The sequence below is a fragment of the Hirschia sp. genome, assembly GCF_058892565.1.
In genome coordinates this window covers 1-57671 of record NZ_JBZXVU010000009.1, presented here as the reverse complement: position 1 = coordinate 57671, position 57671 = coordinate 1, and the positions used below count along the sequence as shown (strand labels likewise).

The window sequence follows — 57671 nt, the reverse complement described above, 5'->3', positions numbered from 1 at the left end:
GCGTGGCCGGTCCAAGCATTGCGACAAGACATTAGTCAAGTTGTCAGGTGCGTTGATAGCATTCATGAGGATACTTCAACACCCGATACTCGTCTTGCCGATGGCGTCTTAAAATCTAATCCAGCTACTATAACTGCGCTGATGCACCAGACGATGGGGGCAATTCATATTGGTCGTCCAGCATGGTCTAAATCCTCGGCTTATATAGGTGGGTCTCCACTTTATGCTCGCGTTCGCCATTTCGACCCAGAGCGTAAACGTGCTGGACTGCCTGAAGATATGGCTGCACTAGTTACAGAAATGACTGATGATATGACGGCGCTTATCATTGTGAACACAGGAATGGTTTTTGATCGAGACATTGTCATTCAAGGTGGTGGCTATGGTGAGCACCAAATCAACTCGATCACGGTGAATGGAGAATCCAAGAAGGTTGATCAGTCGTATCTTAGACTTAAAGTACCAGCGCATTCTAGCATCACAATTCAGATGCAGATGTCGAGATATAAGAATAGTCCAACACTATTGTTTCCGTGGGATAGATAAACCAGACCTATTGCTCTTCTATGTGTTTGAGGAGTGAAGGAATGCAGGGGTTATCGTTATTTTTTTTCCAAACAATATGTAGCTCAACTGGATAGTGGGAAGGCAGTTCCAGTGGCCGGTATTCCACGTTCGAAAATTTCAACACACTCGCTGCCTCTGGCACAATAGCCGCTCCTAGATTTGCATGTACGAGAGATAGCATTGTGTGTATCTGACTCATGTATTGGGTAAATATTGGTTCTACATTCGCGCGTTCAAAGTGTTTGTTCAACATGTCATGAAAATACCCAGCGCGTTGTGGAGTATACATGATGAAATTAGAAGCGTGAAAGTCCTGAAGCGTCAATGTCTCTTTGCTTGCTTTAGGGTCGCTAGCGGGAATGGCTGCAATAAGTTTTTCTCGAAGTATGCGGCGCTTTTCATACCCTTTTAAATTGAAGCGACCTCTTAATAATCCTATATCGACCTGTCCAGATTCAAGAGCTTGTATCTGGTCGCTTGTAATCATTTCTCTCAAGATAAGTTGGGTGCTTGGAAGTTTCGAGCAGCAAACATCTATAAGGTGAGGGAGATAGCTGTATCCTGAAGCTGCGGTGAAACTAATGGCCAAATTGCCAACTTCACCTGAAGCAACACGTTTGGCTATTGCGGCGGCATCCTGTGAAATTCTAAGAATGTGTTTGGCTTCAACCAAAAAGCGTTTCCCTGCAGGAGTCAGCTTTACAGAACGGCTAGTTCTATCAAAAAGAGGTGTTCCTAGAACTCGTTCTAACACTTGCACCTGTCTGCTGACAGGTGGTTGCGTCATGTTGAGGCGTTCTGCACCTCGTCCAAAATGCATTTCCTCGGCGACTGCAACAAAACATCTTAGTTGACTGAATTCAAACATAGAACTGTCCTTAGTGCCGGTTGTTTCTAACGAGAAAAACCGGCTTCAAACTGCATATTCAGACAGTTGTGAGATTAGGAAACTTTGTCAATGAGAAGTTTTAGGCGTTGTATTTGATCTTCATTTAGGTCGGTGAGGGGGCTGCGTACTGGGCCGGCGGGGCGACCTATAGCTTTCATTCCGGCCTTAACAATCGATACAGCGTAGCCTTTGCCTTCATTGCGCAGTGCTATATAAGGTAGAACGAAAGTTTTAAGTCCTTCCATAATGGTGTCATGATCTTTAGCGCGAACAGCTTTGTAGAACTTCGTTGCGAAACTTGGCACAAAGTTGAAAATCGCTGACGAATAAGTCGTCACACCCATTTCTAGGTATGCTGGGGCAAAAGTTTCGGCTGTTGGGAGGCCGCCAATATATGTCAATCTATCTCCCATGCGCGCATAGATACGCATCATAAGTTCTATGTCTCCAACGCCATCTTTAAAGCCGATAAGATTGGGGTTGCGATCGCAGAGTTTATCAAGCGTAACTTCGTCGATGATCCCGTTATCGCGATTGTAAACTATGACACCTAATTTTGTAGAGCGGCAGACAGCTTCTATGTGATCATAGAGACCTTGTTGACCTGCAAACATGAGATAGGGTGGTAAAAGCAAGATACCGTCAGCGCCTGCCTTTTCAGCATTTTGTGCCAAGTCTGTCGCGATCGCTGTTCCGTAACCACAACCAGCGATAACAGGTGTTTTTCCGCGAACGACATCGACGGTTGCGCGAACGATCTTGTCGACCTCTTCCGGCCTTAAGGAGAAAAACTCTCCCGTTCCACCGGCAGCAAAAACTCCGGAGAGTTCATGTGATAGCATATATTCGCAGTGTTCTTTATAGGCGGTACTATTGAAATGCCCAGCCTCATCAAAGTGAGTAACGGGAAATGAGAGTAGGCCAGATCCTAATACGCGCGCCATTTCACGCGGAGAAGCATTGTGCATCGTCAATCCTTAAATGAAATTTCTAATCATAATAAGGACTTTAGCTTTGAAAATTGTATGTCGTCTAACGCCAATATGTTATCAATTCATTCAATTATTGTATTAATCAGGCAGTGGTTTCGTTTGATAGTTCAATGCTGAAATTGAATGGATCCATAGTGTTTTAGCTGTTTTTCTTTTGCTGTCAGTGTTTATTTTGAATCAAATAACTATGGGAGGAAATAAAAATGTCTAGGGATATACAACAAAGAGGGTCGCTTAAACCAACATGGCTTTCCAGTGTGTCATGTGCAGGCTTAACGTTGGCATTAGTATCAACTTCATTGCCTGTGGCGAATGCACAAAATGTCGATGTTGCCGCTGAAGAAGATGCTCCAAAGCAATTGGAGACAATTGTCGTAACAGGCTTTCGTAAAAGCCTAGAAGAATCGCTAGATCTAAAACGAAATGCCGTCAATTCAACTGAGAGCATTGTCGCTGAGGATATGGGGAAAATGCCAGATCTCAATCTGGCTGAGTCAATCCAACGTGTGCCGGGCGTCGCTATTTCACGTGAAGGTGGTGAAGGGCGTCAGGTAACTTTACGTGGCTTGGGACCTCAGTTCACGCGCACGACGCTAAATGGCATGGAGGTTCCGGCTTCCTCTGATGGTTTGGATTCATCGGGTGGCTTGAATGGTAGTCGCGCGTTTGATTTTAACGTTTTTTCTTCTGAGCTTTTTAACAGGATAGATATTCAAAAATCTTCAAAAGCTTCCACAGAAGAAGGTGGAATTGCTGGGACGGTCGACCTTTACACACCAAGGCCTTTCGACAAGCCGGGTTTCAACGTCTCGGGTGGTGTGAAAATGGGTTATAATGATCTAACCGAAGAAATGGATCCGCGTGGTTCAGTTTTAATATCAAATACTTTTGGTGATACTTTTGGTATCATCGGTTCACTTGCTTACACGCAGCGAACAGTACGTCAGGAAGGGTTTGGTTCTGTTCGTTGGCAGAGTCCGTCTAACAATGGGCGCACATGGGCAGATACATCTGCAACCGTTGTAAATGGTACTATTGCGGAGGGGCGCACGCTTGATGATGTAATGGCACCCCGCCTGCCGCGTCTGGATTATTTTGGAAATGACCAAGAGCGTATTGGTGGGGCAGTTGCGCTACAATATCGTCCAACTGCAAATATGGATTTTGTGCTTGATGTGGTTCATTCAGAACTTGAGAACTATCGCGATGCATACAATCTTATGGGCCAATTCCGTAACTTGTTTGATTCTATAACGCCTCTTGAGGTAAGTATTTCGGAAGATGGTAAGTCCCTAACTTCCGGTACATTCGACAATGTAGTGCTTCGTGTAGAAAACCGATTGACGGAATCAACAACGAAGTTTGATCAGCTCGCTTTTAATGGTGATATCGACCTAGATGACAGCAAGTCTATACATTTTATTCTTGGTGCGTCTGAATCTGATTTTCGTGTTGAACAATATCGCTTCAATCTAACTGCCATTGAAGGCACGACGATGGGTTTTAACTTTACTGGCGATGAGAATTTCCCATCTCTAACATATGGGTTTGATGTTACCGATCCGAGTAATTTTGGATTCACGGGTCCGACTATTCGTGCAAATGATGTGAAACGTAAAAATGTGACGGCGGGATTGGATTTTACCTGGGAGATTGGTGCATCTAATCTTAAAGCGGGTGTTATCTTCAATGATCGTGAAATTGATACGTTGACATCGAACGTGGTCGAGCGAACTGAACCGACTTCGCTTGACGGATTGACAACTCTGCTGCCCGTTTCAAACTTTGGAGAAGGCATTGCTTCAGGGGGGATCCCAGGTAATTTTGTCGTGGCTGACTATGATGCAACAATTGCCGCATATCAGTTGGGCCCTTGGGTGCCTGATGCTGTGGATGGTGGAACGTTCAATATCCAAGAAAAAACTCAAGGCGCTTATGTTGAGTTTAGCGCTGAGGCTGAACTTCTTGGTCGTCCGCTAAGGTCTAATGCTGGGGTGCGGGTTGTTGAGACTGAAATTACTTCCGCAGGTTCAGTTCCAACGGGTGAGGGGGACGTCGCTGTAAGCGTTACAAACAGCTTCACAACTGTTCTGCCGTCTACCAATTTCGCTTGGGAGTTATCCGATGACGTTCAAATGCGCTTAAATATGGGGCGTACTATGAGCCGTCCCGGATTAGGCGCGCTATCACCTACATCCACATATTCAGGTGTGAATGGAACATTGAGTGGTGGTAACCCATTCTTGGATCCGATTCTGTCAAATCAGATTGATATTGGAGTGGAGTGGTATTTTGCTCCGGAATCTGTTTTGGCTGCTACATTATTCTACAAAGATATTGATGGTTTTGTAGCAACATTCTCCGAATCCGGTCGTGTCGATGCTATTTTTGCGGATCTCATTTTGACAGATGTTGAGTATGATGCTGCCACATGGGTTAACCCAATAAATGATGATTACATTATTTCTCGGCCGCTCAATAATGATGGGTCCGAGTTGACCGGATTTGAATTGGCCTATCAGCAACCATTCACTTTCATGCCCGGCGCGCTGTCAAATTTAGGTGTTCAGGCGAACTATACGTATGTTAAATCTGAATCTGAATATGGTCAGGGGGCATCAGCACTTACTGCACCTTTGATTGGACTATCTGAGCACTCATGGAATGCGACTGTCTATTATGAGACAGAGGTTTATGGGGGACGTCTCTCAGCAAATGGTCGTTCAGAATATAACACGACTGTTCCTGGTCGAAACGGGAGTGCCGAAGAAGCTACAGATGGATCAGTTAACATCGATGCCTCTGCCTTCTGGAATATCAACGATTTCGTCACCTTAACTTTTGAAGCCATTAATTTGACTGACGAAGACGAGCGATTGTTTGTAACGGGTGACGGAAGCCAAGATCTGGTTCGTGAATATAACCACACAGGACGTCAGTTCTTTGTCGGTGCGCGTATGCAGTTCTAAAACTTCCACGTTAACTAAGGGTAGGCTTCCAATCGTTCAGCCTGCCCTTATTTTTTTGAATCAAGGAGTTTTGAATGATTTGCGGTAAACACTATATTGATGGTCAATGGGTTGCGTCTTCAGATACCTTTGTGTCCCATTCTTTGACAGGGAAGGCGAATTCGTTTTCCATTGGTTCAGCAATAGAGGTAGATCAAGCCGTTCAAGCTGCTGAAAAAGCATTTGAGAAATTTGCTCATTCGACGCGCGAAGATCGCGCACTTTTTTTGATTGAAATATCGACACAGATTAAAGCTCGAATAGCCGACATTGTCGCAATTGCGATGGATGAGACAGGATTACCTGAAGCACGATTGATTGGTGAGTGTGCTCGTACGACCGGACAATTAGAACTATTTGCAGAAACAATTCGCGACGGACATTATCTAGATAGGCGGCATGATCCTGCATTGCCTGAAAGAAGCCCTTTACCTCGCCCTGATTTGAAATTGGTTCAAAGACCTGTGGGCCCTGTTGCCGTATTTGGTGCTTCGAATTTTCCATTAGCGTTTTCAGTGGCAGGCGGAGATACTGCATCTGCTCTTGCTGCAGGTTGTCCGGTGGTTGTAAAAGGACATTCTGCTCACCCGGGCACAAGCGAAATGGTGGCGGAGGCCATAGCGACAGCGATTGAGATATGTGGGCTACCCACAGGGGTGTTTTCTCTCTTGCAAGGAGACAATCGGGAATTAGGCACTAGCTTGGTCAAACATCCGTTAGTCAGTGCTGTCGGGTTTACCGGTTCGCTTCGCGGGGGGCGTGCTTTGTATGATTTATGTGCTGCTCGGCCCAATCCTATCCCATTTTTCGGAGAGTTAGGGGCGGTAAACCCTGTCTTTGTCCTTCCAAATGCCAATGTGCTACAAGCAGGTGAGCTTGGTTCCGCTTGGGCTAATTCTGTTACAATGGGTGTTGGTCAATTTTGTACAAACCCGGGTGTTGTTTTTGCACTCGATACGCCGGAGCTTGATGAATTCATCGACGCAGCTCTGATTGTCATGGAGGATTTTAGCTCTCAAAATATGCTAACGGAAGGCATGGCCAAGGCTTATGATGCGGCATGTCAGAAAGTGTCTTCTTTCGAGGGGGTCGAAGTTAAGCTTCAAACGGGCAATTCGTCTCGTAAGGTTGGAGCGCAGCTTTTTACGACAACGGGTAGATACTGGCAGGCTGAACCGGAAATACATGATGAAGTGTTTGGCCCTTGTGGTATTATTGTACGCGTCCAAGATGAAGGCGAACTTATTGATATCGCTAGAAATTTAGTCGGGCAACTCACGTGTACGCTACATCTTGGTGAGGAGGATGCCTTGCTTGCAAAGGCACTGATGCCCATTCTCGAACGCAAGGCCGGCCGTATTTTAGTGAATGGATTTCCAACAGGTGTAGAAGTTTGCGACTCTATGGTGCATGGGGGGCCTTATCCGGCCTCCACTAACTTTGGGGCTACTTCTGTGGGAACAATGTCGATTCGTCGTTTCTTACGCCCAGTTTGTTTCCAAAATATGCCTTCAGAGCTTCTTCCAAGGGAAGTGTTTGACTAGAGCTTAAGCCATAATGTGTCTTGAGTGTTGATAGTGTCTCATGGTTTTGTGTGAAAACTTCAATGCAGCTCGTGTGTTTCTGTGTTTGTTGAGCTGTGTTGATAACGAAGTTAACAAGGTTTTTGAAAATTTTGTCGATCTAGGTGGTCGCTGTGCCGGCAAATGAGGATCTAAGGGAAGCTGAGCATTGATGAGGCATAGGGATAACTAATTTAAATCTTCTATTTATTGATAGCTTGACTCTTTATCGAGGTTAGAACAAAAGTAGAACATATGAATGTTTTAGCTTTTATACCTGACCGTTCTGAGTCATCCAAAGTGCTACCTCTAAAGGCAGAGGAAGAAGCTGTTTTCCCATTTGGGTTGGGGCAAAAAGGTCTGCATGAGTGCGCGGAAAAAAACTATGGAGACATGAGTGCGCTGACTGGGTTTGTGTTGGCAAATATAGAGCCTAAAAGTGCAATACTCTGGGTGAAACAATATAAGTTTGTTCAAGAGCATGGCCGAGCCTTACCAAGCGGTGTGGAGCAATTCAACAATAAGAAATCACATTGGATGCATGTTGTTGTTTCTAAACCTATAGATGCATTATGGGCGATTGAAGAGGGATTAAAATCTAGCGCTTTAGACCTTGTGATTGGTGAAGTTGAAGAAGCTGACTTTACTGCAACGCGTCGATTGAAACTGGCAAGTGAACGCTATGGTGTTCCTGTTGTTTTGCTTATGCCTCACACACGTGAGGGGATTAGCGCATGTGATGCACGTTGGCGCATTAATTCACAGCCCTCCGCCTTTAATTCTTATGATGCCAAAGCCCTAGGTTCACCGTGTTGGAGAGTTGTCTTGGAGAGATGTCGATCAGCACCGTCACGGGCGGGGGAAGCATTTAATTTGGAGTATAATGATGAAGCGCTATCTTTACGTGTGGCTCCCTATGTGGCCACTGGATCGGTTGCGCCGCAAGAAATCTCGTCAGTTAAAGGACAAACCGAAAAAATCAGGCAAAACGGTTAAACGTATTCCTTTTGTTTTGGTCGAAAAAGGCCGGCATGGCATTGAAGTTGTTGCAGCTAATGAAGCGGCGCAAAGCCGAAATATATATTCTGGCTTAGCGTTTACAGATGCACGTGCACGTACGCCTGATCTGGTGTTTGAGGAGATTGATAGAGTAGCTGATAGAAATGCACTGCAAAAACTGGCTGATTGGATGGTACGTTTTTCTCCACGTGTTAGTACTGATGGAAATGATGCGATCGTTATGGAAATAACCGGACTTGATCATTTGTTTGGTGGAGAAGCTAAACTTATGGAGCGGATCAGGGCGTGTTTACAGACAAATGGTTATACATCTCAAATTGCAATAGCGGGTACACTTGGGGCGGCGAATGCACTTGCGCGATATCGTATAAATATTGGTGATGTGTTTGTTTCTCAATTGGGTCATGAAAAACAAGATTTAGCAGACCTTTCGGTAAAAGCTTTGCGGTTGTCAGATAAGACAGTTCAGCTTTTGCGAAAATTCGGGCTCACTCGCATAGATCAGCTTTATGGGTTAGACCGAAAAGCGCTGACGCGGCGGTTTGCATCACGTGAAGCAGCTGATGCTGTGGTATTAAGGCTCGATCAAGCGTTGGGGATACGTCATGAGCCGATCAAACCTGTTATAGCTGAACCTGAATGGGCTATGCGGATGTCATGCCCAGAACCTGTGGCCGCGCAAGACGGTGTGGAATACGCGCTAGACCACCTTTTATCTCAACTTTGTCATAAGCTCGATATGCATGGTGTGGGCGCTCGCGATTTTTGCCTTTATGCCTTTGGTGTTGATGGTAAATGTTCACATATCAGCGCATCATCGGCGAGTGCTGTGCGTGATACAAATCATATTAGGCGATTGTTGAAAGAACATGTTGAAACGATCAATCCGGGCTTTGGAATTGATCTTTTTATGTTGTCAGCAGCACGTATTGAAGGTCTGGATCATGATGCGAAGCCTCTAGCGGCTGACATGGTCGGGGGATTTGATGAAGAGGCTTTTATACGTCTGGCAGATAGGCTTGCTGTCCGCTTAGGCGAAAAAGCTGTGCAAATGCCAATATTCCATGAAAGTCATGTGCCAGAGCGATCTGAAAGCTTCTCACAATTTGCAACGCATTTGATGGAAGCAAGGAGCTTATCTCGCGCAATGGGACCTAGACCCTTACGCATGTTTGAAATGCCCGAGCATGTTGAAGTTATGGCTGAAGTTCCAGATGGGCCACCTGCACGTCTTATATGGCGGCGAGTCATGCGTAAGATTGTGCGGGCGGATGGACCAGAGCGCATTGCGCCGGAATGGTGGAAGCTTTCAGAAAAAGGTGCACGGGCGCGCGACTATTACCGCATTGAAGATGAAGAGGGGTGTCGCTACTGGATTTATCGTCATGGTCTTTACGATGATAATCGCGGGGGACCACCGCAATGGTATATGCATGGAGTATTTGCGTGACTCCGCAATATGCCGAATTGGCTGTCACGACGAATTTTTCTTTCTTGCGGGGTGCCAGTCATGCTGAAGAATTTGTTGCACAGGCCAAAAATTTAGGATTATCGGCGATTGGTATCGCAGATCGCAATACGTTGGCGGGTGTGGTGCGGGCGCATGTTGCAGCCAAAGAACATGGTGTGCGTTTGCTCATCGGTGCGAGGCTGGACCTCACAGATGGTATAAGTCTTTTATGTTACCCAACAGACCGGGCTGCCTATGGGCGTTTGTCACATTTATTATCAGATGGGAAAATGCGCGCACCGAAAGGAGAGTGTCATATCTCCTTGGAGAATGTGATTGCGTATGCTGATGGACAAGTTTTTATTGTTATTCCTCCAATGCAGCCAGATGCTGTTTTTGAAGAAAAATTGCAAATATTGATGGAAAAATTTGCTTCCTCTTCAGAGGGGAGCAGTCCATCTCCCGATAAAAAAATCTATATGGCGCTTATCCATCAATATGGCGGTAAAAATCGTGAAAGATTGGCGCAAATAGCTGCCTTGGCATCCAAGTATAATTTGCCTCTTATTGCGACAAATAATGTGCTTTATCATGTTTCAAGCAGGCGACCGCTGCAGGATATTCTCACTTGTATTCGAGAGCATGTTTCGCTTGAGGACGCTGGGTATTTACTAGAGCCTAATGCTGAGCGTCATCTCAAATCTCCCTCAGAAATGGTGCGCCTTTTCCATGGTTTTAAAGAGGCGATTGAGCATACGCAGAAGATTGTCGAAGCGTGTCAATTCTCCCTTGATGAGTTGCGATATGAATATCCAGATGAGCCTGTCCCGCGAGGGAAAACGCCTCAAGAGCATTTGATTGATATAGCGTGGAAGGGAGCTGAATGGCGTTATCCAGAAGGTGTGCCTGAGAAGGTCCAAAAATCTTTAAATTACGAGCTTGGCCTTATCGGAGAGCTGCATGTTGCGCAGTATTTTTTGACTGTGCATGACATTGTGAAATGGGCACGTGAACAGGAAATATTGTGTCAGGGACGGGGATCTGCGGCTAATTCAGCTGTATGTTATTGCCTCGGAATTACGAGTGTGGATCCTAAGGTCAATGATTTGCTGTTTGATCGTTTCTTATCTCGTGAACGTAAAGAGCCGCCTGATATTGACGTAGATTTCGAACACGAGCGCCGTGAAGAAGTTATCCAATATGTTTATGAGCGTTATGGTCGCCATCGCGCTGCACTTACCGCGACAGTTATTAGTTATCGGCCTCGTTCTGCTGTGCGCGAGGTCTGCAAAGCTTTTGGCTTGAGCGAGGACGTGGCAACAGCACTTGCAAAAACAAACTGGGGTGCATACGGCAAAACAATCTCTGATAAACAGGCCGGTGAGAGTGGGCTTGATCCGCGTAATGAAACTATTCAGCGTGTTTTGCATTTCACACGGCAATTAATTGGCTTTCCTAGACATTTATCTCAGCATGTTGGGGGATTTGTACTGACGCAGGGGCCTTTGGTGGAGACTGTGCCCATTGGTAATGCGGCTATGGATGAGCGCACATTTATTGAATGGGATAAGGACGACATTGATGCGCTCGGCATTATGAAAGTCGATATTCTAGCACTGGGCATGCTAAGCTGTATCCGAAAATGCTTTGATATGCTGCGGCTTTATAAGGGGTTAGAGTATAATCTAGCGACAGTACCCCAAGATGACCCAGCTGTTTATGATATGTTGTGTAAGGCAGATAGTGTCGGTGTGTTTCAGGTCGAAAGCCGTGCGCAAATGAGTATGTTGCCGCGCCTAAGACCAAGAGTTTTCTATGATTTAGTGATTGAGGTTGCGATTGTCCGTCCTGGTCCTATTCAGGGGGATATGGTGCATCCTTATTTGCGACGCAGGAAGCGCATTGAGACTGTTAGCTATCCATCTCCTGCGCCTGAGCATGGTCCGCCGGATGAGTTGGAGAATATTTTGAAGCGGACATTGGGTGTGCCGCTGTTTCAAGAACAAGCCATGCAAGTGGCAATTGATGCAGCCAAATTCACACCTGATGAAGCAAATGGTTTGCGTAAAGCTATGGCGACGTTTCGGCGTAATGGCACGATGGGACTATATGAGGATAAATTTATAAACGGCCTCACCAATCGTGGATATAAACCAGATTTTGCGCAGGCTTGTTTTAATCAAGTTAAAGGCTTTGGAGATTATGGTTTCCCCGAAAGCCATGCAGCGAGTTTTGCTTTGCTTGTCTATGTTTCTTCATGGCTTAAATGCCATCATCCAGAGGTGTTTTGCGCTGCGATTTTAAATTCACAACCTATGGGGTTTTATGCACCAGCTCAACTTGTTCGAGACGCGCGCGAGCATGATGTAGAGGTGCGTCCGCCTGATGTGAATTATTCTGATTGGGATAGTCTTTTAGAGCCTAAGGAAGATGGGACATTCGCAGTGCGTCTTGGGCTAAGACAGATTGAAGGTTTAAGCGAAACACACATTCAAACTCTTATGGATAGGCGTCAAGATGGTTATGATACACCTGAAATATTACGCCAGCGGACAGGGTTGCCGCGTGGGGCATTAGAGCGATTAGCAGCTGCGGATGCGTTTCGTACTATGGGGTTAGATAGGCGTGAAGCTCTATGGGCTATTCGGGGGCAAACACAGGAGGCTCCTTCTGAGCTGTTTGCGTGTTCTGCTACGAAAGAACAGGGCCGCGAGGCAGAAGTCAAACTTCCTGAAATGCCAATGTCTGAGCATGTGATCCAAGATTATCATGCAACGCGATTATCTTTAAAGGCCCATCCAGTTTCATTCCTGCGGGAGCGGTATTCAAGAATGGGGATTCGTACAACTAAGGAAATATACGAATTGCGCAGTGGGTCGCGTGTGATGGTTGGCGGTGTTGTGCTTGTCCGTCAACGCCCAGGAACAGCTTCTGGAGTTGTATTTGTGACGTTGGAAGATGAAACAGGTGTGGCTAATCTTATTGTGTGGCCTAAAGTGATGGAACGTTTTCGTCCTATTGTGATGGGGGCATATCTGATTGCAGTAAAAGGGCGTGTGCAAACTGCAGATAATGTGACGCATATTTTGGCCGAAGAAATCATAGACCGCACACTTGATCTGGAATTTCTGACTGAAGACTCTCAGTATGTTCAATCTAAAGGAGGTGAGGGTAAAACTTGGCCTGTCTATGCTTTAAAATCTGAAGCTGCACGTCATCCCCGTAATGTTAGAGCGATCCCAACAAGTCGTGATTTTCATTAGTCAAAATTATCTTTTTAATAATGAAAAAACAGGCAGCGTTAGATAAGATTAATCTAGTCTTTGGACGGGAAAGGAATTTAACCAACGAGAAAATTACTGCCACTTATTCAGGCCGGCGTCCTAACGGCATAAAAGCATGCTGGCGTAGCAATTAGTAATTTCCTCAGACATTACTGCAAGTGAAGTTGGTTAGGGTTCATTTTTTTGAGTTGTAATTTGAGTAAATTTCATTCACTGGTCTTTTGGTTTTGTGATTCTAATAATCTTAGTTCGAAGTAGGAGATATTTTTTGTCTACGGAACATACTAAACGAGGTGCGCGTAAAGCAGGTGATGCTTTCATAGGTAATGTGATCAGTCGTATCCGTATTCGTAAAGATTCATTGGGGCCAAGTACCTCTACTATCGCAGATTATGTTTTAGGTCATGCCAATGCTGTTGTGGGAATGTCTGTGACAGAACTAGCTGAGGCGACTGGCACCAGTGAAGGGAGTGTCATCAATCTTTGTCGGCAATTAGGTTTATCTGGATTTCAGCAGCTAAAACTTAGTTTGGCTCAAGAAGTTGTAAGACCAGTTCAATTTATTCATGAAGATCTGCAGCCAAGTGATGATACATCCACTGTTTGCCAGAAGATGTTTCACGCAGGTAGCGAGGCATTACGAGAAACACTTTCAATTTTAGACCCAGATGCCATTTCTATGGCTGTAGATGTCATCAGATCCGCTGACCGTGTAGAGATATATGGGATTGGATCTTCAGCTCCAATCGCAGAGGATGCGCAGTATAGAATGTTGCGTATAGGACTTGATGCTAAGGTCGTGGTTGATAGTCACATTCAAGCAATCAGTGCGTCACGAACAGGGCCAAATGTTGCAGTTCTGACTATATCACATTCTGGCTCTACACATGAGACTTTGGCAGCAACGCGCCTAGCTAGAGATGCTGGTGCAAAAACAATTATTATAACTAATTTCGCAAGCTCGCCTTTGCAGGCTTATGCTGACGTCAAACTTTACACGATGGCTCGAGAAACCAAATTTCGTTCCGAGGCTATGACAAGTCGTATTGCTCAACTTTGTATCCTTGATGTTCTTATAGCAGCGCTTGCGTTGGATGATTATGAGCGCGCTACGACAGTTTTGCGGCAAACTTCAGAAGTCTTATCCATTAAAAGATTTTGAGCGTATCGAGTATATTTTGAAAGAAAATGGAAGGTGTAGGGGAGGCTAAGATTGAATGCATCCCAAATGCTTTGGCACCTGCAATATCTGTTACCGGATTGTCACCAAACATAACGACTTCACTAGACTCTAAGTCTATTGATTTGCACCCTTTGTCGAAGATAATTTGAGAAGGCTTACCAATAATTTCTAATTCCACCGAGGATAAATCAATGCATGCCCCGAGTGCAGCTAATAAAGCACCGGTTTCTGGTTTTACTCGACCATCTACCCCAGGATGTGTAAGGTCAGGGTTGCTGATTATTAACCGCGCTCCGTTTAAAATAGCATTTACAGCACGTTCGAGCCGTTGGTAATTAAAGCGCGTATCACGCATGAGTATCACGAGGTCGACATCCTCATTTTCTAAGGTTAATCCATGTGCACGTGCAGCAGCGCGCATACTCAAACTCCCGAGGACGAGTGTACGTTTAGATTCTAATTCAACTGCTCGTTTGATGGATTCAATGCCTGCTAAAATAATCTGTTCGCTTCGCATAAATATGCCAGATTTTTGAAGTACGTATTGAAACTCTGCAATGGTATTTGAAGAATTATTAGAAACAATTGCTGTTCTTGCGTGATTAAACCGTAAGAATTTCTCTGCGCTCGGTACTATGCTGTTCTCAATAGCACAGCAACCATCCCAATCGACTAGATAACCTTTGGCTTCAAGAATGGCTTGTTTATTGGCCCTTCCAAAGTGCTGTTCTCCTCCATTTGTCATCTGATTCCCTCCTTTGATATTTCCGCCTATTTAAGTGAGTAAAACTCAACATACAAGCATTTTTTAATTGAGCTATATTCACATAAATTTTACAAAAAGAACATCGGAGCGTCATGTAAGCGCTGTAATTGCGGAGTTGCGGCCATGTGTTTTGAGTGAATTTGAGTGTCGAGAGATGCTGGGGCCGTTGGATTTAAAGGGGCAACAGAGGGACTATTGCTATGAAATCGAACACATACAAATTTAAAAGACGCTTTGCGTTTGGGGTGGGGGCATTGTTGGCGACGACAGCTATGCCACTTAATGCATTGGCAGATGATGCTGACGATAGTGGGCGTCAAGAAACAATTCGTGTTGAAGGCCAGTTAATCGATACTGAAGTCAGTGATATCGCATTGGATATGGTGAAGTTTGGGACGCAAGTTCAGCTCATCAGTGATTTGGAAATTGAAACAGGTGGTTTCACTAACTTTGGAGAGCTGGCAGCTGGTCTTATCCGTGGTGCAAATATCGGATACTCACCGGATGAAGGTGAGTTCACTGTTCGGATCGATGGAGGCACAGACCGAGACACTCTGCTTTTGGTTGATGGTGTGCCGTATTTTGACCGAAGTTCTCCACTTGAAGATTTGTGGCCTGCAACAGCAATAGATCCGCGGATGATTTCTGGTGTTGAAGTTTACCGTGGTGGTAACAGTTTATACTTTGGGTCAAATGGTGGATTGGGTGTCGTAAGTGTAAAGACCAAAGAACCGGATGGCACAAAAAAAGGTGAATTGGGTTTCTATTTCGGATCTTTTGAAACACGTGAGCTTTACGGCAACTTTTCGTTCCCATTGGATAAAGCCGGAAAGCATAGTGTCCTTGTATCTGGGCGGTCGTATGAATCAGATGCGCATGAATTGTTTAGTACAGAAGCTTATTCAGATAACGTGATTGCACTTGGGGGAAAGCATGAGTTCCCTTATAGTTACAACAGCTTAGGTTTGAAATATCTCTGGCAAATTGCTGAGGATACAGAGTTTCGCGCTGGTGCAAGTTACGCCACGATTGATTTTCGAGATTCATTTCCAAACTCGACTGTTTTTCAGCCAAACTACACGGAATTCCCGATTTATAATGCGTCTTTTAAGCATAGTTTCAATGAAAAGCTTAAGTTAGAAGTCGAAGGACATTACCAAGACCCGCGTTTGCAAAATAGTGAAGTTGATGCCCAAATATGTCAGATTCCGCGTTTGACAGATTTGCCATCAGACATTGAAGCGCAGGCGCGTGCCGGAGGAATTACATCCTTTTCAACTGCCGCAGAATACGAAGCGTTTGCCGCGACTATTCCTGGGCTTGCTGCTGGGTGTGTGACTAACCCATATGGTGCAGCTGGGAGTGCCAGTGACGATAACTTGAATGGGGGAAGTAGCTTCTACATAAACAATGACCCTAATAGTCCATTCTTTAATCAAGCTTATGGGACGCAAGAAAATCCTTTCCCGATTGGTGCACCGATTGGATATGTGGTCCAATCATCGGCTAATTTCGGTGATGGTGGTCTGACGAAAGGTTTTGGTGAAACAGATCAGCGTACAAGTGGATATGAAGACATGGGAATTAACGCCCGTGCCACATATACAATTAATGATTATGTAGAAATTGTCGGTGGTGTGCAAAACACAACGTACAGAGACAATTCTGATGCTCAGTTTGGAGTGAAGGATACAACACTCTCTAGCACGGGTGTTTATGGTGATTTGCGTTTATCTCTTCCTGTGCTCGCTGGATTAAGTACATCATTTGCAGCGCGTCAGGATTTCAACGATAGCTTTAGTGACCAATCGGTTTACAAATTTGGTCTGCGTCAGGACTTTGGTGCTGGTGTTTATGCGCGTGCAAGCGGTGGAACGTCATACAGTTTGCCGAAAATCGATGAGATTGGTGCTTTTGGTTCAAATGCAAATTTAAATCCAGGGCTTGATCCACAGGAGGTTGAAGCGCTGAACATAGGTGTAGGTATCGACCGCGACCTTTTCGGCGGGACTATGAATATCGAATTGGGATATTTTGATACGACAATCAACAATTTGTTCTCGAGTCGGTCTGTTGGTTCAGTCTGTCTTGAGTACGCAAATGATCTTGCGACCCCAATTCAGACTGGCTTGGTCAATAGTACGGATGCGATTGTACGAAATCGTGCCAATATCATTCCGCCAGACTCATTCTGTTCGACAGCTGTATCTTTAGGGTTGGAAGATTCTGCATCTGTGGCTGTGAACACCAAGAATGAGCAAGACATTTCAGGTATAACTGTCGATGTTGCGTTTGATTTCGACAAATGGAATGCAGACATCACTTTCACAAAAATGGAATCTCTGGAAAACAATCCAGTATATGGCGTCCTAGCTAGACTTGATGGAACGACTGAAAATTTAGACTTTGTTGTTCCTGGCGATGCAGGAAGTTCCATGACGCGTCAATCTGCGGAACGTCCTGAATGGTCCTTGTCTGGATTGATTAGTTATACGCCAACGGAAAATTGGACTTTTTCATTAAACCCGCGTTTCCAAGGGCCTGAATGGGCTTACGCAGGTACTTCACTTGCACGGCTGGTCGATGAGAATGGCAATCGTGTTGTTGAAGACATGAATTTCGGTGACTACTTTGTTCTAAATGGCTCGATGCAATACCAATGGGGTGATGAAAACCAACACCGTATATTGGTGCGCGGCGTGAACTTGCTGGATGAAGATTATTTCGAACGAGCTTCTGGTGGTGCTGGATACTCAAGAGATAGAGCCGTTGTTCGAGGTGAAGTCGGACCAAACGATAGTGCGTATTACCGTCAATATGGATGGAATGGTAAGCCTCAATCCTTCTGGATCCAATACGAGTACGCATTCTAGCCAGTCTAAAAGCTGCAAACCCTCATATGGTTTGCAGCTTTTTCTTTACCAATCAAAATCTTACATAAGTATATGGATGGGTTAGCTCATGTTTTCTCGGCGTCTTTTTTTGGCTGCAGCAGGTTCAACACTTTGGGTGCCAGCAAGTGCAAACGCGCACAGTGGCCATTATCATTTCACTTTGGGAGTGGCCTCGGGTAGCCCCCGTGCCACAAGCGTCGTTCTATGGACGCGTTTAGCACCTGACCCTCTAAATGGCGGCGGTATGCCAGTTGGCCCTGTCATGGTGCGTTATCGAGTTTGCCTTGACGAAGCAATGCGTCGGACCGTGCAGGAGGGTGTCGTCATGACGTCTGAAGCAAAAGCGCATTCGGTGCATGTGACACAAAATGGATTAGAACCTGGGCGTGAGTATTGGTATCAATTCTATTTCGGTGAAGATGAAAGCCCAATTGGTAGAACAAAGACAACTGATCCAAAGGCCACATCAGCGACGTTTGCGATTGCCAATTGTCAGGCTTGGGAAACCGGACATTACGCAGCTTACCGAGACATTGCAGAGTGGGCACCTGATTGTGTCATTCATTTGGGGGACTACATTTATGAGGGCGGAACGAGTGAACTTGGTGTGCGCCGTCGAACAAATGCGGGCACTCAAATTGAATATGAAGTTGTTCGTAAACATAATAGCGATGAAATCACAACATTATATGACTATCGGAATAGATATGCTCTATATCGCAGTGATCCACATTTGCAGGCGGCGCATGCCGCTGCGCCTTGGATCGTCTCCATGGATGATCATGAAGTTGATAACAATTGGGCGGGAGGCAGGCCTCAAGACCCTGACAAACAGACTGCACTAGAATTTTCGGTCCGTAAGTTGGCCGCGTTCCAAGCTTATTATGAACATATGCCATTGGAGCAACCGCCGACTCTGAATGGATTGGCTGGGCATCTTCAAATGTATGGTGCTTATCAGTTTGGCCCAGCGCGCTTAAACTTATTGGATACGCGTCAATATCGTTCTGATCAGGTGTGCGGTCAGGGCTTTCCGGCAGATTTCCCTTGTGAAGCATTAGAAAATCCTGCGTTGAGTATGACGGGAATTGCGCAAGAGAAATGGTTGCTTGAACAGCTCAAAAAATCGGATGCAAAATACAATGTGATTGCCCAGCAAACATGGTTTGCGCCTTACCGATATTCCGAAAACCCTGCGTCACGGACATGGAATATGGATCAGTGGGATGGGTATCCCCTACAGCGGCAGCGTCTCATTGATGCAATGGCCGATGATGTGTCTAATCCTATTGTTTTGAGTGGAGATTGGCATTGCGCAAGTGCAATGACCGTCCACAAAGATCCGGAAAATGTGAAATCAGATAGGGTTGCTCATAACTTCGCAGCGACATCCATCTCTTCTGTTTGTTCATGGTCTCCATCTGTGGCGCAGGCGCAAAGTGCAAACCCACATGTGAGTTATGTAAATGGTGAACAGCGCGGATATCTTCGATGTGTAGCTGACAGTCAAAATTGGACGTCAACTTATCGTACCGTTGCTAATCCGAGTGACAGTGCATCGAAGGTTGGAACTGATACTGAAATTCGAGTGCGCGATATCTAACGAAGACAACATTTATCAATCCGAAAATACGATCATCCAAAGGGGAAACATTATGTATATCAAGCAAGCTTCTACAGCTGCTGTAGTATTTGCTGGCCTTGCTATGCCAGCAATTTCCGAAGAGCGAGCAATTTCATTTCCAAATACCGCAGATGGCGGTGTGTTGCTCACTGCTGACCTTCATACGCACACTGTTTTCTCTGATGGTGCAGTGTGGCCTTCTATTCGGGTGGAGGAGGCCCATCGAGATGGATTGGACGCATTGGCAATAACAGAGCACCTTGAGCACCAGCCCAAGGCTGCCGATATTCCAAACCCTGATCGCAACAGATCATATGATGTTGCTGTGGAGTCGCTTGTAGGTGCTGGATATAATGGTTTGTTGATCATCCGTGGTGCCGAAGTGTCACGCAATATGCCTCCCGGGCATGTGAATGCTGTGTTCCTTGAGGATGCAAATGCATTGTTGGTCAAAGATTATATGGATGCATTTGAAGCAGCAAAAGAGCAGGGTGCATTTATATTTTGGAACCACCCAAACTGGATTCCGCAGGCACCTGACGGCGTTGCTCGTATTACTGAAATGCACAAGGATTTGATTTCAAAAGGTTTGCTGCATGGTATTGAGGTCGCAAATGGAACACTTGATGGACATTCAGAGCATGCACTTCAGATTGCATTGGATTACAATCTAACAGTTCTTGGGACTTCAGATATACATGGACTTGTGGATTGGACACATAATGCTGGACATGGCGGCCATCGGCCGATGACGATAGTGCTGGCAGAAGAAAGGTCTGAAGAAGCTCTAAAAAAAGCACTTTTCGAAGGAAAGACCGTCGCCTGGAATTATGATGATCTACTTGGCCGAGAAGACAATGTGAGCAAATTGGTGGAGGCATGCCTTTCTCTGGAGCCAAGTACATTTGGAGTGAAGACAAGTGTGCTGCGTGTTGACGTTAGGAATGATTGTCCGGTGAATTTCATTTTGAAGAATACTTCAGAAGAGACGTTTCAGAACGCAAGTGATGTTGTCCGGGTTGAGCGCAATTCAACCATTCCTTTGCAAGTTCGTATGGGAGATGAGCGTGAGCAAGTGTCATTGGTTTTCGATGTGCTCAATACTCAAATCGGAGGACGAAAAAGCCTTTCTCTCTCGCTGACAGCACCAATAAGTGCTGAAAAGAAATAACTCAGCAGGAATAGGTTTTCTTATTTTAAACGATACTGAGGGCTGATGTTAATCGGGGTTAAATCGAATTGAATAACCCCAAGAGTCTAATTTATCGGGTATTGCATTAAAGGCGAGTGAGATCCTTTGCTCGCCTTCATTGCCGGCAACGCCATGCATCATATAGCTAGGAAAAAGAATTAGATCGCCAGCTTTGATGTCTGGCACCTGCCATCGTGCGTCAGTGAAAGGGTTTAGTTCGGAACGTGCATTAAAGTTTGAGAAAACAAAGCTGGTGTGTGACTCTGGCTTTTGAAACATGAGATTCGCAGATGGATGTGAATCTGTAAGATAAACAACACCAGAGATAAAACTATTGGCATGCAAGTGCATGGCCTGATGACCGCCAGTTTCAAGAATATTCACCCAAGCTTCTTTAATCGTCCAATTTAGCTCTTCGCCAAATAGTTCTCGGCCAAAAGCAACAAGTTTATCCTGTACAGGAATAAGAGCTTTTTGAAGTATTGGATTCAGTGGCCCCATATCCAAACTCGAATGTGCAAGCGCAGATGATTTTGCATTTGAAGCAAAATCCATTCGCGAAATGTCAGTTTTTATTTGCGCAATTTGCGCATTATCCAGAATTTCAGGTGCGATCATAACTGGTGTTGGAAACAAAGCATGCGTCGTCGAAGTCATGAAGAATCTCGTGCAAAGTTTGAGGATGCTGCAAGGCTTTATCAATAGAAGGGTGGTGAAGCCTTATTGAAAGATCAACGATCCAGTTTTTGTCTTTTATGGCACTCAAATCTAACCTACCCAATAAGGCGTGCACGTAATCGAGCAGAGATCTGGTCCAGCGCTAAAACAGTGAGGAAAATTGCAAGAAGAATGGTGCCAACATGCCCATACTCAAAAGTATCATAGCGTCCCTTTAATTCTTGACCGATACCACCAGCGCCAACGAGACCTATGACAGCAGCCATTCGTACATTTCTATCGAGAACATAAAGCGTATAGGCGACATATGATGGTGCGACCTGAGGCAGAACGCCGGCCCGTAAAACGCGTAACTTACTTGCGCCTAATGCTCTAAGTGCTTCTTGTGGTTTTGTGTCTGAAGCTTCAATATCTTCTGCATAAAATTTACCCAGAAATCCCATTCCATGCAGGCTTAGAGCTAGGTATCCAGCGATGGCACCAAACCCAAACCCAAGCACAAGAAACATCGCTACAATGAGTTCTGGCATTGACCTTAAAAAGCTGACTATCCCTCTGCTAGCGGTATAAGTGAGGCTGTTGGGTGTATAATTACGCGCGCCTAAAATAGCTAAAGGTATGGATACTATCACCGCAATGATTGTTGCCCAGATCGCTATTTCAAATGTTTCGACCATTTTGCCCAAAACGTTTAGAAGGTAGCCGAAAGGATGCACTAAATATTCAACTGTCTCTATCTGAGGTTCCGCTTTTAATGTGTCAGAGTTTATGCGGAAGGTTGTCACTTCTGCTGTCTCAATCCGTGTGAAAAGGGGGATTGAGTTTCTATCGAAATCTGAAAGGCGAGATATTTCCTGTCGACTTTCTATGACGAAGGGAAATAATTCGCTGAGCATTCTTCCCAGCCCTTTTCCAACTTGACTTTCTTCTTCTAGTCCTATGGTTGAAAGTACGGCTTCGGATGAAAGTCCCAACATTTTAGGGATTTCCATGCGCTCCCCTGACCAGGCCAGAACAATGGCAATAACCAAAATTGCTAGGGCTGTGCGCCAGTCATAAGGTGCTTTTAGTTGCCAATCCTGTGCGCGGGGAGATAAGCGATCATTATCGGCTGGTTGGTTATCAAACATGCTCGGGTTTCGCTGTCTCATTGGTCGACGTTGGAATGTGATTTTTGCCATAAAGAGCGGCTTCGGCCTTAGCATCAAAATTTGCCGCTGGGCCATCAAATATGATACGCCCTTTACGTAGACCGATAATGCGGTCGGCGTATTCACGTGCAAGATCAATTTGATGGAGGCTGCATAGGACGGTCGCGTTCTGTTCAAGAGCGGCAGTGCGAATAAGGCTTAGTATTTCTCTACTAATTGCTGGATCCAGGCTGGCAACGGGTTCATCTGCCAATATTATTTCAGGGCTTAATATTAAAGCTCTTGCTATGCCCACGCGTTGTTGTTGGCCGCCAGAAAGCGCTGAGGCGCGACGTTTCAAATGGCTTTCATCAAGTCCAACGCGCTCAATAACTTGGCAGGCGCGATTACGTAAATGTGTCGGATACCATCCCAACATAGCGCGCCACATGCTAACTTCAGCAACTGCGCCAATCAGTACATTTGAAGCGACGCTAGCGCGCTCTACCAGATTAAAGTGTTGATGGACCATCGCGACTCTTCGGCGAATGCTGCGAAGAGATGATGGGGTAAGGGGTTCACTGTCGAGTATCAACTCCCCAGATGATAAAACAGTGAGGCCATTTATGGCCCGAAGCAGAGTGGATTTTCCTGAGCCAGATTGCCCCAGAATAACGCAGAATTCACCTTTGTTTATCGTTGCTGAGACACCCTCAAGCGCAGATGCGCCGTCGGGAAATTTCTTGCAAATATTATTAAAGACTAAGTGGGGAGATTCTGCATATGAAGTTGAATGAGATTGGATTTTCGCTGCTGTTGGCATTATTTATTTGCCTTAGCGAGAATTGCAGAACGCATATCACTTGTGACGTTTGAAATAACAACGAGCGCAGGTGCTAGAATATCATCGGTTATAACTGTATCGTATCGGTCGACTTGATTGCCGCCATAACCACGGATCATTTCTGGGCTGATATTCGCAGATTTGTGTACGTTTTTAAAAGTTAAACGCAGCTTAGCTTTCACCTCTTTAGGTAATTTCGTCGACATTGTGAGTGGTGGGTTAGGTATAGGTGCTGATTTACCAATAACGACAACCGCATTGGCATCAATAATTCCTTGATTAATCGCTTTTTCAAAGCTGTCAAAAGAAGCCGCCGCTACGTCAACTTGCCCTTCAGATAAAGCTTTGAGACTATTGGCATGGCTTCCAGTAATGCGGATTTTTTCAAGGTCGTTTATAGGGTCTAAGCCGGCATCAACAATCATAGCAACTGGGTAGATAAAGCTTGATGTTGAGTTGGGATCGCCAAAAGCAATTGAGTGACCTTGAATATCGGACACTGTTAAAATGTTGCTTTCTTTGCGGGCATAAATACCGGAAAAATAGCTTGAGCTGTTGTCTTTAACATCTACCGCTAAGAGCTCTGCACAACCACGCTGTTTTGCGGGTAAATAGGAAGCTGCCCCGAACCAAGCGATCTCCACGACATCAGAACAAATCGCTTCAATAACCGTGGCGTAACTTTGGCCCACTTTTATATCAAAATGAATGTCAGTTGTTTGCGTGATGGCATCAAAGACAGGTTTGAAATCGGCTCGAGTGCCGTCTTCAGTTCCGCCATCAGCGGGAATTAACATCACACGATAGGGATGGGAGGCGGAGCCATCTGCCGCCTGAGAAGTCTGATTTGTGATCTTTAAAAGGTAGACGCTAAAGATCGCCACCAAACCTAAAGCTAGTAGTTTAGCAATTGTTTGGGGAGGGAGCATTATCTTTCCTTCTTCTTTGAGCTAGCTAACAGAGGTTTTAATATTTTGGCGCTTATTGAGCAAAGTATAATTTTTCAAACATTTTTGGTGAGTAAAATTCAATTTAGCAAAGTAATGTAACATGCGTGTGACTAAATTGGATGATAATAAGTGAAAGTGAACTGGTCTGTATCGGGTGGTTGGGCGTAATTTCAATCACTGAAAAGTAACGGCCATCGGACACATACGGCGTCACCGTCCAGCTAGAAGTCTGAAATGTCTTTCAAGCTCAAAGTGATATTGAACGGAGGATTGAATAGGGATGTATTTTTGTAGACCCTTAGTTGGCCGAAATATGTTCGTGATTTTCTCTCTTTGTCGTAAAGCCTGATGAAAATTTTGGCATTGCTCGTTCAATCAATTGTTCCATGAATTGTTTACTTGCGTTTCCGATATCCCACTGCCTCTTTGTCCGAGCTAAGCTTTATGGGGGATAATACTTTTCGCATGGAGAAATAGCCTCATTCTAGATGAAAGTCAGTCTAAGAGGTGTCGAGGCTTTGTTCAGCTAAATCGACAATAAGCAGAAATTGCAAAGGAAGAGATGTTGAGAGATTTACCGAGGTATGTCGCACCAATTTTAATTGGATTTGTTTTATTGTGCAGCATTGCGTCGTGCTCTCCTAATCAAACAGGCCTCGAACAAGAAGCTGCGAATATTAAGAAGTCTGTTACGGAACTTGTCTCGTCTGGAAAAATACCTGGTGCCGTCGTTTATTTGATAGATGGTGGTGAAGTTAAAGGTAAACTCGTTGCGGGTTTCAAAGATATTGAGGCGCAAAAACCTTTAAAAGAAGATGACATATTTCGTCTCTATTCAATGTCGAAACCGCTGACGAGTACAGCAATCATGATGTTGGTAGATCAGCAGAAACTCACACTCGATACGCCATTAGAAGAAATATTACCTGAATTCTCGAATATGCAAGTGTATGTGTCTGGCGATTTGGATGAGATGGTAACTGAGCCAATACATCGATCAATAACGATGTTAGATTTGTTGAGACACCATTCAGGTATCACATACCATTTTATGGGAAATTCTCCCGTTCATGCTTATTATCGCAAATATGGTGTTATGAGAGATACACCTGTTGGACGCGAGCCAGGAGATGGTGCGCCAGCAGAGTCGCTTGATCAACTGATGGAACGCCTTGGAAAAGCGCCTTTACTGCATCAGCCGGGCCAAGAATTTGCGTATAGCTATTCCACGACAGTTTTGGGGGCAGTTGTAGAAAAAATAACGGGAAAAGCGCTCAATATCGCTCTAAAGGAAATGATATTTGATCCTTTGGAAATGTCCGATACGAAATTTCTATTAGATGAGGCAGATGCCTCTCGATTTGTCGTGAACTATATGATGACAGAGGATGGAATAAAGCGGATAGAGGATTGGGAAAACACCGATTACAAAGATCCATCCCGCTTGCTAGATGGGGGAGGCGCTATTGCTGGAACTGGTGCTGACTATCTCCATTTTGTGCAAATGCTCGGACAGGGAGGGATCTATAAGGGGCGCAGGATATTGTCCCAGGAATCTCTAGAGGTCATGGTATCGAACCCAATAAACGCATCATTTGGTAATGTTTTATTTGATTTTGGATTGGGATTTGAAGTTGGAAGTGAACATTCCTCAAAAGATAAACGTTTGCCGCTAGAGAGTTTCGGGTGGTCAGGTTCTGGAAATACTTATTTCTGGATTAATCCCAAAACAGGTGATGGGGTTGTCTTCATGACACAAGTTATTTTGCCGCCTAAATTTCAAGCTCAAGGTGACTATCTTCGTAGGATAGTCTTTGATCAAATAAGTGATGAAGAGACGTCAGATAAACATTAGTTTGTCTTTAGCCTGACAATATGGAGGGGGGGGGCAGACAAAAGCGAACCGGTCTCTGATTTGCGGGTGAGAGCATTTTTCAATCAAAGAAAATTTGCTACCTTTCGTTCAGCGCGACGTCACGATTTCGTTTGAAATTTGGTGTTGAATAGTGGTGTCGCTCCAAGTTGAAGTGTTTGTGAATTGATGATTTCAGAGGAGGTTTGGAAATAGTGGAATATTGATGTTCTCATCATTTCAACCTTGCGAAAATGAGCTAAGTTGAAAACGAAGCGTTTAATCTGATAATGCTTCAATTAATGTTGATCTAATTTAATGCCGGCTTCTTTTAAAATGCGCAGTGCGGGTTCTAATTCTGCTTGGTATTTTTTCCATCGCGCTAGAGCTGATTTATAAATTGGTTGTCTAACTTGCGCAGAACTTGCTGTTGCAACTGGGGCAGAGTTCTTATGAAATGATGCACAAGCATCTTGCCATTCCAAGTCACAAAAACCGACTAACTCTCGCGCCGCTTTAGCTGTATTGGCGACGATATCTTCATAATAAACTTCTGTGTATTTTTCTGAAGGTAGGTTTGCGGAGTATTGCGCCATCAGCTTGTCAAATTGGACACAGTATTTTGCGGTATCTTCCAAATTTAAGCTGTAATTATAGTAAGAAAAAGACGTCGCAAATAATTGTTTGTAATTGCTCAAGACACTGTCAGCTATGTGTCGTCGCACACAAATAATCTTGGCATTTGGAATGGCTTGTAAAATCAGCGGTGCGCAGAAAAAATTCAAAGGCATTTTATCAAGAATTCTTCGTGCATTTGGGGCGATCTTGGAAGCGCTTTCTAAATATTTTCGGCCAACTTGACCAAGGTCAAGTCTTTGAGAAGCTAATAAGGTTTCTTCATCAAGAATGTATGGAGAAGACGTGCCGGATGCCTTTTTTAGTTTTAGAGCAAAGTCAGTTAGTTCGCCTGCAGATTCAACATCTGTATGGCTACTTAATATGCGATCAACAAGTGTCGTGCCGGAACGAGGAAGGCCAATTACGAAAATTGGTGCAGCCTCGGGGGCGCTGTATTTGGAATAAGAAAAATGAAGCGTTTTTTGCGCTGCTTGGAAAAGCGGAATGTCGTTTTGGATGTCGTAAGCTTGCGTCTCAAATTTTAGCTTTTTTGCTTTTTCCAGCCAATGCATTTGATCTTGGATTTGGCCTAAATCTTCATAGGTTTTAGCTATTGCATGTCCGATATTCAGTCTTTCATCTGGCTTTTTCAAATGACGGAATTGCGTTTTTAGTTCGGAAAGAAAGTTTTTTTCCTGAGTTTGTTTGGTCAAGGAAACCAGTGATGACCAAGCTTTATATGATGTTGGATCGATTTCGATAGCGCGTGAATACGAAAGCTCAGCTTCCTTCATATCTCCGACAAATTGTTGAGCTGCTCCCAAATTATACCAATATGCTGCATTTTGCGGGCTTAAGTTCGTTGCTTGTATATAGTGTTGAATGGCTTCGGAATGGTATCCGGATCGGCTTAATACGACGCCAATAGTATCTAGAGTCTGTGCAGAGTTATCGGGACAGTTTGCTGCTGCCCGTGCAGCAGCAACCGCAAGATCGCGTTGATGTTGGTTGGTGAGTAATCTGCCATGCCAAGCATGATATCTACCTGTCTTACCTTTGCTAAGCGCAATCGCTTTTTCTACTAATTCGAGTGCTTTGTCCAAATTTCCATGATCAAAGGTCAATATACTTAAAAGGTAAAACGGTGCGTGTGCGTTGGGAGATAGCTTCAGTACTTCGATGCAATTTGCATGAGCTGCTTTATAATTTCGCACAGATAATAGTCGCTCTGCCTCAATTATTAGCATGTTGGTTTTTTGTTCAATCATAATGGCATATTTCCTGTTTACGAAACACTGTACATCGTCATTCAATACGTAAAGATTGAGCGATCAAAGCGATACAAAATGATGTATTGTTTCTAAATAACCCCCGTTTTGATGCATATAAATACATTAAATTAGACACTATAATGCCTCTATGTCACGCAATTGAGTTTGATCATTGAACCGAGATAAAAACTATGAAGGTCTGCTAGTGCTTTAAATCATAACAGAGTGCAATGGCAAAAATTACGAAAAAAGGTAGCATAATGTCCAAAAGAAAAATGATCCTAAAGTCGTCTAGCGCATTTGCATTGCTTGCTAGTGGGTTGGTTCTTAGTCAGCCAGCTGGTGCTCAAGAAGTCGCTGCTGAAGAAGACAAATTGGTTTCAGATACAATTATTGTAACAGCTACACGCCGTAACGAAACGGTTCAGGATGTTCCTTTGAATATTGCAGCTTTAGGGGAAGCTCAAATTGAGGAGCAGGGCCTAGCCGAGTTATCTGACGTGTTGGCATATGTACCGGGTATTAACATTGTTGACCGTGGTGGGCGTCAAGGTAACCCGATCATTGTACGTGGATTGAATGCAGACCCAATTGGTTCTGGAGATGGAAACAATGATGGTGGTGGTACGGTTGCGACCTATCTTGGTGAAATCCCTCTTTTTGTTGATTTGAAATTAAATGACATGCAACGTGTTGAGGTTCTGTTGGGGCCTCAAGGAACATTGTATGGTGCAGGAACACTTGGTGGAGCAATTCGCTATATTCCAAACCGTCCTGACTTTGATGATGAATTTTTATCAGTACGTGCGGACACGTATCAGTATTCTGAAGCAGATTCACTGAGTCACGATGTCGGCTTTACTTTTAATATGCCGATCGCAGATAATTTCGCTGTGCGGGGGTCTTTGGATGTTTCAAACGATTCTGGTTATATGGATGCGCCATTTATTGTGCAGACTATTGGGGCGTCAAACCCAGATCCTGATTTTACAGACCCTGCCGATGTTGCTGCTAACCTAAATCCACAAACTGATGTGAACAGTGAAGAGACTATTTCTGGTCGTCTTGCAGCGCGTTGGCAGCCTGTTGAATGGCTTGATGCCAATTTGACCTATTACTATCAAGAAGCTGATATTGGCGGTCGTAGTACATCTGCTGCGCGTTCTACAGTGGTTCCAGCGGGCAAATATGATGTTGCCTCACGTGTTGAAGAACCAAACACAATTACGAACGAATTGTTTGCACTTGAAGTAATTGCGGATCTTGGGTTTGCAGAGCTTACTTCCGCGACAGGTAAATCAAAGTTCGCTGATGACGGTCAGCGCGATCAAACAAACCTTTTGATCTCACTTGAGTACAGCTACGAAACTTTCCCGACATTTACAGCGTTTACACATGAAGTTGGTGAAACAGATACATTCAACCAAGAAATCCGTCTGGTTTCTCAAACAGATGGTCCATTTAATTGGATTGTTGGTGGTTTCTACAATAAACAAGATGCTTATGCATTCTCTGCTGAATTTACGCCGGGATATGCTGACTTTGCTGGGTTTGATCGTTCTGACAACCTTGAGTACTTCTCTCAAAGTCGCACAGAGCTTGTTGAATCAGCTTTCTTCGGCGAGATTGGGTATGATCTTACGGAGCGTTTGAGTGTGACTGTTGGTGGTCGTTATTATGACTATGAACTGAAATCATTTAGCGCGGTTGATTTCCCTCTCTTTGATCCAGACTTTGTTGCGCCAACAATTGATGAAATTGGAAGTGCTACAACTGAATTAAGCCAAGCCGATGATGGTTTCTTGTATAAGTTCAACGTTTCGTATGACATCAGTGATGACATCATGATTTATGGTACAGTCTCTGAAGGTTACCGTATTGGTGATTCAAACGGTATTGGACAATGTGACGTTTACGATCCTGAAGCCAGCCAAGGTGCATGTGCATTGGCACCAGGGCAGCAATATGGCCCTAATCCCGATGACATTGCTTTGTTTGATGAGCGTGAATACGGACCAGATCAAACAACAAATTATGAGTTGGGGTTGAAGTCTGCATGGTTAGATGGAGACTTAACGCTGAATGGTGCTCTGTATTTTGTAGAATGGACTGACCCACAGCTATCTTCTGCGACAGTGAATGCGAGCATTCCAATTACCATTAATGCTCAAGGTGCTGAATCATTAGGGACTGAGCTTTCTGGTGACTGGCGTGTTTCGGATGCTTTCCGGGTGCGCGGTAGCTATAGCTACACGCAATCTGAATTAACTTCTGATGTGCCGTCTCTGATCCGCACAATTACACCTCCAGGGTTTGGCAGTGCTTTTGAGGATGGTAAAGCGGGCGACCGTTTGCCTGGTTCTCCAGAGCATCAATTTTCAGTATTTGGGTCTTACGGCGTAGAGCTTTCAGGCGGGCGCGACCTAGCGTTTAACTTAGGTTATGCTTGGCAGAGTGATGTATTGACGCGCACCGGTGCACGCGGCAGCAGTCTCACGCTCGATAGCTTTGGTGTTGCGAATGCGTCAGCGGTTTATGATGCAGGTCCATGGTCTGCAACATTGTATGTGAACAACTTACTTGATGAGTATGTTGAGACAGGTGCAGTATCGACTAGCTTGTCCAACCAAATAGTACTTGGTTCAAGTGTCAGAAGCTTTGGTACCCATATTGCTCCGCCTCGCGCGATCGGTTTGCGTTTCAAATGGGATATTGGATAAAATTCGCACAAATTAACCAGATTGAAGAGGGCTCCTATACGGAGCCCTCATTTTTTTTGGGGGAGAGTGGCAGACAAAAGCGAACTGGTCTCTGGTGCGTGGAGTGTGGCTTTGTATTAACCGGCAAAAAGGTGCCGCCATTCATGCATGATGTCGTCAAGATTTCGTTCAAAATTTATTTATGAGCTTTTCTCGCCGTCGGAGCGTTTGGTGAGCCCAGTCTGCATAGATTGTTACCAATATAAACGCATAGGATTATCGACGAGCAATTGCTGTTGTAATTTTTCGGTCGTTGCAATTTGGGGGATGACGTCGACTAAATGTCCGTCATCAGGGAGTACGTTCTGCATATTTGGATGTGGCCAGTCTGTTCCCCACAATACGCGGTCTGAGTAATTTTCAACAATAGGGCGTACTGCCCTTGCGAAATCTGTATATGGGGGACCATTGGCATCGAGTCTGTCAGGACAAGTCACTTTGGTCCATATGTCATCACGGCTATCAAGAAGGTTGCGAAAAGCCTTCATGTCATTTCCATCTGGCCCCTGAGATAGATTAGGGCGTCCCATATGATCAATTATGACGGCAACAGGTATATCAGCAATGAAGGGGCTAATTTCCTCCAGAATATCTGCTTCAAAGTAGATGACGACATGCCACCCCAGCCTTTGAATGCGGCGTGATATGTCTAAAAATTTGTCTTTAGGTGCATTATCAACGAGTCTTTTCAAAAAGTTGAATCTGACACCGCGTATGCCGCCTTTGTGTAGAGCATCAAGTTCTGCATCACTAATGGATGGGTCAACAACAGCGACACCGCGAGCCTTTCCATCTGATTTTGCAATGGCATCTAAGGTTGCTGAATTGTCAGTGCCGTGGCAGCTGGCTTGAACAATGACGTTCCTTGAAAAACCCAAATGGTCTCGTAGCGCAAAAAGTTTGTCGGGACCGGCATCTTCTGGAAGGTATTTCGCTTTAGGGCTGAAAGGAAATTGAGCCATTGGCCCAAACACGTGGCAGTGTGCATCGACGGCTCCTGCGGGCGGTGTATATTGAGGTATGGATGGTGCACTATGCCAACTCGTAATCCTATCAGTCATACAAATACCTCTCCATCCATTAGTTTTCGGGCTGTTCTAAGCATTGCCGCGCTCTGTACATCGCCTTTATCGTTCACTTCTATGACGCAGGTTGTTTCACCGGTCGGGTGTTCTACTGATAATACTTTTGTTGAGCCAACTGGAAGGTTTGCAACCTCAAATGCTGGGCTACCTTCAATTAGGCATGCTGTTGCGACTGTTACAGCTCCTAATACACCGATGCTCGCGTGCGCGCGGTGAGGGATGAAGCTGCGAACAGTCACGGATCCACCGCTTCGAGGTGGCGCAACGAGCATCATTTTGGGAACAGATTTGTCTGTCACGTCTCCCAAATTCATGAGCTCACCTGCAGCTAATCTAATCGCTTCAATTTTGGATTTAAGTTCTAAATTAGCATCAAGTTCTTCACGGGATTCATATCCAGTGATGCCAGCATCTTCTGCTTTCAAAACAATGCAAGGCATTCCATTGTCGATAAGCGTGCATGAAATACCGTTGATCACGTCGCTTTTGTTGCCACTTGGCAAAAGGCTACCACAGCTTGTGCCGGCCGTATCTTTGAGTTCAAGTGGAATGGGGGCGGCGCTTCCCGGTACGCCGTCAATGCTGGCGTCCCCGCTATACTCTGGTATGCCATTGGGAGTTTGAACTGTCGCAACGGCGATCTGTCCCGTGTTCTCCATAAATATGGACACTTTGGTTTCATAAGAATTTGCGTCTACGAGCCCGCGTTCAATTGCAAAAGGTCCGACACCCGCAAGAATATTTCCGCAGTTTTGTTCGGCGCTAATCAGCGCTTTATCGACAAATATTTGCAAAAATAGGTAGTCTACATCGATACCTGCACGGTCCGATTTTTTTACAATGGCAACTTTGCTAGTCAATGGATCTGCACCGCCCATTCCGTCAATTTGGCGGGGGTCTGGTGAGCCCATAACACGTAGCAGGAACTCATCTCTGGCATCTGAAGTTTCAGGAAGGTCGTTAGCGAGGAAAAAGCCGCCTTTAGAAGTTCCTCCGCGCATCCACATAACGCGCGCAGATGACCCTTTAAACATATTTTAGGCCTTCTTTTTCCAAACGCTCACGCATTTCGTACATGTCTAAACCCAAAACGCCAGACGCTAATTTTTGACGCTTTTCTTCTTCAAAAGATTCGCGTTTTTGTGCCGCGCTTAGTACGTGAGCAGCCTTTTCACGTGGTACGACACAAACACCGTCATCGTCTGCGACTATGACATCTCCAGGGTTCACGTTAGCGCCGGCACATACAATCGGAATATTCACTGACCCCAATGTGTTTTTAACTGTTCCCTGAGCAAATATAGCTTTGCTCCATACTGGAAAGTTCATTTCTTTGAGATCTAATACGTCTCGACATCCTGCATTTATGACAAGTCCTCGGACTCCACGGGCCTGAGCAGAAGTCGCTAAGAGGTCACCGAAATATCCATCTTCGCAAGAGCTAGTTGGTTCCAAAACGAGAATGTCACCTTCCTTAACTTGCTCTATCGCTACATGAACCATCCAGTTGTCGCCGGGGGCTGCGGATATTGTGACGGCATTACCCGCTATACGCACGCCTGAATATATTGGCCTTATATTGCTAGCGAGTAAGCCCGTGCGTCCTTGAGCTTCATGAACAGTTGCGACCCCGCATTTTGCTAGTTCATCTACAATTTTTAGGTCGGTGCGCTTAGTATTTTGAACAACGATGTTGGTCATGGGGTGCTCCTAAATAATAATGGTGTGAAGATTGGAGCAATTTATGCGAAGAATAAAATCCGAAGACTCGCTTTTGTATAAGTTTTAGCTAATTATTATTATTATGGATATTTGGAATTATAATCTTCGGCATTTAAATGCTGTATGTGCTGTTGCGAAATGCGGCAGTATCTTAGGTGCTTCGGCTCAGGTAAATATAACTCAACCAGCACTCACGCAGGGACTAGCCAAGCTTGAGGCGCAGCTAGGCGTTTCTTTATTTGAGCGAACGTCTGAGGGTATGATATCGACGAAGGCAGCTGAAGTGCTATTACCCCGCATAGAAACTGCTATGGGATACATTGCAAGCACGCGCGTGACGATGGCGCAAGTGAGAGCTTTGACTGTTTTTGCGAGTGCGGGAAGTTATCCTGCGGCAAGCCAGTTGAGTGGATTGTCCACGCCGTCATTGCATCGGTCTTTGTCTCATCTATCAGTCGCTTTAGGTTTAAAACTTATAGATAGACGTGGAAAAGGTGTGGTTTTGACAGCCGCAGGTAAAAGGACTGTTCGGCAATTTCGGCTGGCCTGTAATGAACTTTCCGCAGGACTAAATGAGATTGAGGCATTAAAAGGCTTTGAGATCGGTAGGATAGTTATTGGCGCAATGCCTTTATCTCGTGCTCGACTTTTGCCGGCGACAGTATCTGCATTCTATAAGAAACATCCAAATATTGAGATTGTGATAGTGGAGGGTAGTCATAGTGAGTTGATTGAGCCTTTGCGGGATGGTGAGGTTGATATATTGATGGGGGCGCTGCGTGATCCTTCTCCGGGCGAAGATGTAACGCAAGAACCATTGTTTGAGGACCGGCCGGTTATACTGGGACGCCATGGACACCCTTTGATTGGTGCCTGTTTATATGACCTTGCAAAACTTCCGTGGGTAACCTCCGCCAAAGGGACGCCGCTTAGAATTTTATGGGAAAGAATGTTCGACGAAGCTGGGATCGAATATCCGAAGGTTCCCATAGAGTGCGGTTCGGTCATTACCATTAGGCAGTTGCTTTTAGAAACTGATTTTCTAACATTTTTATCGCCAGATCAGGTTGCTGTTGAGCTTGAAGCTGGTTGGTTGACAGAGGTCTCAAAAGCGCCGCCAGCAATTGCTCGCAACATCGGTTTAACGGTGCGGTCTTCATGGACGCCTACGCGACTTCAAAGAGAGTTCGTTAGTGTTTTGAAGGATTGTGTGTAGTCAGAATTAGCTAATACTTATACTCCCCAAACCATTCTAATTTGCTACCTCAACAGTTGGGATGTAGCAAATTTAATGATGAAAAAGATACTTTCTATACTTGGTTTTGGTGAGGCTGGTAGCTCGTTTTCTGAGGCTGCTGGGTGGAAAAATTTAGCTAAGATATTTGATATACGGGACGATGCGCAAATGCATCAGCGAATATGCGATGCTGGTAATCAGGAAAGTGCGTCCATCAGTGAGGCATTATCTGGGACCAGTATCGTGTTAAGCCTCGTCACTGCTGACCAAGCATTGTCTGTGGCTGAAGGTGCAGCGAAATATATCACTAAAGAAGCATTATTTTTTGACATGAATTCTGTCGCGCCAAGTACAAAATTGGCGGGTGCGGCCTTAATTGAGCAAGCCGGGGGGCGGTATGTTGATGTGGCTGTGATGTCGCCTGTGAATCCAGCAAGGTTGAATACACCATTGCTAGTGAGCGGCCCTCATTTTGAGGCAGGCGTTGATACGTTGAGGGAGATTGGTTTTACCAATGTTCGAGGGCTTGGTGGAGATGTTGGTCGGGCGTCATCAGTAAAAATGCTTCGTTCAGTTATGTATAAAGGGATTGAGGCATTAACCGCGGAGTGTCTCATTGCTTGTGAAAGAGCAGGCGTTACTGATGAGGTCATTCGTTCATTTGGTGGCGACTGGGAAGAGCAAGCCAATTATCGATTAGACCGCATTATGGTGCATGGTTTACGACGCGCCGCCGAGATGCGTGAAGTGGTTAAAACACTTGAAAATCTTGGTGTTGATCCGCTGATGACACGCGGGACAGTAGAGCGCCAACATAATATTGGAATGCTAAAACGAACACCGGTTCCTGATAATTTAAAAGAAAAATTGGAGCAGATTAAATCATGACATTGATCATAGATTGTCACGGTCACTATACGACGGCACCGTCAGCTCACAATGATTGGCGTGAAGCGCAGAAAGCAGCATTTTACGGCGGGACAATAGCACCTGAATACCCTTCAATATCTGATGGAGAAATTCAGGATACGCTGGAAGCAAATCAAATACGCCTGCTAAAAGAACGCGGCGCTGATATGACAATTTTTTCTCCGCGTGCGTCTGCAATGGCTCCCCATATTGGAGATGAAGGTGTCTCTAAAAAATGGGCCCAAGTAAATAATGATCTTATCGCTCGTTGTGTGGCGCTTTATCCGGAAATATTTGCTCCGGTATGTATGCTTCCGCAATCACCAGCATCAGATATGCAAGCCTCAATCGAAGAGTTAGAGCGGTGTGTCGATATGGGGTTTATCGGATGTAACCTTAATCCTGATCCTGGTGGTGGGCATTTTAAACATCCAGCGCTAACGGATGAATATTGGTATCCGTTCTATGAAAAAATGTGTGAGTTGGATGTGCCAGCGATGATACACGTTTCTGGGTCATGTAATCCTGGCCTTCACGCTACCGGAGCATACTATATTGCAGCTGACACAATTGCATTCATGCAATTGATTCAGGGCGACCTTTTTAAAGAATTCCCAAGTTTACGTTTTATCATTCCTCATGGTGGGGGCGCTGTTCCTTATCATTGGGGACGATACCGAGGTTTAGCAGATATGCTTAAGCAGCCCGACCTTGCGACACATGTCATGAACAATGTTTTCTTTGATACATGCGTGTATCATCAACCAGGCGTGAACCTCCTCGCTGACGTCATTGACACAAAAAATATTCTGTTTGGCTCAGAAATGGTTGGGGCAGTTCGCGGCATAGATCCCACGACAGGCTATTATTTTGACGATACCAAGCGGTATGTCGATAATCTTGATATTTCTGATTCAGAACGCCACGCCATCTTTGAAGGAAATGCCCGCCGTGTATTTCCAAGACTGGATGCGCAATTGAAGAGGCGCGGGTCATGAGTAAATCACTGGATGAATATTTAGCAGAGCTTGAAGACATTCCGGGGACGCGTATTTATACGACGCACAGAGCGCGTGAAGGCTATTGGCTCAATCAATTTGCAATGAGCTTAATGAAGCCAGAAAATAGAGAGCGTTGGAAAGCCGATGAAAGGGCTTACCTAGCTGACTGGACATTGACCGATGCCCAGAAAGACGCGGTCCTCGTAAGAGATTATAATCGCCTATTGGAATTGGGAGGTAATATCTATTATCTCGCAAAAATTTTCTCAACAGATGGTCTCTCTTTCGTTCAAGCAGTTTCTACAATGACTGGAATGAGTGTTGAGGATTATCAGGCGATGATGATTGCTGGTGGGCGGTCTCCTGAAGGTGTTCGTTCCAAGAAAGAGGGACGTTAGAATGGCGAGGATTACTGCTGGCATTGCGACAAGCCATATCCCTCTAATCGGTGTTGCTATCGATCAGAACAAAGTTGAGGAAGAGTATTTCAAGCCTGTTTTAGCTGGTTATGAATGGACACGAGAGTGGATTCAAAAGCCAGAAAATAAGCCTGATGTAGTTATTCTTGTCTATAATGATCATGCAACTGCTTTTGACATGGACCTAATACCTACATTCGCGATTGGGTGTGGGGAGGAATATTTTCCAGCCGATGAAGGTTGGGGAGCAAGACCAGTGCCTTCTGTCAAAAATGACACTGAGTTTGCTTGGCATTTAGCGCAAAGTCTTATTCGCGACGATTTTGATATGACCATCGTGAATAAAATGGATGTCGACCACGGTTTAACCGTGCCTTTGTCTGCGATGTTTAATCAGCCAGATGAGTGGCCTGTAAAAGTTGTGCCGCTTGCTGTGAATGTCGTCACCTATCCAGTTCCATCAGGTAACAGATGTTGGATGTTGGGTGAGGCGATTGCGCGTGCTGTTGAAAGCTATCCAAAGGATCTGAATGTGCAGATTTGGGGAACTGGTGGCATGTCTCACCAGCTGCAAGGACCAAGAGCAGGATTAATCAATAAGGAATGGGATAACGCCTTTTTGGATGATCTAACAAAAGATCCAGAGCGCCTGCGTCACATGCCGCACATAGAGTATCTTCGAGAAGCTGGTTCAGAAGGTATTGAACTTGTTATGTGGCTCATCATGCGGGGCGCTTTAGGCAAAGATATCAAAGAACTACATAAATATTATCATGTCCCTGCATCTAACACTGCACTTGGGCACATAGTCTTGGAGAATTCTAAATGAGAATTGCACTTGTTGGCGGTGGAGCGTTTGGAGAAAAACATCTGGATGGGCTCAAGAATATTGAAGGCGTAGAAGTGACAGCAATCGTTGGGCGGAGCATTGATGCGACCCAAACGCTTGCTGAAAAATATGATGTACCATATGCGTCTGTAGATTTTGATGAGATGTTGTCGCGCGATGATGTTGATGCGGTCATTTTGTGCACGCCAACACAGATGCACGCTTCACAAGCAATTGCTTGCATGGATGCTGGTAAGCATGTCGAGGTTGAGATTCCCCTTGCAGATAGCTGGGTAGATTCTGAAGCTGTTATGGCCAAACAAAAAGAGACCGGATTGGTCTGTATGGTTGGGCATACACGCCGTTTTAACCCGAGCCATCAATACGTGCATAATAAAATTCAATCGGGCGAATTCAATATCCAACAGATGGATGTGCAGACTTATTTCTTCCGAAGAAAAAATATAAATGCGAAAGGACAGCCACGTAGCTGGACTGATCATTTACTATGGCACCATGCTGCGCACACCGTAGATTTGTTCGCTTATCAAGCCGGACCAATTGTGAAGGCGAATGCTATTCAAGGACCAATACATTCTGAGCTTGGTATATCTATGGATATGTCTATTCAGTTGCAGGCAGAAAGCGGCGCAATTTGTACTCTTTCACTGTCATTTAATAATGATGGGCCTTTAGGAACATTCTTCCGCTATATTGGGGATACAAATACATATATTGCTCGCTATGATGATCTTGTAACAGGTCGCGATGAAGTCATTGATGTGTCTGATGTTGATGTATCTATGAATGGGATTGAGCTGCAAGATCGCGAGTTTATTTCTGCGATCAAAGAGGGGCGTGAGCCAAACTCTAGTGTGTCTAAAGTGCTTCCTTGTTATAAAGTGCTTCATGAGCTCGAACAGCAGTTAAAGGCATAAAAAGACATTCAATATAGACACCAATTCGTAGATTGGTCGTTTGCGACGTTTAAGCCAATACATAGGTGTCGTTTTCCTATAGATGGACTGGATTACAATTATGAATTTTCTTAAACGGACAATCGATAATCGCGAGCTCAACCCTATCGGGTTGGGCTGTATGTCTTTAAGTCAGGCTTATCATCCTATTCCTAATGAAGATGATGGAGAGAGGCTTCTTAATCATGCGCTAGATATCGGTGTTGATCATTTTGATACGGCGAGACTTTACGGTCTTGGACATAATGAAGCTTTATTGTCTCGAGTCTTGAAAACGCGCAGAAATGAAGTTTTTCTAGCGACCAAAGCAGGTATCGAAGCGTCTGGCCCTAAGCGATATATCGATTGTTCTCCAAATACTCTTCGCAAAGCTGTGGACACTAGTTTGAGTGTGCTTGGAGTAGAGTATATTGATTTGTATTACATGCACCGCCGCGACTTTAATGTGCCGATCGAAGAATCGGTTGGTGCTATGGCGGAGCTGGTAAAGGCAGGAAAAATTGGTGGTATCGGCTTGTCGGAGATGAGTGAAGAAACACTGCGCCGTGCAAACTCGGAATATCAAATATCAGCACTACAAACAGAATATTCTTTGTGGACCCGCAATCCCGAAATTGGAGTGCTTGATGCGTGTGCCGAGTTAAACATAGCCTTTGTCGCTTTTTCGCCGGTGGCTCGAGGTGCGCTGGCTGCTGGTGTAAAAGATCCTTCAAATCTTGCTGAAAATGATCTTCGGAAAAATCATCCGCGTTTTACGTCTGAATATTGGCCAGAGAATGCCAAACTGATTAAAGCATTTGACGTGTTAGCTGAGCAAGCTGGCGTGACGTCCGCTCAGCTTTCACTGGCTTGGGTGTTGTCTCGCGGTGATCATGTTCATGTGATCCCGGGAACAGGGAAAATCGCACATCTAGAAGAAAATAATCAAACGTCCCAATTGGCTATTGAGCCTGAATATTTAGAACGGGCCGGAAAATTGATAAATCAGCAAACAGTTTGCGGCCACAGATATCCTGAAGGTATGAGGCAAACCATAGATACAGAAGAATTTCCTCAGTCGGAATAACTGTTCGCATGTGTAGGCAAGGTTAGCAAAAAGAAAGATACCGCTATGAATAATGGTGTGTTTGCTGGAAATTAGGCTGCGGATATAATTTTATTTATATGAGTTTCAGAATCAATTGTTTATGAACGATGCTTTGCCAGACGGGGATGCTTTTTCAACACTGTCTGGAAAGCTTGGAAGCATTAATTAGCGCAGGTACAGACCGCCATTCATGTCCAAAGTTGCACCTGTGAAAAAGCCGCCGCGATCTGATGCGAGCAGGGCGGTTGCAGCTGCTATTTCTGAGGCAGTGGCAAAACGGCCAATTGGTACTGCCTTGCTTATAGATTCAATTTGCTCTTCTGAAAGCCGGCCTTTGGCCGTTGAAATTGGTCCGGGTGACACTGCGTTCACAGTGACGCCAGTATCTGCCAGATGGCGCGCAAAATACTTTGTAAGCATGATTGCACCAGCTTTTGCAGATGCATAATGGGCTGAAGCGACTGTGCCGCCATTCTGACCTGCGAGGGACGTGATATTTACTATGCGACCATATCCTTGTTCAATCATATGAGGGCAAAAGACTTGGCTACTTAGAAAAACGCTTCGCATGTTGATTGCGACTATGTCGTCGAATTCATCTGGAGAGATATCTTCCCAAGGCGTGCGTTTTGCGTGCCCTGCATTGTTGATGACAATGTCTAGCTTGCCTGCAATTTTTTTTATGTCTGATAAAGCTTGCTCGAAGTCAGTTTTTTTAAGCACATTAAGCGACAATGCGACTGCACTTTTGCCCGAAGCGTCTAGCTCTTTGGCGGTATGACGCGCGGTCTCGAAATCAACATCACTGATAAAAACAATTGCGCCTCCAGTGTGTAGTTCTTTTGCGATTTCTTGGCCGACACCGCGAGCTGCACCGGTTATCAATGCAACGCGTCCGCTAAAATCAAAACTACCATTTTTGGGAAGTGTCATGTCCGTCATATTTTAAATTCACCTTATTAGGGGAGGACGCTATTTCGATTAAGAAATAGCGTCCGTTAGTTTTCCTTTGGGTTTACAGCGGAGCTGAAAGGAGTGCTGTTATTTGCGAACGGAAATGCTTACACCAATTGAACGAGGTTGGTTGGTGAACACTTTCCAGTATGATGCATCTCTAGACAGGAATGCGCCAACATTGTCCGCCAATGAGATCTGGTAGTTGTTTGTGAGGTTTTTGCCCCACAAAGAGAATTTCCAGCGACCATCTTCGGATTCATAATTTAATCGGGCGTTCAGCGTTTTGCCGACTGTGTCGTCATACAGTTCTGGGTAAAGTTTGAGCGTGTCAGCATCATCCGTAGAAATTTCGGAAGAGTATTTGAAGTCCGCCTGTGCTGTCAGCATCCCAGCATTCTCAAGCTGATGTCTGTAAGTACCAGCTAGGGTTAAAGAGTGATCCGGGGCGAATTTTGCAGGGTTGCCTGAAAAATCTTGGTTTACAAGAGGATCGAGCAGTTCTGAATACTCGCCGTCTAGATATGCGTAGTTGAAGCCGATATCAAATTCTGGAGTGATCCGAAATAGAGATTCCAACTCAATACCTTGCATTTCAAGTGTGCCATTATAGGTGTGGGCCACACCGCCAGCACCAGAGAAATTCTGCAGGTTTTCTGTTGTTTGTTGGAAAATCGACATGTTGAAATCTACACGATTGTCGAAGAGTTTCGATTTGATACCTAACTCATAGTTTTTCGCATTTTCGGGAGCAAGAGGGAGGGTTGGGTCGTTGTAGGCGTTGTCAACGAATCCTCCACTTTTGAACCCTTCCGCATAAGTCGCGTATAGGTTGATGTCGTCAGTAGGTTCGTATGTTAACGTTACACGTGGTGTGAATGCATCCCATGATGTTCCACCAGATGCGACAACAGTACCGGGGAAACTAAATACAGGGATCGGGTTATCACCAGCTGTTTCTGATGTGGCTCGATAATCTATGTCTTTTTGGTCTTCAGTGTAGCGTCCACCAACGGCGATAGAAAGCTGATCGGTGATTTCAAAATCAATCTGACCAAAGATTGCGGCACTTGTGACTTCACCGTGCTGATAACGCTGAATGTTGGTAATGGTTGGATTAGGTGGGATTATTCCCCCGACAATAGATCCAGCAAGTGGGCTATAGTCGAAACCATTAAGTGTAGTTACGTCTGCAGATAGATAATACACACCGACCACGTATGAAAGGCGATCTGGTCCAGACGCATAGCGAATTTCTTGAGTTAAGCTGCTATTGCTCACTGTTTGTTCTAGTCCGAAAACGGGAGTATCCGTTCCAACAGGTAGGTTGTCGAGCAAGCTGTAACTGTCGTTTATGCGGTATCCGGTAATGGATGTTAGACTGCCGCCCCAGAGATCAAGGTCTCCACGGATGAATCCACCACGCAATTCTTGCTTGAAAGGGTTGGGTTTTGTTGTGTAATTTGTCCAATCTTCATCATAGTATTCACCAAATGAAGCAGGAATCGTTTGGTCTCCACCAATTGCGATCTCAACAGGTCCGCCATTTCCGCTTGAATAAGAATAGTCAGCGCTTATTAAAACTTCAAGAACGTCATTGGGTGTGAAAAGTAACTTTCCGCGCGCACTGTGTGCGTCAAGCGAACCAAAATTTCCAGACTGGTTTGGTGCATCAATCTGACCGTCTGAATGTTCTGTGCTGAATGCTATACGACCAGCGAGAACATCATCTTTGATGACGCCATTGAGCATACCTTCTGTACGAGCATAACCTGCATTTCCACCCGTTAATTCTAGGAAGTAGTCATCCTCAAATTTAGGGTCATTTGTTACGACTGCTATGGCTCCACCCACAGCGTTCCGGCCGAAAAGGGTGCCTTGTGGCCCGCGCATGACTTCGACACGGTTAAGGTCATAAAAGTTTGTGTTCAAATCATTGTTGAAAACGTAATAGATATCATCTGAAAAGAACGCGACAGGTGTGTCTAAGGTTGCTGTTCTGAATGTCGACACATTTCCCCGTATGGCGACAATAGAAAGTGATTTATCTGACGTATCGATTGTTATGCCAGGAATTTTTGCAGTAAGTGCGGCAGGACTATTGATTTGCTCATCTGCAAGAGCTTCACCGCTATAAGCAGCGATTGAGAACGGAACGTCTTGCAATGAAGATTCGCGACGTTGCGCAGTCACTGTGATCGTTTCATTTCGATAGATCGGACTGTCCGACTGTTCTGCTTCCAATTGAGTGTTTGCATCGGATTCAGTTGTGTCCTGTGACCAGGACGGAGCAGCAAAAATCGCTGATAAGCATACGGCCCCCAATAGGCCTTGTCTAAATTGTTTGTTCATTCGTTCCTCCCTCGATTTTTATTTCCCTTTCGCTTCGAACAATAGCTTTAGGGCAAAGATATAATTGCTTTTGTGGTGCTTCTGTGCAACTTCAAATCCCTATAATTGAATATCAAAACTGCTCTTTCAATTATAAGAAAACATCGTAATTCTATTTATCCGTAGATGATTGAAGTGAAGTATTTTATTAAAAACACTAAAATATCAGTGTATTGATATATACAGGCATGACAATTAGTGAGCGATTTGTTGGTTTTTTTGAACTTGTGTTTTGGGTTGCTGTATTTAGTAGTGTTCAAAAAAAATGATACTTGGTCATATTGCTCTGATGATAGAGCAATACGTTTATTTGGATTGTTAGATGTCTAGTTCTAGCGTCTCGCTTCGTGCGGTTGAGCAACAGGGAATCACAGCAGAATTTGCGCTTTTTTCTTCTTCGGTTAGAAAGTGGTCTCGGTGGTCTAGAACGCCATTTAGTACTTTCACCTTGCAGGTTCCGCATACGCCTTCTAAGCATGCAAAACCAATGTCCACACCAGCATCAAGCATTGCATCTAGCATCGTTTCACCTTCATTGACCTCGATGGTCTGGCCGCTTTGAGCCAAGATGAGCGAATAACCACCCCCTGTTGCTATTTCGGTTGATGCATTGAAGTATTCTATATGCGAACGTCCAGATGGGCGTTGGGCAGTCTTAGCTACGAAAGCTTCGAGCATTCCTTGGGGGCCGCAACAATAGATGTGAGCTTCTGGTGAGGCTTCCAAAATGATTGAGTCTAGGTCCAGCTTGGGTGCGACGGGATCGTCTGCAATGCAAATCATTACTTCCTGACGGTCTTGTAATTTTTTGGTGAAAGCAGCGCGAACGGAACTTTTGGCACCGTAATACAGCCGCCAAGGTTTATTCAGCGTTTCTAAACGGGCAATCATTGACAGCATTGGCGTTACGCCAACTCCGCCAGCAATTAATATCGTCTCTGGTGCATCCTCATGAAGTGGGAAGTTATTTTTGGGTTCTGATATCTCTACAATATCTCCCGCCTTCCAAGTGTTGTGGATATGCACTGATCCGCCACGGCTTTCTGGGTCTTTTTGAACGCCTATTTCGTAGAGGTTTGATTGGGCTGGATCGTTGTACAATGAATAGCTTCGAATGAGTCCATTCGAAAGGTTTACATCAATGTGAGCACCAGCCGTGAACGGTGGAAAAGATTCTCCTGATAGGGGCTCGAGACGAAATGCATTAATCGTCGTCGATTCCCATCGAATATTAGTTATACGGGCTTTCATGATACTAAACTACTCTTGTGCGGGATGCGCGAATGGTGGTTGGCGCGCATTTGCAGTCTTGTGTAAGGCAACAAAAAGGCCGTGAAATAATAGAAAGCTTTGTTGCTCATCATTTCACAGATTCCACGCCACCCCACCGAACTGCTGTGCTAAGTTGTGCTTGGTAAGCTTGATTGAAATCTGCATCTGAGTCGTGAATGAATGAACCGGCGCGAGCTTTGTAGAAGATGCTTGCATCTTCAATGCCTGGGGGAAGCACACCGTTTTCTGAGAAGGCGCGTGCTGAAAGCAGTAGGCGACGACGTGTTCGGGCGATCATCTGGTCTGTAGGTGCTAGATTTTCAAAAGTATGATCGGTGATTGGCCCCATGCTTTCGGTTACGGCTTGATCTTGCATCGTGATATTTGGAATACCCGTATATTGGGTTCCGTTGCGTTGTGACTCGCGATCAATGGCCCAATCGTTTTCCATACTGTCTGCAGAGCGCCAGCGTCCATACCAATCCGTGGTGTTGGGTGCATATTTGATCGGCTCGAAGAGGGGGGTGCCATCCTTGAGTGTGGAAGTATAAGCGGGGTTTCCTTCGTCAACACCTCCGGTGATGTCGAACAGCATTGAGTGTTCATCATCAATTGGAACCCATGCACGGGCTATAGCGCGAGTCGCGAAGCGGTTATTTGGTGTTTGGGTCCAGAATGGGAACATGAAGTGAGCGACGCGCCAAGACATGTTGCCATCATCATTTTTCCTGTAGGCACCATACATTGTTCCCCAGTCAGAATTACTGACTTTGTATTCTGGTGATCGATTGAGAACTGTCGGCCGCATCGGGTGGTCTGGCTCTAAGTCATCTTCTGTAAGTGAGCCAACGTGAAGGAAGCCAACATGTGATGTGTCAATGTCGCCTTCCAGAGCCTGAAGCCAATTGCAGTCGCGTTGAAGGCACCATGTTTCAGGGTTTTCAATCATGGTTGCTTCGATTGCAGGTAAGGGCGGTGGGGCATCTTGGTTGGGGCCCATATATACCCAAACAAGTCCATTGCGTTCGTATGTCTTATAAGCTTTTGCGTGTACTTTTTCTTTGAATGTCTGGTGCTCGGGTACGCTTGGCATGTCTACACAATTACCATCGACGTCAAATTTCCAACCGTGGTAGACGCAGCGTATACCGCTTTCTTCGTTGCGGCCCACAAATAGGGAGGCGCATCTGTGAGGGCAGCGATGGTCCATGATGCCCACGCGGCCATTGGAATCGCGGAATGCTATCAGTTTTTCGCACATTAACATCAACCGGACAGGGTCGCCGTCTGCTATCAATTCAGAAGACAAAATTGCAGGCATCCAGTATTGACGCATGAATTTTCCCATAACGGTGTCTGGCCCTACGCGGGTGAGGTCATCTCTATCTTTAACAGCTTGCAATGGAATGCTCCTTTGTACGTCGGTCGATGCGTTATCCGGTTTAATGGTCGCACAACGATGGGCTTGATGAGCGGTGAGCCTGAATGATGAATAGGCTGCCACTCAATTTTATTTGGTGGTTCAACCTACAAAAGAAACGTATAGGGCACTAATTAGAATGCCGAGTGTGGTATTCAAATTAGTTGATGCTTATATTTTGTTGTTTGATTTTGGGGGGGGCGGTCTGGGCGCGCGTTTATATTAGACCCATGAAAGTTCAGTGTGTTTTCGCTCTTCAGATGCTTCCCTTAGCAATTCGATAAATCGACTTTGTATAACGGTAGGCCTCCAAGAGCGGCGTGTTGTTATGCCTATGATACGGCGACTTTCCAGTAGGGGCTGCCCAACACAGGCGAGCAATCCACTGCGGATTTGAATTTCTACTTGATCTGGTGAAAGCAATGTCAAAAAATTGTTGTCAGCGAGAATGCGGCTAACGATCATGACCGATGCGCACTCTATCGGTTTTTGTGTGAGGGGATAATCTTTGAACATTGTTTCCCATTGGTCGCGCAAAGGGGAATCTACTCTGCTAACGAGCCAAGGGTAACTGGCTAAGACATCTAAAGAGGGGGTCTCTTCCAATGCAGCGAGTGGGTGTCTCGCGCCAGATGCAACAACAAGATGATTTTCGTATAAGGGTTCTTGATGCAGATCTTTGATTTCGAAAGGTCGCAATGCGCCTATTACCATATCAATGACGCCATCTCTTAGCGGCTCTACTAATTCCCGCCAATTGCCTTCGACTACCTCGAAGCGAGAGCGCGGCTCTTCCATCGCCATTCGGGAAATTCCTTTAGGAAGCAAATAGGTGCGGGACAGGGGCATGCCGCCGACAGCGATGAGTGGATTGTGGTTTTCAATATCCAAATCGTCTATTGCAGCAGCGATTTCTGAGATGCTTAGGCGAATGGCTCTGGATAATCGTTTGCCAACAGCGTTCAGTCTGGTGCCTCCGCTGCGACGTTCTGCTAGTCGTGTGCCAATAATGTGTTCTAGATCACAGACAGCCTTGTGAACTGCTGTTTGTGAAAGGCCTGCTTGCTTGGCTGCTGAAATAAAACTTCGTGCGTCTGTAAGTGATAAAAATGCACGCATTTGCGTCATGGTGATTAGGCGGTCTAGTTGGGGGGCGTTTTTGACCTGCTTCCCACCAATAGATAAATGTTCGATGGCTGTGCGAATGCGTTGAGTGAACATTTCTCCAATTTCAGTCGCGACCATGCCGTCTGCGCGTCGTTCGAATAGTTCGTGTTGGAGTTGGCTTTCCAAACGTGCCAACCCCTGTGTTATGGCAGGTTGAGATAGATTGACGGCTGATGATGCCCGGCTGATGCTGCCGCAGTCATTGACTGCGAGGACGGCGCGAAGGTGGCGAAGATTTAGATCAAATGGACTTAACGTCACGTTATAGCCTTTGCACCGTTGTAGGGAAGTAAATCATTATCTGCCGAATTTAATAGGATGTGACCAGAAACGAGAGATATAGGATTTATATGTTCCACTTATTCAATTTAACTGATGCTGATGTTACATTGAATAGAAGCGACTTGCAAATCAGAGATTTTGCAAGTCGCTGAGTAAGTGGAATTGCCTGTCTTAGGTTGAGGCTTCTTCAAGTACGCGCATTTTTTCAAGAAGGTTGCGGGCGTGATTGACTGCGCCATCCCCAGCCATACCAATGAACGGACGGTCTGGGTCGTCATTTATGCGAAGTTGCTGTGCTTCAAGTGTATCTTCGTCCTCTTTGATTGTGTCGAAAAACTGATCGAAGAGTATTTCAGGCGCACCGGTTTCTGGTGGGGCGTTGGTGCAGATTGACCACATATAATGAGTAGTGTTTTCTGTCTCGGGTGTAACACAGTGAACATTGACCAGAGTAAAGCAATGTTCTCTTTTGCCTTCGTATGCACCAGTGCCGACATCGCACCCGCCGGCATTTACGCGTAGAACCATTCCTCTGCCGGGTTCAAATTCTACATCTTGCCAGCGATCGACTCTTCCTTTGAAGCCGCCAGCCTCGATGTATGTTTTGGGTGGTACTGAATTTGGCATACGGCGGTGCATACCAACCTTTTTGCTGTCGGCTTTGATCTCCATTTGGGCTTCAAAATGTTGTTCAGGATTACCGCCAATTGTGTTGGCATGAATGTATGGAACGTGGGTGAGGTCCATAATATTGTCGACCAACAACTGCCAATTCGTTTTCACGTGAAAATCGTAATGTCGCCAAGTCCATGATGGGTCTACATGTTCTGGATTGCTAATGATGAGGTCAGGGTTGGCGTTGGCGGGATTTCCCATCCATATCCAAACCAATTCATCGCGCTCTACGATTGGATAAGATCGAATATTGGCTTTGCTCGGAATTCGGCTTTGATTAGGAATTTTTTTGCATTCACCTCCGTCACCAAATTCGACGCCATGATATGCACAACGAATAATCTCGCCTTCAACAATACCTGCGCTGAGGGGCATGGCTCTGTGGCTGCATCTGTCTTCTAGGGCGTATACTTTTCCTGAATCTGCGCGGTAAATAACGATAGGCTGGTTTAGTAACTTCCTACCTATCCGTTGCCCTGGTCCGAGATCCTTGGAAAAAATCGCTACATACCAATTTTCAAGTATAAGCATAGGGTGTTCCTCCTGCATTATATAAGTGTTCGTCCGCCTCATAATTTGCTTTAATTTAAGACGATAGTTTGCATTGCTAAACTCGCGACGAATATCAAATTAGTTTGAGTATCGCTCTTTTGAGAGGGGTTTGGCCAATTAGTTTGCGTATAAAGTATTCAAAAAATGGTGAGCTATGAATGAAATGAGGTATATTCTAGATGCTTTTCTAGTTGCTAGAGTATTGTATAAAAATAGATAATTTAGAATAAATGTCTGTCATTGAGTGGTATGAAGGTATTGTAAATTACTTAGTGTTGTATGTGTTGAGTTTATGCTTGCTGACCCTTTTTTGTCGATGAGCTGATATTTTTATTTCGGCCGGCAGATCTAAACCTTCTGTCGATCGGCTAGATTTGAATTGTGAGCGACATCTAGTAAGGGTTATGCTGTTTGCGGATTTGCCGCATTGCCATTCAATACTTCGGAAACGCGATATGACTAAAACTGAATTTTCTCCTATCAAAACTCAGCGCGCATTTGAGGTTATCTGCGACCGTATTCGTACCGAACTTAGCAAAGGGACACTTAAAGTTGGAGATAAACTTCCAGCAGAGCGGGAGCTAGCCCAGCAATTTCAAGTTAGTCGTGCGGCTCTTCGTGAGGCGTTGAAAGCATTAGAGGTTGCGGGTGTTATTAGAAATAAAAAAGGAGCAAGGGGAGGGTCATTTATTCGAGCTGCAGAGTCGGAACGTGTCGTTCAGGCGCTTCAAGATTATGTGCACCTTGGAAGCGTGAGTCTTGATGAACTGACAGAGGCGCGCATTTTTATGCAAGATGTCGTTATTCGCCATGCGTGTCAGCGAGCGACGTCTGAAGAATTATCTGAGTTAAGGAGTATTGCTGTTTCCGCTCGAGAAGGGATGTCTGTTGAAGCTCGATATGAAGTTGCGCAGCAGTTTTATAGCCTGCTTGTGAGGACGACGCGAAATAGGATGTTTGGTATATTTAACCAAGCACTACTGTCCGTATTGCATGATTTTGTGCGTACGTCAGGTTATGAAACGCTTCAGGAAGCTCTAATTGAATCACGTATCCGAATTGTTGACCTTTTGATCGAGCGTGATTGTGAGGGAGCTGCAGCAGAAATGAAAGCTCATTTGGCGCGAGTGCATGAGCATATCCAAGAAAGTAGACAGCGAGCAGGGCTTATTTAGGTAAAGATGGAGCTTTTGTTTAAACGTGGGGGTTAGTTGAGTTGACCTGAGTAAAAGTATCTTTCATAACTTAAATGGTCATACCAATAAATAATTTTTCATTGGTATGTTTCATATAGAAGGGAGATCCAATCTCATGTTACAGAACAAACAAGGGAGTGCGGGTGCTTTGGATGAAGTGCGTGTGCTCGACTTTACGACAGTTATGGCGGGTCCTTTTGGGGCACGTTTATTCGCGGACCTGGGCGCGGATGTTCTGAAGGTGGAATCTCTTTCAGGGGATCAAGTGAGAGCAAGGCCTCCATTGCGGGGCGATCACAGCAGTTATTTTGGAAATCTAAATGCTGGCAAGAAGAGCATTTCTGTAAACTTAAAATCAAAAGAAATTGTGGAGCTGGTCAAAAGCGCGATAGGTCAGTTTGATGTTCTTATAGAGAATTTCCGACCTGGCGTGATGGAGCGTTTTGGTTTGGGTGCTGAGGAATTGTGTCAACTTAATCCGCGTTTGATCTATTGTTCAATTTCTGGATATGGGCAGACGGGGCCTAAGGCTATGAGTCCTGCTTACGCGCCGATCATTCATGCAGCGAGTGGATTTGATGAGGCATTTTTAGGTTATCAGGACGGTGTGGATAAGCCGTCTAATTGTGGGATCTTTATCGCAGATGTTCTTTCTGGCGTATACGCATTCGGTGCGGTTCAGGCGGCTCTGTATCAGAGAGAGAAAACAGGGAAGGGGCAATGTATCGACGTATCTATGTTGGATAGTATGATTGGTATGTTGGTTTACGAGGTGCAAGAAGCGCAATTTCCTGTCACGACACGTCGTCCACTCTATAAACCTGTAAAGACGCGCGATGGTTTTATTATCGTGGCACCAACAAGTCCTAGAAATTTTGAAGATTTGTGTGAGGCAGCTAAGCATCCAGAGTGGATGGAAGATCCACGTTTTGCAACGCAGGAAAGCCGCAATGCTAATTGGGATGAGCTTTACAGTGTTATCGGTGATTGGGCTGCTAATATGCAGTCACGTGAAGCAGAAATGGTGTTGTCCGAACGTGGTGTGCCGTGCGCACGTTATGCACCTATTGCTGAAGTGCTTAATGATCCGCAATTGGCAGCGCGCGGGAGTTTGGCAGAAGTGAGTGATGGTGCAGGTGCCTTTAAAGTTCCTAATCCGCCTTTCACTATGTCGGAATCGCAGACTGCAGCCAGAAACTATGTTCCAAATTTAGGGCAAGAGAATGATTGCTTTTTTCAAGATGAGTTAGGCCTGAGTGTGGAGAGTGTGAAGCGATTACGCGAAAATAGGTGTATCCTTTAGGGGGGGGCGGGTAAGGGCAGTAGATGATGCATCATCTACTGCCCTTATAAGGCGTTAGCGAAGCATTTGTCTTGCAGTTGTGTTGCGAAGAATTTCTGAAGAGCCTTCGTAAATTCGTGTGATGCGTATGTCACGGTAGAGGCGCTCTACAACATAACCTTTACAATATCCTGTACCCCCGAAGATCTGAAGTGCTTGATCTACGGTGCGACAACCGGCTTCCGTCGAAAATGTTTTTGCCATTGCAGCGAATTCACGTCTTTTATCGCCTTGATCATAGCGCCATGCTGCATCAAACAGCATTAGTCGTGCGGCGCGCATTTCCATTTGCATGTCTGCTAGTTTGTGTTGGATTGCTTGGAATTCTGAGATGAAAGTGCCGAAGGCTTTGCGGGTTTTGGCTTGGTCGACGGCGAGTTCTATGGCGAGCTCTCCCATTCCTACAGCAGTTGCGCCAACGTTGATTCGTCCCGAATTCAATCCTTCTAGAGCGTAATGGAAGGCTTTGTTTTCTTCGCCTAAAATGTCTTCTTCTGCAACTTGCATATTGTTGAAAGACATTTCGTAAACACCGGGAGTTGCCGTGCCCATGAGGGGGATGGTGCCATCCAGACTGTAGCCGGGATTATCCGTACTTACGATGAATGCTGTTATTCCGTCGCGACCTTTAGATTTGTCTGTTTTGGCGTAAACGATGACATATTTAGCTTTTTGCGCATTCGAAATGAAGGTCTTAGAGCCGTTGATTACCCAGCCATCACTATTACGAACGGCAGTAGTGCTCATGGCTGCTGGATCTGACCCGCATTGCGGCTCGGTGAGGGCGAAACAGATTGGGATTTCGCCACTGACCATGCCGGGAATGAGGCGCTCTTTTTGGGTGGCGCTTCCGTGGTTGATGATGTTTTTCGCGCCAGGCCCCATAAGAGGACGAAGCTCTGTCCAAAATTGAGGAGGCAAGCGTGCTAGCTCTATTTGCATCGCACATTGTGCCAAGGCCCCTAAACCAAGTCCGCCATACTCTTCGGGGAGAGATAAACCAAAATAGCCATTTTCCAGTAAGACTTGTCGCACAATTGGGGGGACAACTCCTGTTTCTTGGAATTCGAGTTCATGTTGCATCAAGTCATCGACGATTGAGCGTGTTGCGTCCTGAAACTCTATAATTTCTGATGGCAAGTCGAAATTCATTTTTGCCTCCTAGCTTTGGCGATCGGAGGGTCTCCCCAGCGCGTCGCAGTTGTATTTAAATTTAGAAATCCGTAGCATCATATTATCAATTGTCTAATGGTCAGTCCATTAAAAATAATGAAAATACGATCGTGTGCGTTCAACAATTAGAAAAGTGTTAGTCGAGGTTGATCCACACAGATTTTGTTTCCAGGTAAGCGTCGATATGTTCTACGCCGGATTCTCGTCCATAACCGCTGAGCCCGAAGCCGCCGAAAGGAACTGCTGGGTCGAGCATTTGATAGCAATTTATCCAGACAGACCCAGCTTTTATCTCACGACTCATTTTGTGAGCGGTGCTCAAGTCGCGGGTCCAAACACCGCTGGCTAGTCCGAAGGGGGTAGCGTTGGCGCGTTGTATCACTTCTTCAATTGTGTCAAAGCTGAAAGCGGAAAGAACCGGTCCAAAAATTTCCTCTTTTGCTATTGTCATGTCATCTTCAACATTGGTGAAGATTGTTGGCTCTATGAAGAACCCTTCATCATACGGGGCTCCTTTCATTCTGCTGCCTCCAGCAATTGTTTGAGCGCCTTCTGACTTTGCGATATCAATATATCGTAGGATGCTGTCCATTTGTTTTTTAGAAACGACAGGACCAAGCTGCGTTTCTGGTGCTAAAGGATTCCCCACACGTAATGTCGCAACGTATGCAGCTAGCCTTTCCATGAATTCCTTTTGAATAGAGGAATGCACGAAAAGCCGGGTTCCGGCGCTGCAAATTTGACCCGAATTGGCAAATACCGCTGTTGCTGCTGCAGGAATTGCTTTATCCATGTCGGCATCTGGGAAAACGATGTTAGGTGATTTTCCGCCCAATTCTAATGTGGTTCGTTTCATTGTTGGCGCTGCGGCATGGATAATTTTTTCAGCGACGGCCGAAGAGCCTGTGAAGGCGATTTTGTCAACACCAGGGTGTGCAGAGAGGGCTGCACCAGCATCACCCATACCTGTGAGAACATTTATAACACCGTCAGGTATGCCGGCCTCAGTACATAGCTCGGCGAAACGCAAAGCGGATAATGGAGTTTGTTCGGCAGGCTTCATTACCATCGTGCAGCCAGAAGCTAGTACTGGGCCAGCTTTCCAGATGGCCATACCTACGGGGCCGTTCCAAGGGTTGATTGCAGCCACAACGCCGACGGGTACTTTTAGTGTGTGGCTGATTACATCGCCTGCAGCCGAGTTTGAAATCGTGTCGCCAGTGATGGAAGTAACTTGTCCGGCGTAAAACCGAAGCAAAGATGCGGCGCGTGTGCGGCCAAGTTTTGCACGTGCATACGGTGCGCCAAGGTCAAATGTATCTAGAAGTGCCAGTTCATCAAAATTTGTTTCTACAAGGTCAGCGAGACGGAGCATGATACGCTGGCGTTCAGCCGGTTTCATGCTGCTCCATGGCCCCTCAAATGCAGTTCTGGCGGCAGCGACAGCAATATCTACATCTGGTGCTTCAGCGTGTGCTACCATTGCCAGCAATTCGCCGGTAGCGGGATTGCGAGTTTCGAAACGTTTTCCAGAAAGAGCGGGAACTCTTTTCCCATTGATGTACATGTCTTGGTTTGGTTGATTTAGCATCAATGGGGGGGTAATTGTAGTGTCAGTGGGCATTTAATATTTCCTCCTAGTCCGATTCCGCAAAAGCGGTTCTATTGGAAGTCTTTTGATCTTCAGTGATAAAGCTTGCGGCGCGGGCCCCAATCATCATGGTGGGGGCGCTCGTATTTCCGCTGATTACTTTGGGCATGATGGAGGCATCGGCAAGGCGGAGTCCCGCGATACCTCGAACCCGCAATCGATTATCGACAACGGCCATTGGATCATTGTCGGGACCCATTTTACAAGTTCCGCATGGGTGATAAGCGGTGTTCACAATGTCTCTGAGCGCTTGCTCTATTTGTTCATCGCTTGTCAGTTGTGCGCCTGGTTCAATTTCATTGCCAGATAGGGCAGCAAGCGCTGGTTGGGACATAATTCGGCGCGCTTCTTTAAAACCACGCATTAGTGTCGCCATATCGTCTGGATGTCCAAAAAAGTTTGGATCAATTTTAGGGTGTTGATAAGGGTCTGCGCTTGTCAAAGTGATGTTTCCAACGCTTTTTGGACGTAAAAGCTGGATGAGAATCATATGCCCGTGACGCGATGGAACGGTACGTGCGTTTGATTTCAACCCCACAAGGAATGTCATTTGTATGTCGGGGCGTGTACCGCCTGTAGTGTCAACGAAGCCTCCAGCTTCGGCAACATTTGTTGCTAGCATTCCATTGTGACTGAATACATATTTGAAAGGGCTGATGACCATGCGAGGCAGAGCACTCAAAGACATAGCGTGAGATTCGCCTGTCGGGTTTTCCATTGATAAGTGTACAGTCGGATGGTCTTGGAGGTTTGCTCCAACTCCGGGTAAGTTATGTTGAACAGGGATATCAAGCTGCTCTAGGTGTGCGGCAGGGCCTATACCAGACAGCATTAGTATTTGGGGAGATCCGATTGCGCCCGCGCTTAATACGACTTCCGCACGTGCATTTAAAACGAAGCGGCGTCCTTCTTTTTCAACTTCCACACCAGTTGCGCGGCCGCGATTTATAATAATGCGTCGGGCCATTGTGTTTGTGAATAGCTTTACATTTGGACGTTTTAAAATGGGGTGGAGAAAAGCTCGTGAAGTGCTGAGCCGTACACCATTACGTTGGTTTACATCGTATTGGCCAAATCCATCCTGAACTTCACCTGCAAAATCATTGTTTTTGCTATGACCTGCCTGCTCGGCAGCATCCACGAAGGCTTGAGATAGTGGATTGAATTCGCGTGGTTTTTGAACGTCAAGTTCGCCGCCTACGCCGTGGCGTTCATTTTCCCCATTTTGATAATTTTCAAGCATACGAAAAGATGGCAGTACATCGTCAAATGACCAACCTTCATTGCCCAATGCTTGCCATTCTTCATAGTCAGTCGCTTGACCACGAATGTAGACGCCGCCATTGATGGAGGTGCAACCACCCATAAGTTTGCCGCGTGGGAATCCTATTTTGCGATGCGCAGTGCTTTCACCAGTGGTTAAGGTATGTTGCCAATTATATTTTGCGTGCGGAATCAATAGAATATTGCCCATGGGAAGGCGCGTTTTAAGGTTTGTTGGAAATTCCAGATCTGAAGGACCAGCTTCGATGATAGCGACTCTGCAGTTTGGATCCGCCGATAGTTTATTGGCGATGACACTGCCTGCTGAACCTGTTCCAATGATGACATAATCGAATGTATCAGTTGTGGTGTATGGGTGTGCTGTCTTCTTCATGCTTATGATCCCGCATTGCTCGCTGCAGCGAGCGAATTTTTAGTTTTATTTGTGGGGTGAACATGCCCGCGTACAATTGCAAGGCACCCAGAAATAGCAAGCATCATGGCCGCTAATACCCCGAAAAAAACCGCTGAACCGTTTTCAATCATTATGGCACCATAGAATGCGCTGAGAATTGCTCCTACGCGCCCCATGGCTGATATCATGCCTATACCGCGCGCTCGAACCGGAGTGGGAAAGGCATTAGCTGCGACGGCGAAGGTTGCTGATTGAGTTGCGCTTGCAGTGACGCCTAATACAAATAGTCCAACTAAAAGTGTTGTTCCGTTGGTTCCGCCTTCAATTGGTAGGAATGCAAGTAGGCCACATACCACAGCTGCACAAAGTGAAAGAGGAATCAATACGCGACGAGACCCGAGCCAAGCCATGAGACTTGCAGCTGACATGGCACCTACAAGGCCGCCTAAATTGAAAAATGTAAGACCTGTGCTGGCTGTCGAAAGGTCAAAATCATTACTATAGAGTAGTGTTGGAGCCCAATTGAACATGAGGTAAATCATAAAGAAGCCGAGAAAAAATAACGTGCAAAGAGCTATTGTGTCTCGTCTCAAGGGTTTTTGAAGGAGCGTAATGCTGGGAGCGAATTCAACTTTTTCAGAGGGATGCCTGATTTTAGCATTTTCAGGATCAGGATGACCAATACGGGTCAGAACTTTTGTGAGCTGCTGTCTGCCATTTGGCCGTTGTGCAAGGAAACGCGGAGATTCAGGGAGTAACCAATATAGGATAACTAACACTCCTATCGTTATGCCACCAGCTGTGTAGAACAGGGCGCGCCAGCCAAAATCAGGTAGAATAAATGCCGCCATTACCCCTCCAACTATTCCCCCGATGGAGACGCACACAACGCCAAATGTGACGGCAACACTTCTGTATCGACGCGGGGTGAATTCTGAAATTAAGGCAGCGGCCGATCCTGGCACGCCGCCTAGTCCGACGCCGGCTGCAAATTTTAAGGCGGCGATTTGGAAAATGCTCTGAGAGGCACCCGTCAAAATTGTCGCAAGTCCGAAGATAAGCGTCCCCATTAAAAGGGCCCATTTACGGCCCAGTCTATCCCCGAGCCAGCCTCCACAAACTGTCCCCAAGGCCATCCCCAAAAAACCGAGGGCGAATACGCTGCTCAAGTCACTTTTATCGATGCCCCATTGCTGAATAAGTGCAGGTGCAGCAAGGCCGAGCATTTGATTGTCTAAACCATCAAGAATGACGGCAGCGGAGGCCATTAGCACCACCCAGAACTGATATGACGTGAAGGGCAAGTCGTCTAAGAAGTTTACATCTTCTGTCGAGGTAGATCCGACAGGGGGGGATGTGTGGCTAAGGGGGGCCTGTGACATAAACTAGTTTTCCTCCAAATATAGTGCAGCAAGTCTTCTTTTTTGTGTCTGGCATTCATGCCAGTTCGTGTATCTTATACGCGCCTCTTCGCCTCTTCGCCTCTTAACGAGGGGTGCGTCATTGTACATTAGATGGAAGAAAGAATTTTTGGGCATCGAGATCGCAGGATGGATATTCAATTTAGTTGATTTGTATATTTGATGCTGTGGTTTCAGAAAATGAAGTCCTGCTTGGTTTTTAGGGTTTGGGTTGAGCTCAATGATGCTTGTAATGATGAAAATGTATAGATTTATTAGGGAGAGGTGGGGGATGTTTGAGCGGTAAGCATTAGACGTTTATTGTTGTGCTTTTGAAATTCAATAAACCTGATGGTGTTAGGAATATCGTATATTTGTTTTTTGGGTAAGCACGCATATATTGAGGTGGCTGCGTTCTAGGGGAATCTGAAAAGGTTGCACAGCCAGATAGTATTTTAAAATAAGCATACACTAAAACTTATATAGAGTTGGTCATTTCAATTAGCCTCATAAATAAGTATTTTGTACTGTGATATGCATGCAAATAAAATTCAAACTATTAGTAAAACAAAGAATTCGACACGGGCGTTTACGGATAAAGAGATACAAGGTTATCCTCTGACCCTGATGCTAATTCGTTTCAATTTTTAAAGAGGGCACCTACAATATAGGGACAAGTTCCTATTCGCCTTCATCCACAATGTGGCATGTCCACGCTA

The 57671-nt window shown here is 45.4% G+C and carries 42 protein-coding genes (1 of these 42 running past the window's edge); 21 read left to right on the top strand and 21 right to left on the bottom strand.

What is annotated here, in order from left to right; all coding sequences use genetic code 11:
- A protein-coding gene (locus AC5EF3_RS04100; protein ID WP_493547131.1) for a DUF8034 domain-containing protein crosses the window boundary here: on the top strand, positions 1-546 show its 3' end. Its footprint begins 1302 nt before the window's first position; 546 of the gene's 1848 nt are visible here — the last part of the coding sequence; its start codon lies beyond the left edge, outside the window; the stop codon is at positions 544-546.
- Positions 547-553: 7 nt separating this feature from the next.
- Here the strand turns inward: AC5EF3_RS04100 and AC5EF3_RS04095 are convergent, their stop codons facing one another.
- Both AC5EF3_RS04095 and kdgD read right to left on the bottom strand, forming a co-directional pair.
- Positions 554-1435, bottom strand: coding sequence for a LysR family transcriptional regulator (locus tag AC5EF3_RS04095; RefSeq protein WP_015828329.1), 882 nt, complete (start codon positions 1433-1435; stop codon positions 554-556).
- Positions 1436-1509: 74 nt separating this feature from the next.
- Complete coding sequence (kdgD, locus tag AC5EF3_RS04090) at positions 1510-2424, bottom strand: 5-dehydro-4-deoxyglucarate dehydratase (RefSeq protein ID WP_493547130.1); 915 nt, start codon at positions 2422-2424, stop codon at positions 1510-1512.
- 227 nt (positions 2425-2651) lie between these two features.
- Here kdgD and AC5EF3_RS04085 point away from each other — a divergent pair, with 227 nt between their 5' ends.
- From AC5EF3_RS04085 to AC5EF3_RS04060, 6 genes are all read left to right on the top strand, one after another.
- Positions 2652-5417, top strand: a complete 2766-nt coding sequence (locus tag AC5EF3_RS04085) for a TonB-dependent receptor (protein ID WP_493547129.1) — start codon at positions 2652-2654, stop codon at positions 5415-5417.
- A 74-nt stretch (positions 5418-5491) separates the two neighbouring features.
- Positions 5492-7000 (top strand): aldehyde dehydrogenase (NADP(+)), encoded by a 1509-nt coding sequence (locus tag AC5EF3_RS04080; RefSeq protein ID WP_493547128.1) that lies wholly within the window; start codon positions 5492-5494, stop codon positions 6998-7000.
- Positions 7001-7273: 273 nt separating this feature from the next.
- Positions 7274-8014: an ImuA family protein gene (locus AC5EF3_RS04075; RefSeq protein WP_493547127.1), complete on the top strand. Its 741-nt coding sequence runs from the start codon at positions 7274-7276 to the stop codon at positions 8012-8014.
- Complete coding sequence (locus AC5EF3_RS04070; protein ID WP_493547126.1) at positions 7935-9488, top strand: Y-family DNA polymerase; 1554 nt, start codon at positions 7935-7937, stop codon at positions 9486-9488. The genes AC5EF3_RS04075 and AC5EF3_RS04070 overlap by 80 nt, the downstream gene beginning before the upstream one ends.
- Positions 9461-12751 carry an error-prone DNA polymerase gene (locus AC5EF3_RS04065; RefSeq protein ID WP_493547125.1) on the top strand — a complete coding sequence of 1097 codons (3291 nt, stop codon included), beginning with the start codon at positions 9461-9463 and terminating at the stop codon, positions 12749-12751. Before AC5EF3_RS04070 ends, AC5EF3_RS04065 begins: the two co-directional genes overlap by 28 nt.
- Positions 12752-13040: 289 nt before the next feature.
- The gene (locus tag AC5EF3_RS04060) at positions 13041-13934 is read left to right on the top strand and encodes a MurR/RpiR family transcriptional regulator (protein ID WP_015828321.1); all 894 of its coding nucleotides are present in this window, start codon (positions 13041-13043) and stop codon (positions 13932-13934) included.
- On the opposite strand, the gene AC5EF3_RS04055 is transcribed toward AC5EF3_RS04060, so the two are convergent.
- Entirely contained in the window at positions 13921-14700 is a 780-nt protein-coding gene (locus tag AC5EF3_RS04055) for an HAD-IIA family hydrolase (RefSeq protein ID WP_493547124.1), read from the bottom strand. The genes AC5EF3_RS04060 and AC5EF3_RS04055 overlap by 14 nt on opposite strands.
- Positions 14701-14921: 221 nt before the next feature.
- Between AC5EF3_RS04055 and AC5EF3_RS04050 the strand changes: the two genes are divergently transcribed.
- The 3 genes from AC5EF3_RS04050 to AC5EF3_RS04040 all read left to right on the top strand — a co-directional run bounded on the left by AC5EF3_RS04050 (position 14922) and on the right by AC5EF3_RS04040 (position 20410).
- Positions 14922-17594 carry a TonB-dependent receptor plug domain-containing protein gene (locus tag AC5EF3_RS04050; protein WP_493547123.1) on the top strand — a complete coding sequence of 891 codons (2673 nt, stop codon included), beginning with the start codon at positions 14922-14924 and terminating at the stop codon, positions 17592-17594.
- 88 nt (positions 17595-17682) lie between these two features.
- Positions 17683-19218: an alkaline phosphatase D family protein gene (locus AC5EF3_RS04045; protein ID WP_493547122.1), complete on the top strand. Its 1536-nt coding sequence runs from the start codon at positions 17683-17685 to the stop codon at positions 19216-19218.
- A gap of 52 nt (positions 19219-19270) precedes the next feature.
- Positions 19271-20410, top strand: coding sequence for an Sb-PDE family phosphodiesterase (locus tag AC5EF3_RS04040; protein ID WP_493547121.1), 1140 nt, complete (start codon positions 19271-19273; stop codon positions 20408-20410).
- 48 nt (positions 20411-20458) lie between these two features.
- Here the strand turns inward: AC5EF3_RS04040 and AC5EF3_RS04035 are convergent, their stop codons facing one another.
- From AC5EF3_RS04035 to AC5EF3_RS04020, 4 genes are all read right to left on the bottom strand, one after another.
- Positions 20459-21088: a TIGR02466 family protein gene (locus tag AC5EF3_RS04035; protein ID WP_493547120.1), complete on the bottom strand. Its 630-nt coding sequence runs from the start codon at positions 21086-21088 to the stop codon at positions 20459-20461.
- A gap of 116 nt (positions 21089-21204) precedes the next feature.
- On the bottom strand, positions 21205-22239 hold the full coding sequence (phnE, locus tag AC5EF3_RS04030; protein WP_493547119.1) for a phosphonate ABC transporter, permease protein PhnE: 1035 nt from the start codon (positions 22237-22239) through the stop codon (positions 21205-21207).
- Positions 22232-23062, bottom strand: coding sequence for a phosphonate ABC transporter ATP-binding protein (gene phnC / locus AC5EF3_RS04025; protein WP_493547118.1), 831 nt, complete (start codon positions 23060-23062; stop codon positions 22232-22234). Before phnC ends, phnE begins: the two co-directional genes overlap by 8 nt.
- On the bottom strand, positions 23062-24012 hold the full coding sequence (locus AC5EF3_RS04020) for a phosphate/phosphite/phosphonate ABC transporter substrate-binding protein (RefSeq protein ID WP_493547117.1): 951 nt from the start codon (positions 24010-24012) through the stop codon (positions 23062-23064). The genes phnC and AC5EF3_RS04020 overlap by 1 nt, the downstream gene beginning before the upstream one ends.
- A 586-nt stretch (positions 24013-24598) precedes the next feature.
- Here AC5EF3_RS04020 and AC5EF3_RS04015 point away from each other — a divergent pair.
- Positions 24599-25888, top strand: coding sequence for a serine hydrolase domain-containing protein (locus AC5EF3_RS04015; protein ID WP_493547116.1), 1290 nt, complete (start codon positions 24599-24601; stop codon positions 25886-25888).
- 296 nt (positions 25889-26184) lie between these two features.
- On the opposite strand, the gene AC5EF3_RS04010 is transcribed toward AC5EF3_RS04015, so the two are convergent.
- Complete coding sequence (locus AC5EF3_RS04010; RefSeq protein WP_493547115.1) at positions 26185-27771, bottom strand: sulfotransferase family protein; 1587 nt, start codon at positions 27769-27771, stop codon at positions 26185-26187.
- 263 nt (positions 27772-28034) lie between these two features.
- Between AC5EF3_RS04010 and AC5EF3_RS04005 the strand changes: the two genes are divergently transcribed.
- Complete coding sequence (locus AC5EF3_RS04005) at positions 28035-30494, top strand: TonB-dependent receptor (RefSeq protein ID WP_493547114.1); 2460 nt, start codon at positions 28035-28037, stop codon at positions 30492-30494.
- Between the two features lie 233 nt (positions 30495-30727).
- Here the strand turns inward: AC5EF3_RS04005 and AC5EF3_RS04000 are convergent, their stop codons facing one another.
- From AC5EF3_RS04000 to ligK, 3 genes are read right to left on the bottom strand one after another with little or no spacing between them, the layout of a single operon-like run.
- Complete coding sequence (locus AC5EF3_RS04000; protein ID WP_493547113.1) at positions 30728-31594, bottom strand: amidohydrolase family protein; 867 nt, start codon at positions 31592-31594, stop codon at positions 30728-30730.
- Positions 31591-32652 (bottom strand): 4-oxalomesaconate tautomerase, encoded by a 1062-nt coding sequence (locus AC5EF3_RS03995; RefSeq protein WP_493547112.1) that lies wholly within the window; start codon positions 32650-32652, stop codon positions 31591-31593. Before AC5EF3_RS03995 ends, AC5EF3_RS04000 begins: the two co-directional genes overlap by 4 nt.
- Entirely contained in the window at positions 32645-33319 is a 675-nt protein-coding gene (ligK, locus tag AC5EF3_RS03990; protein WP_493547111.1) for a 4-carboxy-4-hydroxy-2-oxoadipate aldolase/oxaloacetate decarboxylase, read from the bottom strand. Before ligK ends, AC5EF3_RS03995 begins: the two co-directional genes overlap by 8 nt.
- 103 nt (positions 33320-33422) lie before the next feature.
- Between ligK and AC5EF3_RS03985 the strand changes: the two genes are divergently transcribed.
- From AC5EF3_RS03985 to AC5EF3_RS03955, 7 genes are all read left to right on the top strand, one after another.
- Positions 33423-34556: a LysR family transcriptional regulator gene (locus tag AC5EF3_RS03985; protein WP_493547110.1), complete on the top strand. Its 1134-nt coding sequence runs from the start codon at positions 33423-33425 to the stop codon at positions 34554-34556.
- 75 nt (positions 34557-34631) lie between these two features.
- Positions 34632-35465 carry an NAD(P)-dependent oxidoreductase gene (locus tag AC5EF3_RS03980; protein ID WP_493547109.1) on the top strand — a complete coding sequence of 278 codons (834 nt, stop codon included), beginning with the start codon at positions 34632-34634 and terminating at the stop codon, positions 35463-35465.
- Positions 35462-36484 carry an amidohydrolase family protein gene (locus AC5EF3_RS03975; protein ID WP_493547108.1) on the top strand — a complete coding sequence of 341 codons (1023 nt, stop codon included), beginning with the start codon at positions 35462-35464 and terminating at the stop codon, positions 36482-36484. Before AC5EF3_RS03980 ends, AC5EF3_RS03975 begins: the two co-directional genes overlap by 4 nt.
- A complete protein-coding gene (ligA, locus tag AC5EF3_RS03970; RefSeq protein WP_493547107.1) occupies positions 36481-36885 on the top strand; it encodes a protocatechuate 4,5-dioxygenase subunit alpha in 405 nt (134 codons plus the stop codon). The genes AC5EF3_RS03975 and ligA overlap by 4 nt, the downstream gene beginning before the upstream one ends.
- 1 nt (position 36886) lies before the next feature.
- Entirely contained in the window at positions 36887-37735 is an 849-nt protein-coding gene (locus AC5EF3_RS03965; protein ID WP_493547106.1) for a class III extradiol dioxygenase subunit beta, read from the top strand.
- Positions 37732-38673: a Gfo/Idh/MocA family oxidoreductase gene (locus AC5EF3_RS03960; protein WP_493547105.1), complete on the top strand. Its 942-nt coding sequence runs from the start codon at positions 37732-37734 to the stop codon at positions 38671-38673. Before AC5EF3_RS03965 ends, AC5EF3_RS03960 begins: the two co-directional genes overlap by 4 nt.
- Before the next feature lie 100 nt (positions 38674-38773).
- Positions 38774-39778, top strand: coding sequence for an aldo/keto reductase (locus AC5EF3_RS03955; protein WP_493547104.1), 1005 nt, complete (start codon positions 38774-38776; stop codon positions 39776-39778).
- 186 nt (positions 39779-39964) lie between these two features.
- Here AC5EF3_RS03955 and AC5EF3_RS03950 read toward each other — a convergent pair whose 3' ends face one another.
- The 6 genes from AC5EF3_RS03950 to AC5EF3_RS03925 form a co-directional block, all read right to left on the bottom strand.
- Entirely contained in the window at positions 39965-40741 is a 777-nt protein-coding gene (locus AC5EF3_RS03950; protein ID WP_493547103.1) for an SDR family NAD(P)-dependent oxidoreductase, read from the bottom strand.
- A gap of 99 nt (positions 40742-40840) precedes the next feature.
- Positions 40841-43105 carry a TonB-dependent receptor gene (locus AC5EF3_RS03945; protein WP_493547102.1) on the bottom strand — a complete coding sequence of 755 codons (2265 nt, stop codon included), beginning with the start codon at positions 43103-43105 and terminating at the stop codon, positions 40841-40843.
- Between the two features lie 357 nt (positions 43106-43462).
- Positions 43463-44395 carry a PDR/VanB family oxidoreductase gene (locus AC5EF3_RS03940; RefSeq protein WP_493547101.1) on the bottom strand — a complete coding sequence of 311 codons (933 nt, stop codon included), beginning with the start codon at positions 44393-44395 and terminating at the stop codon, positions 43463-43465.
- A 109-nt stretch (positions 44396-44504) separates the two neighbouring features.
- Positions 44505-45818, bottom strand: coding sequence for a Rieske 2Fe-2S domain-containing protein (locus tag AC5EF3_RS03935; RefSeq protein WP_493547100.1), 1314 nt, complete (start codon positions 45816-45818; stop codon positions 44505-44507).
- 240 nt (positions 45819-46058) lie between these two features.
- The gene (locus AC5EF3_RS03930; protein ID WP_493547099.1) at positions 46059-47264 is read right to left on the bottom strand and encodes a LysR family transcriptional regulator; all 1206 of its coding nucleotides are present in this window, start codon (positions 47262-47264) and stop codon (positions 46059-46061) included.
- Between the two features lie 192 nt (positions 47265-47456).
- Positions 47457-48491 carry a Rieske 2Fe-2S domain-containing protein gene (locus AC5EF3_RS03925; RefSeq protein ID WP_493547098.1) on the bottom strand — a complete coding sequence of 345 codons (1035 nt, stop codon included), beginning with the start codon at positions 48489-48491 and terminating at the stop codon, positions 47457-47459.
- Positions 48492-48967: 476 nt separating this feature from the next.
- On the opposite strand from AC5EF3_RS03925, the gene AC5EF3_RS03920 reads away from it, so the two are divergent.
- Both AC5EF3_RS03920 and AC5EF3_RS03915 read left to right on the top strand, forming a co-directional pair.
- On the top strand, positions 48968-49687 hold the full coding sequence (locus AC5EF3_RS03920; protein ID WP_493547097.1) for a FadR/GntR family transcriptional regulator: 720 nt from the start codon (positions 48968-48970) through the stop codon (positions 49685-49687).
- 136 nt (positions 49688-49823) lie between these two features.
- Positions 49824-51011 (top strand): CaiB/BaiF CoA transferase family protein, encoded by a 1188-nt coding sequence (locus AC5EF3_RS03915; RefSeq protein ID WP_493547096.1) that lies wholly within the window; start codon positions 49824-49826, stop codon positions 51009-51011.
- A gap of 54 nt (positions 51012-51065) precedes the next feature.
- On the opposite strand, the gene AC5EF3_RS03910 is transcribed toward AC5EF3_RS03915, so the two are convergent.
- From AC5EF3_RS03910 to AC5EF3_RS03895, 4 genes are all read right to left on the bottom strand, one after another.
- Entirely contained in the window at positions 51066-52202 is a 1137-nt protein-coding gene (locus AC5EF3_RS03910) for an acyl-CoA dehydrogenase family protein (protein WP_493547095.1), read from the bottom strand.
- A gap of 157 nt (positions 52203-52359) precedes the next feature.
- Positions 52360-53847: an aldehyde dehydrogenase family protein gene (locus tag AC5EF3_RS03905; RefSeq protein WP_493547094.1), complete on the bottom strand. Its 1488-nt coding sequence runs from the start codon at positions 53845-53847 to the stop codon at positions 52360-52362.
- Positions 53848-53860: 13 nt separating this feature from the next.
- Entirely contained in the window at positions 53861-55531 is a 1671-nt protein-coding gene (locus AC5EF3_RS03900) for a GMC family oxidoreductase (protein WP_493547093.1), read from the bottom strand.
- A gap of 2 nt (positions 55532-55533) precedes the next feature.
- Entirely contained in the window at positions 55534-56934 is a 1401-nt protein-coding gene (locus AC5EF3_RS03895) for an MFS transporter (protein WP_493547092.1), read from the bottom strand.
- Between the last annotated feature and the right edge of the window lie 737 nt (positions 56935-57671).

What these genes read in the sequence shown, in the direction of transcription:
- AC5EF3_RS04095 (WP_015828329.1), bottom strand. Translation starts at nt 1,435, where the DNA reads ATGTTTGAATTCAGTCAACTAAGATGTTTTGTTGCAGTCGCCGAGGAA.
- kdgD (WP_493547130.1), bottom strand. Translation starts at nt 2,424, where the DNA reads ATGCACAATGCTTCTCCGCGTGAAATGGCGCGCGTATTAGGATCTGGC.
- AC5EF3_RS04085 (WP_493547129.1), top strand. Translation starts at nt 2,652, where the DNA reads ATGTCTAGGGATATACAACAAAGAGGGTCGCTTAAACCAACATGGCTT.
- AC5EF3_RS04080 (WP_493547128.1), top strand. Translation starts at nt 5,492, where the DNA reads ATGATTTGCGGTAAACACTATATTGATGGTCAATGGGTTGCGTCTTCA.
- AC5EF3_RS04075 (WP_493547127.1), top strand. Translation starts at nt 7,274, where the DNA reads ATGAATGTTTTAGCTTTTATACCTGACCGTTCTGAGTCATCCAAAGTG.
- AC5EF3_RS04070 (WP_493547126.1), top strand. Translation starts at nt 7,935, where the DNA reads ATGTGGCCACTGGATCGGTTGCGCCGCAAGAAATCTCGTCAGTTAAAG.
- AC5EF3_RS04065 (WP_493547125.1), top strand. Translation starts at nt 9,461, where the DNA reads ATGGTATATGCATGGAGTATTTGCGTGACTCCGCAATATGCCGAATTG.
- AC5EF3_RS04055 (WP_493547124.1), bottom strand. Translation starts at nt 14,700, where the DNA reads ATGACAAATGGAGGAGAACAGCACTTTGGAAGGGCCAATAAACAAGCC.
- AC5EF3_RS04050 (WP_493547123.1), top strand. Translation starts at nt 14,922, where the DNA reads ATGAAATCGAACACATACAAATTTAAAAGACGCTTTGCGTTTGGGGTG.
- AC5EF3_RS04045 (WP_493547122.1), top strand. Translation starts at nt 17,683, where the DNA reads ATGTTTTCTCGGCGTCTTTTTTTGGCTGCAGCAGGTTCAACACTTTGG.
- AC5EF3_RS04040 (WP_493547121.1), top strand. Translation starts at nt 19,271, where the DNA reads ATGTATATCAAGCAAGCTTCTACAGCTGCTGTAGTATTTGCTGGCCTT.
- AC5EF3_RS04035 (WP_493547120.1), bottom strand. Translation starts at nt 21,088, where the DNA reads ATGACTTCGACGACGCATGCTTTGTTTCCAACACCAGTTATGATCGCA.
- phnE (WP_493547119.1), bottom strand. Translation starts at nt 22,239, where the DNA reads ATGTTTGATAACCAACCAGCCGATAATGATCGCTTATCTCCCCGCGCA.
- phnC (WP_493547118.1), bottom strand. Translation starts at nt 23,062, where the DNA reads ATGCCAACAGCAGCGAAAATCCAATCTCATTCAACTTCATATGCAGAA.
- AC5EF3_RS04020 (WP_493547117.1), bottom strand. Translation starts at nt 24,012, where the DNA reads ATGCTCCCTCCCCAAACAATTGCTAAACTACTAGCTTTAGGTTTGGTG.
- AC5EF3_RS04010 (WP_493547115.1), bottom strand. Translation starts at nt 27,771, where the DNA reads ATGATTGAACAAAAAACCAACATGCTAATAATTGAGGCAGAGCGACTA.
- AC5EF3_RS04005 (WP_493547114.1), top strand. Translation starts at nt 28,035, where the DNA reads ATGTCCAAAAGAAAAATGATCCTAAAGTCGTCTAGCGCATTTGCATTG.
- AC5EF3_RS04000 (WP_493547113.1), bottom strand. Translation starts at nt 31,594, where the DNA reads ATGACTGATAGGATTACGAGTTGGCATAGTGCACCATCCATACCTCAA.
- AC5EF3_RS03995 (WP_493547112.1), bottom strand. Translation starts at nt 32,652, where the DNA reads ATGTTTAAAGGGTCATCTGCGCGCGTTATGTGGATGCGCGGAGGAACT.
- ligK (WP_493547111.1), bottom strand. Translation starts at nt 33,319, where the DNA reads ATGACCAACATCGTTGTTCAAAATACTAAGCGCACCGACCTAAAAATT.
- AC5EF3_RS03985 (WP_493547110.1), top strand. Translation starts at nt 33,423, where the DNA reads ATGGATATTTGGAATTATAATCTTCGGCATTTAAATGCTGTATGTGCT.
- AC5EF3_RS03980 (WP_493547109.1), top strand. Translation starts at nt 34,632, where the DNA reads ATGATGAAAAAGATACTTTCTATACTTGGTTTTGGTGAGGCTGGTAGC.
- AC5EF3_RS03975 (WP_493547108.1), top strand. Translation starts at nt 35,462, where the DNA reads ATGACATTGATCATAGATTGTCACGGTCACTATACGACGGCACCGTCA.
- ligA (WP_493547107.1), top strand. Translation starts at nt 36,481, where the DNA reads ATGAGTAAATCACTGGATGAATATTTAGCAGAGCTTGAAGACATTCCG.
- AC5EF3_RS03965 (WP_493547106.1), top strand. Translation starts at nt 36,887, where the DNA reads ATGGCGAGGATTACTGCTGGCATTGCGACAAGCCATATCCCTCTAATC.
- AC5EF3_RS03960 (WP_493547105.1), top strand. Translation starts at nt 37,732, where the DNA reads ATGAGAATTGCACTTGTTGGCGGTGGAGCGTTTGGAGAAAAACATCTG.
- AC5EF3_RS03955 (WP_493547104.1), top strand. Translation starts at nt 38,774, where the DNA reads ATGAATTTTCTTAAACGGACAATCGATAATCGCGAGCTCAACCCTATC.
- AC5EF3_RS03950 (WP_493547103.1), bottom strand. Translation starts at nt 40,741, where the DNA reads ATGACGGACATGACACTTCCCAAAAATGGTAGTTTTGATTTTAGCGGA.
- AC5EF3_RS03945 (WP_493547102.1), bottom strand. Translation starts at nt 43,105, where the DNA reads ATGAACAAACAATTTAGACAAGGCCTATTGGGGGCCGTATGCTTATCA.
- AC5EF3_RS03940 (WP_493547101.1), bottom strand. Translation starts at nt 44,395, where the DNA reads ATGAAAGCCCGTATAACTAATATTCGATGGGAATCGACGACGATTAAT.
- AC5EF3_RS03925 (WP_493547098.1), bottom strand. Translation starts at nt 48,491, where the DNA reads ATGCTTATACTTGAAAATTGGTATGTAGCGATTTTTTCCAAGGATCTC.
- AC5EF3_RS03920 (WP_493547097.1), top strand. Translation starts at nt 48,968, where the DNA reads ATGACTAAAACTGAATTTTCTCCTATCAAAACTCAGCGCGCATTTGAG.
- AC5EF3_RS03915 (WP_493547096.1), top strand. Translation starts at nt 49,824, where the DNA reads ATGTTACAGAACAAACAAGGGAGTGCGGGTGCTTTGGATGAAGTGCGT.
- AC5EF3_RS03910 (WP_493547095.1), bottom strand. Translation starts at nt 52,202, where the DNA reads ATGAATTTCGACTTGCCATCAGAAATTATAGAGTTTCAGGACGCAACA.
- AC5EF3_RS03905 (WP_493547094.1), bottom strand. Translation starts at nt 53,847, where the DNA reads ATGCCCACTGACACTACAATTACCCCCCCATTGATGCTAAATCAACCA.
- AC5EF3_RS03900 (WP_493547093.1), bottom strand. Translation starts at nt 55,531, where the DNA reads ATGAAGAAGACAGCACACCCATACACCACAACTGATACATTCGATTAT.
- AC5EF3_RS03895 (WP_493547092.1), bottom strand. Translation starts at nt 56,934, where the DNA reads ATGTCACAGGCCCCCCTTAGCCACACATCCCCCCCTGTCGGATCTACC.